General features: G+C 64.5%; 45 protein-coding genes and 1 pseudogene. 15 read left to right on the top strand and 31 right to left on the bottom strand.

The features are described 5' to 3' along the window. Nucleotides 1-42: 42 nt before the first annotated feature. The 5 genes from AXW67_RS33035 to AXW67_RS33015 form a co-directional block, all read right to left on the bottom strand. Complete coding sequence (locus AXW67_RS33035; protein WP_063681292.1) at nt 43-1170, bottom strand: acyl-CoA dehydrogenase family protein; 1128 nt, start codon at nt 1168-1170, stop codon at nt 43-45. A gap of 166 nt (nt 1171-1336) precedes the next feature. Further along, nucleotides 1337-3208 carry an AMP-binding protein gene (locus AXW67_RS33030; protein WP_063681291.1) on the bottom strand — a complete coding sequence of 624 codons (1872 nt, stop codon included), beginning with the start codon at nt 3206-3208 and terminating at the stop codon, nt 1337-1339. Nucleotides 3209-3251: 43 nt separating this feature from the next. Further along, on the bottom strand, nt 3252-4058 hold the full coding sequence (locus tag AXW67_RS33025; protein WP_027549588.1) for an enoyl-CoA hydratase/isomerase family protein: 807 nt from the start codon (nt 4056-4058) through the stop codon (nt 3252-3254). A gap of 196 nt (nt 4059-4254) precedes the next feature. Further along, nucleotides 4255-5013, bottom strand: coding sequence for an SDR family NAD(P)-dependent oxidoreductase (locus AXW67_RS33020; RefSeq protein ID WP_027549589.1), 759 nt, complete (start codon nt 5011-5013; stop codon nt 4255-4257). Nucleotides 5014-5084: 71 nt separating this feature from the next. Then, nucleotides 5085-5744, bottom strand: a complete 660-nt coding sequence (locus AXW67_RS33015) for a TetR family transcriptional regulator (RefSeq protein WP_201723746.1) — start codon at nt 5742-5744, stop codon at nt 5085-5087. 154 nt (nt 5745-5898) lie between these two features. Between AXW67_RS33015 and AXW67_RS33010 the strand changes: the two genes are divergently transcribed. From AXW67_RS33010 to AXW67_RS32985, 6 genes are all read left to right on the top strand, one after another. Then, nucleotides 5899-7071, top strand: a complete 1173-nt coding sequence (locus AXW67_RS33010) for an acetyl-CoA C-acetyltransferase (protein WP_063681290.1) — start codon at nt 5899-5901, stop codon at nt 7069-7071. A gap of 117 nt (nt 7072-7188) precedes the next feature. Next, nucleotides 7189-8733, top strand: coding sequence for an acyl-CoA synthetase (locus AXW67_RS33005; RefSeq protein WP_063681289.1), 1545 nt, complete (start codon nt 7189-7191; stop codon nt 8731-8733). A gap of 291 nt (nt 8734-9024) precedes the next feature. Further along, on the top strand, nt 9025-10173 hold the full coding sequence (locus tag AXW67_RS33000; RefSeq protein WP_063681288.1) for an alpha/beta hydrolase: 1149 nt from the start codon (nt 9025-9027) through the stop codon (nt 10171-10173). A 65-nt stretch (nt 10174-10238) separates the two neighbouring features. After that, nucleotides 10239-11210, top strand: coding sequence for an iron exporter MbfA (gene mbfA / locus AXW67_RS32995; protein WP_027549594.1), 972 nt, complete (start codon nt 10239-10241; stop codon nt 11208-11210). Nucleotides 11211-11400: 190 nt separating this feature from the next. Then, nucleotides 11401-12873: an amidase gene (locus tag AXW67_RS32990; protein ID WP_063681287.1), complete on the top strand. Its 1473-nt coding sequence runs from the start codon at nt 11401-11403 to the stop codon at nt 12871-12873. 148 nt (nt 12874-13021) lie between these two features. Beyond that, nucleotides 13022-13375, top strand: coding sequence for a nuclear transport factor 2 family protein (locus AXW67_RS32985; protein ID WP_063681286.1), 354 nt, complete (start codon nt 13022-13024; stop codon nt 13373-13375). A gap of 3 nt (nt 13376-13378) precedes the next feature. Here the strand turns inward: AXW67_RS32985 and AXW67_RS32980 are convergent, their stop codons facing one another. From AXW67_RS32980 to AXW67_RS42920, 4 genes and pseudogenes are all read right to left on the bottom strand, one after another. Continuing rightward, nucleotides 13379-13993, bottom strand: a complete 615-nt coding sequence (locus AXW67_RS32980; protein WP_063681285.1) for a 2-hydroxychromene-2-carboxylate isomerase — start codon at nt 13991-13993, stop codon at nt 13379-13381. 142 nt (nt 13994-14135) lie between these two features. Next, entirely contained in the window at nt 14136-15224 is a 1089-nt protein-coding gene (locus AXW67_RS32975) for a Zn-dependent alcohol dehydrogenase (RefSeq protein WP_063681284.1), read from the bottom strand. Between the two features lie 46 nt (nt 15225-15270). Further along, nucleotides 15271-16883, bottom strand: a pseudogene (locus AXW67_RS32970) (acyl-CoA dehydrogenase family protein); the annotation flags it as partial. Between the two features lie 208 nt (nt 16884-17091). Next, nucleotides 17092-17268, bottom strand: coding sequence for a hypothetical protein (locus tag AXW67_RS42920; protein ID WP_161491318.1), 177 nt, complete (start codon nt 17266-17268; stop codon nt 17092-17094). 34 nt (nt 17269-17302) lie between these two features. Between AXW67_RS42920 and AXW67_RS32965 the strand changes: the two genes are divergently transcribed. Beyond that, entirely contained in the window at nt 17303-18004 is a 702-nt protein-coding gene (locus AXW67_RS32965) for an SDR family oxidoreductase (protein ID WP_063681283.1), read from the top strand. A 115-nt stretch (nt 18005-18119) separates the two neighbouring features. Beyond that, entirely contained in the window at nt 18120-18950 is an 831-nt protein-coding gene (locus tag AXW67_RS32960; RefSeq protein WP_063681282.1) for an enoyl-CoA hydratase, read from the top strand. Between the two features lie 83 nt (nt 18951-19033). Here the strand turns inward: AXW67_RS32960 and AXW67_RS32955 are convergent, their stop codons facing one another. After that, nucleotides 19034-19924, bottom strand: a complete 891-nt coding sequence (locus AXW67_RS32955; RefSeq protein WP_063681281.1) for a LysR family transcriptional regulator — start codon at nt 19922-19924, stop codon at nt 19034-19036. 121 nt (nt 19925-20045) lie between these two features. On the opposite strand from AXW67_RS32955, the gene AXW67_RS32950 reads away from it, so the two are divergent. After that, on the top strand, nt 20046-20879 hold the full coding sequence (locus AXW67_RS32950; RefSeq protein WP_063681280.1) for an oxidoreductase: 834 nt from the start codon (nt 20046-20048) through the stop codon (nt 20877-20879). A gap of 60 nt (nt 20880-20939) precedes the next feature. Here AXW67_RS32950 and AXW67_RS32945 read toward each other — a convergent pair whose 3' ends face one another. Both AXW67_RS32945 and AXW67_RS32940 read right to left on the bottom strand, forming a co-directional pair. Further along, a complete protein-coding gene (locus tag AXW67_RS32945; RefSeq protein WP_063681279.1) occupies nt 20940-21563 on the bottom strand; it encodes a GNAT family N-acetyltransferase in 624 nt (207 codons plus the stop codon). A gap of 66 nt (nt 21564-21629) precedes the next feature. Continuing rightward, entirely contained in the window at nt 21630-21833 is a 204-nt protein-coding gene (locus tag AXW67_RS32940; RefSeq protein ID WP_063681278.1) for a DUF1127 domain-containing protein, read from the bottom strand. Between the two features lie 110 nt (nt 21834-21943). On the opposite strand from AXW67_RS32940, the gene AXW67_RS32935 reads away from it, so the two are divergent. Beyond that, a complete protein-coding gene (locus AXW67_RS32935) occupies nt 21944-22837 on the top strand; it encodes a transcriptional regulator GcvA (RefSeq protein ID WP_063681277.1) in 894 nt (297 codons plus the stop codon). 154 nt (nt 22838-22991) lie between these two features. Continuing rightward, nucleotides 22992-24320, top strand: a complete 1329-nt coding sequence (gene tcuC / locus AXW67_RS32930; protein WP_063681276.1) for an MFS transporter — start codon at nt 22992-22994, stop codon at nt 24318-24320. 165 nt (nt 24321-24485) lie between these two features. On the opposite strand, the gene AXW67_RS32925 is transcribed toward tcuC, so the two are convergent. The 3 genes from AXW67_RS32925 to AXW67_RS32915 are packed head-to-tail and all read right to left on the bottom strand — an operon-like array spanning nt 24486 to nt 27090. Continuing rightward, nucleotides 24486-24899 (bottom strand): Rieske (2Fe-2S) protein, encoded by a 414-nt coding sequence (locus tag AXW67_RS32925; protein ID WP_063681275.1) that lies wholly within the window; start codon nt 24897-24899, stop codon nt 24486-24488. Continuing rightward, nucleotides 24899-26008, bottom strand: coding sequence for an amidohydrolase family protein (locus AXW67_RS32920; protein WP_063681274.1), 1110 nt, complete (start codon nt 26006-26008; stop codon nt 24899-24901). The genes AXW67_RS32925 and AXW67_RS32920 overlap by 1 nt, the downstream gene beginning before the upstream one ends. Before the next feature lie 23 nt (nt 26009-26031). Next, nucleotides 26032-27090 carry an amidohydrolase family protein gene (locus AXW67_RS32915; RefSeq protein ID WP_063681273.1) on the bottom strand — a complete coding sequence of 353 codons (1059 nt, stop codon included), beginning with the start codon at nt 27088-27090 and terminating at the stop codon, nt 26032-26034. 156 nt (nt 27091-27246) lie between these two features. Between AXW67_RS32915 and AXW67_RS32910 the strand changes: the two genes are divergently transcribed. Then, nucleotides 27247-27843 carry a CinA family protein gene (locus AXW67_RS32910; protein WP_245315799.1) on the top strand — a complete coding sequence of 199 codons (597 nt, stop codon included), beginning with the start codon at nt 27247-27249 and terminating at the stop codon, nt 27841-27843. Nucleotides 27844-27961: 118 nt separating this feature from the next. Here the strand turns inward: AXW67_RS32910 and AXW67_RS32905 are convergent, their stop codons facing one another. The 13 genes from AXW67_RS32905 to AXW67_RS32845 form a co-directional block, all read right to left on the bottom strand. Continuing rightward, a complete protein-coding gene (locus AXW67_RS32905; protein WP_027549610.1) occupies nt 27962-28237 on the bottom strand; it encodes a DUF1488 family protein in 276 nt (91 codons plus the stop codon). Nucleotides 28238-28392: 155 nt separating this feature from the next. After that, nucleotides 28393-29016 carry a tetratricopeptide repeat protein gene (locus AXW67_RS32900; RefSeq protein ID WP_063681272.1) on the bottom strand — a complete coding sequence of 208 codons (624 nt, stop codon included), beginning with the start codon at nt 29014-29016 and terminating at the stop codon, nt 28393-28395. 143 nt (nt 29017-29159) lie between these two features. Next, nucleotides 29160-30644 (bottom strand): AMP nucleosidase, encoded by a 1485-nt coding sequence (locus tag AXW67_RS32895; RefSeq protein WP_082908127.1) that lies wholly within the window; start codon nt 30642-30644, stop codon nt 29160-29162. A 315-nt stretch (nt 30645-30959) separates the two neighbouring features. Continuing rightward, entirely contained in the window at nt 30960-32294 is a 1335-nt protein-coding gene (locus tag AXW67_RS32890; RefSeq protein WP_063681271.1) for an HlyD family type I secretion periplasmic adaptor subunit, read from the bottom strand. A gap of 42 nt (nt 32295-32336) precedes the next feature. Beyond that, nucleotides 32337-34085, bottom strand: coding sequence for a type I secretion system permease/ATPase (locus AXW67_RS32885; RefSeq protein ID WP_063681270.1), 1749 nt, complete (start codon nt 34083-34085; stop codon nt 32337-32339). A gap of 262 nt (nt 34086-34347) precedes the next feature. After that, nucleotides 34348-34617: a GlsB/YeaQ/YmgE family stress response membrane protein gene (locus AXW67_RS32880; RefSeq protein ID WP_027549615.1), complete on the bottom strand. Its 270-nt coding sequence runs from the start codon at nt 34615-34617 to the stop codon at nt 34348-34350. Nucleotides 34618-34949: 332 nt separating this feature from the next. After that, nucleotides 34950-35927, bottom strand: coding sequence for an ABC transporter ATP-binding protein (locus AXW67_RS32875; RefSeq protein ID WP_063681269.1), 978 nt, complete (start codon nt 35925-35927; stop codon nt 34950-34952). Next, nucleotides 35924-37339, bottom strand: a complete 1416-nt coding sequence (locus AXW67_RS32870; RefSeq protein ID WP_063681268.1) for an Asp-tRNA(Asn)/Glu-tRNA(Gln) amidotransferase GatCAB subunit A — start codon at nt 37337-37339, stop codon at nt 35924-35926. Before AXW67_RS32870 ends, AXW67_RS32875 begins: the two co-directional genes overlap by 4 nt. After that, the gene (locus AXW67_RS32865; RefSeq protein ID WP_063681267.1) at nt 37336-37533 is read right to left on the bottom strand and encodes a hypothetical protein; all 198 of its coding nucleotides are present in this window, start codon (nt 37531-37533) and stop codon (nt 37336-37338) included. The genes AXW67_RS32870 and AXW67_RS32865 overlap by 4 nt, the downstream gene beginning before the upstream one ends. After that, nucleotides 37530-38591: an ABC transporter ATP-binding protein gene (locus AXW67_RS32860; protein WP_063681266.1), complete on the bottom strand. Its 1062-nt coding sequence runs from the start codon at nt 38589-38591 to the stop codon at nt 37530-37532. The genes AXW67_RS32865 and AXW67_RS32860 overlap by 4 nt, the downstream gene beginning before the upstream one ends. 3 nt (nt 38592-38594) lie before the next feature. After that, the gene (locus tag AXW67_RS32855; protein WP_027549620.1) at nt 38595-39497 is read right to left on the bottom strand and encodes an ABC transporter permease; all 903 of its coding nucleotides are present in this window, start codon (nt 39495-39497) and stop codon (nt 38595-38597) included. 216 nt (nt 39498-39713) lie between these two features. Next, complete coding sequence (locus AXW67_RS32850; protein ID WP_027549621.1) at nt 39714-40667, bottom strand: ABC transporter permease; 954 nt, start codon at nt 40665-40667, stop codon at nt 39714-39716. A 215-nt stretch (nt 40668-40882) separates the two neighbouring features. Continuing rightward, nucleotides 40883-42544 (bottom strand): ABC transporter substrate-binding protein, encoded by a 1662-nt coding sequence (locus tag AXW67_RS32845; protein WP_063681265.1) that lies wholly within the window; start codon nt 42542-42544, stop codon nt 40883-40885. Nucleotides 42545-42745: 201 nt separating this feature from the next. On the opposite strand from AXW67_RS32845, the gene AXW67_RS32840 reads away from it, so the two are divergent. Next, nucleotides 42746-44341 carry an ABC transporter substrate-binding protein gene (locus tag AXW67_RS32840; RefSeq protein WP_063681264.1) on the top strand — a complete coding sequence of 532 codons (1596 nt, stop codon included), beginning with the start codon at nt 42746-42748 and terminating at the stop codon, nt 44339-44341. A gap of 179 nt (nt 44342-44520) precedes the next feature. Here AXW67_RS32840 and AXW67_RS32835 read toward each other — a convergent pair whose 3' ends face one another. Beyond that, nucleotides 44521-46752 (bottom strand): CHASE2 domain-containing protein, encoded by a 2232-nt coding sequence (locus tag AXW67_RS32835; protein ID WP_063681263.1) that lies wholly within the window; start codon nt 46750-46752, stop codon nt 44521-44523. 73 nt (nt 46753-46825) lie between these two features. Then, nucleotides 46826-54682: a LamG-like jellyroll fold domain-containing protein gene (locus AXW67_RS32830; protein WP_063681262.1), complete on the bottom strand. Its 7857-nt coding sequence runs from the start codon at nt 54680-54682 to the stop codon at nt 46826-46828. A 627-nt stretch (nt 54683-55309) separates the two neighbouring features. On the opposite strand from AXW67_RS32830, the gene AXW67_RS32825 reads away from it, so the two are divergent. After that, complete coding sequence (locus AXW67_RS32825) at nt 55310-56059, top strand: transglutaminase-like cysteine peptidase (RefSeq protein ID WP_063681261.1); 750 nt, start codon at nt 55310-55312, stop codon at nt 56057-56059. 150 nt (nt 56060-56209) lie between these two features. Here the strand turns inward: AXW67_RS32825 and AXW67_RS32820 are convergent, their stop codons facing one another. After that, nucleotides 56210-57340: an IS630 family transposase gene (locus tag AXW67_RS32820; RefSeq protein ID WP_063675747.1), complete on the bottom strand. Its 1131-nt coding sequence runs from the start codon at nt 57338-57340 to the stop codon at nt 56210-56212. 38 nt (nt 57341-57378) lie between these two features. Between AXW67_RS32820 and AXW67_RS32815 the strand changes: the two genes are divergently transcribed. Then, nucleotides 57379-57660 carry a LexA family protein gene (locus tag AXW67_RS32815; protein WP_063675745.1) on the top strand — a complete coding sequence of 94 codons (282 nt, stop codon included), beginning with the start codon at nt 57379-57381 and terminating at the stop codon, nt 57658-57660. Nucleotides 57661-57671 lie beyond the last annotated feature (11 nt).

Below are 57671 nucleotides of genomic sequence, written 5' to 3'. Positions count from 1 at the left end.
GATGATGGGTTTCGCTTCGCTCTACCCATCCTACGACCGTCGCTACGCCGCGTTCTTCTTGCGCATGCGGTCGATCAACTGATCTTCCCAATAGGACAGGCTGCCGAGCCCGAGCGCCATGGCATTCGCCCGGCGGTAGTACATGTGGCAGTCGAACTCCCAGGTGAAGCCCATGCCACCGTGAACCTGGATGTTGTTCTTGGCGCAGTGCTGGAACGCCTGCGTCGCGCTGATGCGCGCAGCCGCGGCGGCCTCCGGCAACTCGGCCGCATTGGTCGAGAGCGCCCAGGCGCCGTAATAGCTGTTCGAGCGAGCCAGCGTCGCCGAAACGTACATGTCGGCCAGCATGTGCTTGACCGCCTGGAACGAGCCGATCTGGCGGCCGAAGGCGATGCGGTCGAGCGCGTAGTCTCGCCCCATCTCCAGCGCGCGGTCGGCGCCGCCGACCTGCTCGAAAGCGCAGAGCACCGCGGCACGGTCGAGCACCTGGGTGAGGATGCTCCAGCCCTCGCCGACCGCGCCGAGCGGCTCGGCCTTGCAATCTTTGAACGTGATCTCGGCCTGCCCGCGAGTCGGATCGAGATTGGTGAGACTCTTTACCTCGACACCGGCGGCCTTGAGATCGACCAGGAACAGCGAGATATCGCCATCACGTCCGCTCGCTCCCGTGCGCGCAGCAACCACCGCGAAGTTGGCGATTGCGCCGTCGGCGACCGGCTTCTTGACGCCATTGAGCACGCCGTTCGAGGCCGCGAGCTTGATGTTCTTCGGCGACGGATTGCCCTTGCCCTCGAACAGCGCCAGCGTTCCGATCGCCTCACCCGAGGCGATCGCCGGCAGCCATTTCTTCTTCTGGGCATCGCTGCCGGCGATCAGCAGCGCTTCGGCAGCAAGATAGACCGTCGAGGAGAACGGCACCGGCGCATTGGCGCGGCCCATCTCCTCCGCAATCACGCAGAGCTCGAGATGGCCTGCACCCGCGCCACCGAATTCCTCGGGGATCGCAACGCCGAGGAAGCCCATCTCGGCGAGGCCCTTCCACAGATCGCTGTCATAGGGCGCCTTGCCGTCGAGCACGACGCGTACCGCCTTGGGCGAACATTCTTCGCTGAGGAACTTGCGCGCCTGATCGCGGAGCTGTTTCTGATCGTCAGAGAAATCGAAGTTCATGGCGGCTTACCTTTGTTTATTTGTTCTCATTCATTGATGCCGTCATTCCGGGGCGCCGCGTAAGCGTCGAGCCCGGAATCCATTTCACCGCACATGTGCGGCCCGATGGATTCCGGGCTCGCGACTTCGTCGCGCCCCGGAATGACGAGGTTGGGAGAGGAGCGATTCATCGCAGCACGATCACATCTTCATCCGGCTTGTCCGCATACAGCCGCTCCACCAGTGCCGCGCGGCGCTCGAGGCCGGCGCGCTGGTTGATGTAGCCCTTGTCGGTGAGCTCGTTGCCGTCGATCGAGGGCGGCTCGACCATCAGCATCGCGCGCGCGATGATGCGGCTGCTCGCGCCCTCGCAATCCCTATTGTGCGTCTCCAGCCCGCGCCTGAAGCAGGCGATCACCTCGGGATGCTTCACCGCATCCGCGAAGCTCAGCTCCGAATTGGCGACGAGCTGACGGCAAGCGTGCAGGTTCGGCCAGGCGAGCAGGCCGATGAAGGCACGATCCTGGCCCGCCACCAGCGCGTCGTGCACGACGGGCGTGGCCGCGGCGATCGTATCAGTGCGCAGCGAGCCGACATGAACGAAGGTGCCGGTGGTGAGCTTGAAATCCTCCACCACGCGGCCGGCGAAGATGATGCCCTTCACTGGGTCCGCATCGTCGACAAAGATGCCGGCGTCGCCGATGCAGTAAAAACCTTCCTCGTCGAACATCTTCTTCGTGAGATCAGGCTGTCCGAAATAGCCGGGCGTGACGTTGACGCCGCGCAGGCGCAGCTCATACTTCGAGCCGCAGGGCACCATCTTCAGTTCGACACCGGGGAACGGCAGGCCGATCAGGCCGACGCGCTCGGTGTCCCAATAGGTGCCGGTCGAGGTCGGCGCGGTCTCGGTCGAGCCCCAGCCGGTGTAGAACACGATGCGCTCGCCGGTGGTCTTCACTGCCAGCGCCTGCATGCGGTCGTAGAGATCGTCCGGCAGCCGCGCGCCGCCATAGGCCATGATCGAGAGATTCTTGAAGAAGGAACGGCAGAGCGCATCGTCCTTCTCCATCGCCGCCGCCAGCGCGGCATAGCCGGCCGGCACATTGGCGTAATAGGTCGGCGAGATCTCGTGCAAATTGCGCAGCGTCTCCTCAAACTGGCCCGGCATCGGCCGGCCGTCGTCGATATAGAGCGTGCCGCCATCGACCAGAACGGGATGGAACGCCGCATTGCCGCCCATGGTGTGATTCCAGGGCATCCAGTCGAGCATGGTTGGCAGAGGGCCGCCCGGTATGCGCGGCCGCACCTGCATCATCATTGCCGCATTCGCGCACATCATCTCCTGGGTGTTGATGACGGCCTTGGGCATACCGGTCGAGCCGGAGGTGAAGAGCAGCTTGCCGACAGTCTGAGGCGTGACTTTCGCGATCGACGCCTCGACATCCGCGGTCACGGGCGTTGCCGCAAGCTCGGCGAAACCGACGCTCTTGATGCCGTCACAGGGACGCACGACGTGAACGACGGTGACAGCGCTGAGATCGAGCGCCTTCAGCGCCTTCTCGAACGTCGGACCATCCTGCACCATCACGACGGCCGGCTTGATCAGGTCGAACAAATATTTGAGCTTGACGTGATCGTGGCTCATCAAGGAGTAGGCGGGCGAGACAGGTGCCGCCGGCGAACGCGCCTGCATCGCCGCCTGCGTCATCAGCGCGTGCTCGATCGAATTGCCGGAGAGGATCGCGACCGGGCGGCCCTCGAGCTCGAGATTCAGCAGCGCCTGCGTCAGCGCGTCCACCGTGCGCTTGGCTTCGCCATAGGAGACTTTTCGCCATTCGCGCTTCGGACCGCCGCGCTGTGCGAGCCAGATGCGCTCGGGCGCCTCCTTCGCCCATTTCGCGAGCGAGGCTGGAAGATGCTTCTCGTAAGCCTGCAGCGGAATGCGCGACTTCAGCACCACAGTGCCGTCATCGCGGCGCTCGATATCGATGTCGCGCGCGATCCACTCGACCTTGCGAAAGGCGGGCTTCGTCATCACCGCCGCCGCACTCCCACTCATTTTGCGTCTCCCGGAATTATTGTCCTTTGCGGATCTTCGTCGTTCAGCGCTTGATATAGACAGGCTTTCGCTTCTCAAGGAAGGCCCTGATGCCTTCCGAAAATTCCTCGGAGCGGCTGCACAGGACCTGGTTGCGGTCCTCCATCGCGATCGCCGCCTCCAGCGATCCGGCGTCGACGCTCATGTTGAGACATTCTTTTGACAAGCGCAGGCCGACGGGCGAGGCCGTCATCATCGCGTCGACATAAGGTTCGGCCGCGTCGTCGAGCTTGTCCTCATCGACGACCTCGGAGACGAGCCCAACCGCAAGCGCACGCTCGGCGCCGATGAAGCGGCCCGTGAGGATCAGTTCGGACGCCACGGAGACACCGACGAGGCGCGGCAGAAAATAGCTGGTGCCGATGTCGCAGCCGCCAAGTCCGAGCTTGATGAAGGCGCAGTTCATCCGGGCCGACTTGGTGGCGATGCGGATGTCCGAGGCAAGCGCCAGCGCGAAGCCGCCGCCGGCCGCCGCGCCCTGCACCAGCGCCAGGATCGGCTGCGGACAGCGCCGCATCAGCATCACGATATCGGCGATGCGCCGCTGCGAATCCAGCGACTCGGTGACGCCGGGCGGTTCCTGCTGGCCGGCCCGGCGGGCCATCGCATTCTTGAGATCGAGGCCCGCGCAGAAATTCTTGCCGGCGCCCTTCAGCACGACGACGCGCGTGTCGCGGTTGCGCTGGAGGCCCTGGAAGTAGGTGTTGAGCGCGTCGATCAGCGCCGGATCGAGCGCATTGAGGCTTTCAGGACGATTGAGCGTCACCCGGTCGACGCCGTCGTCATGCTCGATCAGCAGCGGTTGGGACATGCGAGCCTCATGCACGTGAGTCAGATGCCGGTCCGTTACCCTCCCCTGGAGGGGGAGGGTCGATCGCGCGCAGCGCGAGCGGGGTGGGGTGACGGTCTCTCCCCAACGAACGCTGCCCGAGTGGAGAGATCACCCCACCCCGGCGCTTCGCGCCGACCCTCCCCCTCCAGGGGAGGGTCAAGAACACAGCAGCGCCTTACCGCGGCGCCATGCGGATGGCGCCGTCGAGGCGGATGGTTTCGCCGTTGAGCATCGGGTTCTCGACGATGTGAACGGCGAGCGAACCGTACTCGGCGGCATCGCCGAGCCGCGAGGGATGCGGCACCTGGGCGCCAAGGCTCTTGCGGGCCTCTTCGTTCAGACCCATCAGCAGCGGCGTGAAGAACAGGCCAGGCGCAATGGTGTTGACGCGGATCTTCTGGCTCGCGAGATCGCGCGCGGCCGGCAGCGTGAGGCCGACGACGCCGCCCTTCGAGGCCGAATAGGCGATCTGTCCGATCTGGCCTTCGTAAGCCGCGACCGAAGCGGTGTTGACGATGACGCCGCGCTCTTCGCCAATGGGCTCTGCGGTGACTAGGCGTTCGGCGAACAGGCGCAGACAGTTGAAGGTGCCGATCAGGTTGACGTTGATGATGCGCGCAAACTTTTCCAGCGGGTAGACGCCGTCGCGGCCGACGATGCGCTGCGAGCCGCCGATGCCGGCGCAGTTCATCAGCACGCGCGCGACGCCGTGGGCGGCTTCCGCCTTCGCGATCGCCGCCTTGATCTGCTCCTCGCTGGTGACGTCGGCGTGCAGCGCGATGCCCTTCACCTCAGCGGCGACCTTCTCGGCGTTTTCCTTGCTCTGGTCGATCACGCCGATCTTGGCGCCCTTGGCGGCCATGGCGCGGGCGGTTGCGGCACCAAGGCCCGAACCACCGCCGGTGATGAGAACGGCTACGTCTTTCAGCTGCATCGCAAAATACCTTTCCTTGGGCGTTTCTTCTCTGGACTTGAACGTCTCTGGATTGAACGTCTTCGGCCGGATTATCCGGCCGCGACGGCTTCCTCGGCTTGCGTGAGGATGCCGCCGCAGATCAGCGTTTCCATGTGCTTGATGTATTGTCGGCAAACTTCGTCGGTGACCGGGCCGACGCCAGTCGCGCGAGACATCGCGTGCCGGCCGAAGAACAGGTGATCGCAGGCGCCGATCAGGCTGGTGTAGAACAGCACCGGATCGGTGGCGCGGAACTCGCCGCGGCTGACGCCGTCGGCGAGCAGGCGGCGGTGGAAGTCCAGGAGCGGCGCCACGAAGAATTTCGAGACCTCGTCCGCGCATTCCGGCTTGGTCTCGTGCAGGAGATAGTGGATCAGCCGGTTCATATACGGGAACCGGTAATAGGCGCGGATGATGCCACCGATATGCAGCTTCAGCTTCGCGGTCGGCGTGATCGGCTGCACCAGCAGATATTCGAGATTGGACAATTCGGTCGCGGCGTTGCGTTCCAGCAGCGCCAGCAGCAGGCCGTCCTTGTTGCCGAAGTGATATTTGACCAGCGCGGCGTTGGCGCCGGACTTTTGGGCAATGTCGCTCAGCGAGATCTCGATCGAGTGGCGCTCGATCATCAGCTCGCTCGCTGCCACCAGCAGCTTCTCCGCCGTGGAGTTCTTCGTCGCCGGAAGCCTGGTCGGTACGCTGGTAGTCACGAGATCCCTGTCCTCGCCGCGAGTGGGGCGCAGATAAGCGCAAGCAGCGCCTCATCACAAGAGTTAATTGATCGATTGACTAAATGATCGTCCACCCCTTTAATCCGCGCCCGACAACCAACCCTTTCAGAACAAATCCCAGGGAGAAACCGACATGGCCGAGGCTTACATCGTCGCCGCTGCGCGTACCGCGGGCGGGCGCAAGGGGGGCCGCCTCGCCGGCTGGCATCCGGCCGATCTCGCCGCGAAGGTGCTCGACGAGCTGGTCGACCGGACCAAGGTCGATCCCGCTCTGGTCGAGGACGTGATCATGGGCTGCGTCATGCAGGTCGGCGAGCAGTCCAACAACGTCGCGCGCAACGCGGTGATGGCCTCGAAGCTGCCGGAGAGCGTGCCGGGCACCTCGATCGACCGCCAGTGCGGCTCCTCGCAGCAGGCGCTGCACTTTGCCGCGCAGGCGGTGATGTCGGGCGCGATGGACGTGGTGATCGCGGCCGGCGTGGAATCGATGACGCGCGTGCCGATGGGCCTGTCCTCGCAGCTCCCGGCCAAGAACGGCTTTGGCAACTACAAGAGCCCGGGCATCGAGACCAAGTATCCCAACATCGTATTCAGCCAGTTCACCGGCGCGGAGATGATGGCCGAGAAGTACGGCCTGTCGAAGGATGAGCTCGACGAATATTCCTACAACAGCCATCAGCGCGCGATCGCGGCGACGCAGGCCGGCCACTTCAAGAAGGAGATCGTGCCGCTCGAGATCACCCGCGCCGACGGCTCCAAGGACACCCATCACATCGACGAGGGCATCCGCTTCGACGCCAGCCTCGACGGCATCAAGAGCGTCAAGCTGATCGCTGAGAACGGCAAGCTGACCGCGGCGAGCGCCAGCCAGATCTGCGACGGCGCCTCCGGCGTCCTGGTGGTGAACGAGCGCGGATTGAAGCAGCTCGGCGTCAAGCCGCTGGCGCGCGTGCATCACATGACCATGACGGGCGGCGACCCCGTGATCATGCTGGACGCGCCGTTGCACGCCACCAAGCGCGCGCTGGAGAAGGCCGGCATGAAGATCGGCGACATCGACCTGTTCGAGGTCAACGAGGCCTTCGCCTCGGTTCCGACCGCATGGCTCAAGACCACCGGCGCCGATCCCGAGCGTCTCAACGTCAATGGCGGCGCGATCGCTCTCGGCCATCCCCTCGGCGGCTCCGGCACCAAGCTGATGACGACGCTGGTGCACGCCCTGCACCAGCGCGGCAAGCGCTACGGCCTGCAGACCATGTGCGAAGGCGGCGGCATGGCCAATGTGACGATCGTGGAGCGGCTGTAAGAAGAACAAAAGTGAGTAGTGAGTGGCGAGTAGCGAATAGTGAGTAGGCGAAGAGCGGTCTGCCCTTCTTCCCTAATCGCCATTCGCTACTCGCCATTCGCGTTTTGAGGAAACGCCATGACCCACCCGTCTGTTTACGCGAAGACCACGCCGAACAAGATCGCCTACCAGATGGCCGCAACCGGCAAGGCGATCACCTATCGCGAGCTCGACGAGCTCTCGAACCAGGGCGCAAACCTGTTCCGCTCGCTCGGGCTGAAGGCCGGCGATCACATCGCGCTGTTGATGGAGAACCGGCTCGCTTTCATGGAGATCTGCTGGGCGGCACAACGCAGCGGCCTCTATTACACGGCGATCAGCCGCTATCTGAAGCAGGACGAGATCGATTACATCATCGGCGATTGCGGCGCCAAGGTCGTGATCACCACCCCGAAATGCGCCGACCAGATCAAGGGCCTGATCAAGGGCGCGCCCGGCGAGCCGATCTTCTACATGATGGACGAGCCGCTGCGCGGCTTCCGCTCCTACGACAAGGAAGCGGCCGCGCAGCCGGCGACGCCGATCGCGGACGAGGTCGCCGGCTACGACATGCTGTATTCATCGGGCACCACCGGCCGCCCCAAGGGCGTCAAGAAGGCCTTCGAGAGCAATCGGATCGACGTGCCGAACGCCTTCCTGCGCGTGCTCTGCGCCGACATGTGCGGCATGAATGCCGAGAGCACGTACCTCTCGCCGGCGCCGCTGTATCACGCGGCTCCCTTGCGCTTCAACATGATGGCGATCACGCTGGGCGGCACCTCCATCATCATGGAGCATTTCGACGCCGAGGAATTCCTGAAGCTGGTCGAGAAGTACAAGGTCACGCAGTCGCAGCTCGTGCCGACCATGTTCGTACGCATGCTGAAGCTTCCGGACGAGGTGCGCTCCAAGTACAACGTCTCGACACTCAAAGGCGCGATCCACGCCGCCGCGCCCTGCCCGATCGACGTCAAGGCAAACATGATTGAATGGTGGGGACCGATCCTGATCGAATATTACGCGGGCTCGGAAGGTAACGGTGTCACCGTCTGCAATTCGCAGCAATGGCTCGAGCATCGTGGCAGCGTCGGTCGCGCCGTGGTCGGCAAGATCAAGATCCTGGACGAGAACGACGAAGAGCAGCCGACGGGTGAGATCGGCACGGTCTATTTCGCCGACGCACCGGCCTTCACCTATCACAACGATCCCGAGAAGACGAAAAAGGCTTACAATGCCAAGGGCTGGTCGACACTCGGCGACGTCGGCTATCTCGACAAGGACGGCTTTCTCTATCTCACCGACCGGAAGTCCTACATGATCATCTCGGGCGGGGTGAACATCTACCCGCAGGAGACCGAGGACGTGCTCATCACCCACCCTGATGTCGCCGACGTCGCCGTGTTCGGCGTGCCGAACGCGGAGATGGGCGAGGAGGTGAAGGCGGTGGTGCAGCCCCACGACATGAAGCGCGCCGGCAAGGAGCTCGAGGCCGACCTGATCGCCTACTGCAAGAGCCGCCTCTCCGCAATCAAGTGCCCGCGTTCGGTCGATTTCGAGTCAGAGCTGCCGCGCACGCCGACCGGAAAGCTGGTCAAGCGCCATTTGCGCGACCGGTATTGGCCGAAGGCGGCGGTGAAGATTTAGCGGCGACGGATTCGTAGGGTGGGCAAAGGCGCGCAGCGCCGTGCCCACCCTTTCTTGCTCAAGATCGCATTGGATTGGTGGGCACGCTTCGCTTTGCCCACCCTACCACGTCATTCCGGGGCGACGCGCAGCGTCGAACCCGGAATCCATGATGCAACTGGTTCTGCGGCCCGATGGATTCCGGGCCTGCGCCTTCGGCGCATCCCGGAATGACAGGCGTGTTTTCGGGTTGGCTGATTGCCACACACGGCATAATGGTGCGCATCTCCGCCCGCGCCCGAGGCAACCACCATGGCATCCCTCCCCGACGTCCCCCTGCCCTCCGGCATCCGCCCGCGTATCATCGAGGGCATCAACGGCCTCTCCATGCATGTGCTCGAAGCCGGCTTCGAGACGAAGGGGCGGCCATGCGTCCTGCTGCTGCACGGCTTCCCCGAGCTGGCCTTCTCCTGGCGCAAGGTCATGCCGACACTCGCCGCCGCCGGCTACCACGTCATCGCGCCGGACCAGCGCGGCTATGGCCGGACCACCGGATGGACCGCGGACTATGACGGCGATCTCGCGCCGTTCCGGCTCTTCAACCTGGTGCGTGACGCACTCGGGCTGGTGGCGGCGTTCGGCTACAGGCAGGTCGACGTGGTCGGGCACGATTTCGGCAGCCCGGTCGCATCCTGGTGCGCGCTGGTGCGGCCCGACGTGTTTCGCTCCGTCACGATGATGAGCGCGCCGTTCGGCGGGCCGCCAACCTTGCCATTCAACACCGTCGACGCGCCGGTAAACCCTGCAGCCGAAGATCCCGTGCATCGCGAGCTCGCGGCGCTGCCGCGCCCGCGCAAGCATTATCAATGGTACTATTCGACGCGCGCGGCGAATGCCGACATGCATCATGCGCCGCAGGGCGTGCATGATTTCCTGCGCGCCTATTATCATCACAAGAGCGCGGACTGGATCGACAACAAGCCCTATCCGCTCAGATCGTGGTCCGCCGGTGAGCTCGCAAAGCTGCCGACGTACTACGTGATGGACGCTGGCGAGACCATGGCGGAGACGGTGGCGAAGGAGATGCCGTCGCCGGCGGCCATCGCCGCCAATCAATGGCTGCCGGACCGCGAGCTCGCCTATTACAGCGCCGAATACGGCCGCACCGGATTCCAGGGTGGGCTGCAATGGTATCGCTGCGGCACGTCAGGTGTTTTCAATAACGAGCTGCAACTGTTCGCCGGCCGCAGCATCGACGTGCCCTCGTGCTTCATTTCGGGCAAGCGGGATTGGGGTACGTATCAGCGACCCGGCGTATTCGAAGCGATGCAGGGCACCGGATGCACCAACATGCTCGGCTGCCACCTCGTCGACGGCGCCGGCCATTGGGTGCAGCAGGAGCAGCCTGGCGAAGTGAGCCGGCTGCTGCTCGACTTCCTGTCGAAGGTCCGCGCGGCGTGATTTGACCCGGGAACTACCGCGGCCTATATAGTTTAGAATCGTTCTAAACTATATGCAGGGCCATCGTGAAGAACTTTTCCGATCTGACCGAGCGCGAGGTGCTGGCGGTCGCGATCTCCTCCGAGGAGCAAGACAGCCGCATCTATATGACTTTCGCCGAAGACCTCCGGGAGCGATACCCGGACACGGCAAAGATCTTCGAAGAGATGGCCGAGGAAGAGCGCGGCCACCGGCATCGCCTGCTCCAGCTCTACGAGGAGCGCTTCGGCCCGCATCTGCCGCCGATCCGCCGCGAGGACGTCAAGGGTTTTCTGCGGCGACGTCCGATCTGGCTGACGAAAAACCTGCCGCTCGACACGATCCGCAAAGAAGTCGGGACCATGGAGCTCGAGGCCGAGCGGTTCTACGCGCGGGCCGCCGAGCAGGCCGAGGATGTCGGCGTGCGTCGCCTGCTCGGCGATCTCGCCGAGGAGGAGAAGCACCACGAGAATCGCGCCGTCGCGCTTACCGACCAAATCCTGAAGCCCGACGTGCGCGCCGAGGAAGACCGCACGCGGCGGCGGATGTTCGTGCTGCAATATGTGCAGCCAGGCCTCGCCGGCCTGATGGACGGTTCGGTCTCGACGCTGGCGCCGCTGTTCGCGGCCGCCTTCGCCACCCACCAGAACTGGCAGACCTTTCTGGTCGGCCTCGCCGCCTCGATCGGCGCCGGCATCAGCATGGGCTTTGCGGAGGCGCTCTCCGATGACGGCTCGCTAACCGGGCGCGGCTCGCCATGGCTTCGCGGCGTCACCTGCGGGGCGATGACCACGCTTGGCGGGCTCGGCCATACCATGCCCTATCTCGTGCCGGATGCATGGCCCAACGCATTCTGGATCGCCACGGCGATCGCCTGCGTCGTCGTGTTCTTCGAATTGTGGGCGATTGCCTTCATTCGCGCACGCTACATGGACACGCCTTTCCTTCAGGCCGTGTTCCAGATCGTGCTCGGCGGCGCGATCGTGCTCGGCGTAGGCATATTGATCGGGGCGGCGTAGCGCCGCTCTTTGTCATCGCCCGGTCAAAGTCATCGCCCGGTCAAATGTTCAAGCCGGGCGATGACTGCGATCTCTTGTTTGGCTCACTTTCGTTACAACCTGCCAGCATAGCAATCGCCGTCAAACGGAGGTTGCGGCATTTGGTCAACCTGCGCATCATCCCTCACGCAATGAGAGCAGGAGAAGCGCAGTGGCCAAATCGGAATGGAGCTTCAAGAGCGCGGTCGAACTGACGGCGGCATTGACCGCAAGGAAGGTCTCCTCGGTCGAGCTCACGCAGGACGCAATCGACCGCATCGAACGTCACGACGCCAAGGTCAACGCGATCTGCGTTAGGGATTTCGACCGCGCGCTCACTGCGGCGTGCGAGGCGGACGCGGCGCTGGCGCGCGGCGAGCGCAAGCCGCTGCTCGGCCTGCCAATGACGGTGAAGGAATCCTACAACATCGCCGGCCTGCCGACGACCTGGGGCATTCCCGCGCAGAAGGATTTCATCGCCAAGGAAGACGCCCTGCCGATCACGCGGGTAAAGGACGCAGGCACCGTGATCCTCGGCAAGACCAACGTCCCGCTCGGCCTCGGCGACTGGCAGAGCTACAACGACATCTACGGCACCACCAATAACCCTTACGATCTCGGCCGCACGCCCGGCGGATCGTCCGGCGGATCGTCAGCAGCACTTGCCGCGGGCTATGGCCCGCTGTCGATCGGCTCCGACATCGGCGGCTCGCTGCGCGTGCCGGCCTTCCACTGCGGGGTCTATGCGCACAAGCCGACCTTCGGCCTGGTCGCGATGCGCGGCCACACCCCGCCGCCGCTGCCGCCCCTGCCGTTCGAGCGCGACCTTTCGGTGATCGGCCCGATGGCGCGCAGCGCCGCCGATCTCTCGCTGCTGCTCGACGTGATGGCCGGGCCCGATCCGATCGACGCGGGCCAAGCCTACCGGCTCGACCTGCCGGCCCCGCGGCACAACGCACTCAGGGATTTCCGAGTGCTGGTCATCGACACCGATCCGGTGCTGCCGACCGATACCGCCGTACGCGGGACCATCAACGCGCTCACCGACAACCTCGCCAAGGCCGGAGTCAGGATTGAGCGGAACAGTCCGCTGCTTCCGGATTTCGCGGCGTCGTCGCGGCTCTATATGCGCATGCTGATGTCGTTCCTGGGCGCGACCTTCGCGCCCGACATCTATGCCGGCGCCAAGGCAGCCGCGGCCGCGCTGCCCGAGAGCGACAACAGCCTCGCCGCGGAGCGGCTGCGCGGCATCGCGCTCAGCCATCGCGATTGGGTCATGGCCAATGGCGGACGCGCCCGGCTGCGCGCGCAATGGCGCGAGCTGTTCAAGGTCTTCGATGCGGTGATCTGCCCGGTCATGCCGACGCCGGCCTATCCGCACGATCATTCGCCTGAGCAGGAAAAGCGGCGGATCAAGATCGACGGCAAGGAGTACGTCTATCCGGATCAGCTCGCCTGGCCCGGCATCGCCACCCTGCCCGGCCTGCCCTCGACCGCACTCCCCACCGGCTTCGCGCCCGACGGCCTGCCGATCGGCGTCCAGATCGTCGGCCCGTGGCTGGAGGACCGCACGCCGCTCAAGCTCGCCGAGCTGATCGAGCGCGAATTCGGCGGCTTCACACCGCCGCCTTTGTTTGATGACTGAATGGAACTCATCGTTTCGGTCTAAACCGAAGCATAGTTACGATCAGACATGCTCTTTGTCCGTCATCAAGCGAATCTCGCCGACGACTTCGAGACTCCAGGTTTCGCACGTCGCTCGCCCCGGAATGACCAGAAGGGAAGGAAATGTCATGAGCCAGGACATGGAAGAGCTCACCGCACTCAACCGCGACTATGTCGCGTCGGTGCAGAACTGCGACGTCAGGCGCTTCGACGAGATCCTGGCGCCGGATTTCTATTGCTCCAATCCCGACAAGACCCTGGTCGATCGCGCGGCCTTCCTGGAACAGACGGCACGGCCGATCGCGATCCGAAATCTCAGAGAACGCGATGTCATCATCCGCATCATGGGCGACTTCGCCATCATCCACGGGGCGACCAGCTACACCACGGCGGACGGCCAGCAGGCCACCGGCCGTTACACCGATTGCTGGGCCAAGAAGAACGGCAAGTGGCTCGCGGTGTCCGCGCACGTGTCGCGCTGAGGCCTAGGAGGCAGATTGAATCTGCCGTTCGAGCGTCCAGCGCAACAAGTCCAGCCGGTCGTTGCCGAAGAAGATGTCGGTGCCGACAGCAAAGCTCGGCACGCCAAAGATCCCGCGCGCATAAGCTTCCTTTGTTTGCTCCGCGAGACGCAGGCGTGCCGGCGCTGTGAACGCACGCGATACGAGGTCACCGCTCGCGGCCGTGCGCATCAGGCAGGCGGCAAGCACTTCGGGATCGGCGATGTCCTGCTGGTCGCGCCAGAGCGCGTCAAACACGGACATGGTGAACACCGCGCGCGCGGACTCGTCGATGAGCGCCGCCAGACACAGCGCCGGGACCGAGTTGGGACGGGCCGGCCGTGGCGGACGCAAAGGCAGATCGTGGTAAGCCGCCAGACGCCGGACATCCGCGATCAAATGCGCCCGCTTCGGCGCCGACAGCGGATCGGAGTAAGGGGCGAAGGGCTCGCGACCGGCCTGGAGATTGAGCAGCAAGTCGATGGAAACCGGACACCACCGCCACGAGTGGCCCGCGATCTCCCGATCGCGGATTCGATGGGCGGCAAAATAGGCGTAAGGGGACCTGAAATCGTAGTAGACGTCGATTGTTGCAGCCATGCCGCCCCGCCAGCCATCGGCTTACGCCGATGCCTGGCCAACCTAGCATTCGCCGGCACGACAATAATTCGCTATCGATCGAAGTGTACCGGGGCACTGAGACCGGACGCGACCAAGCCTCGGTCCTCGGCACGACCGCCAGCTAGCTATCAAACACGATCACGCTGCGCAGCGTCTTGCCCGCCTTCATGTTGGCAAAGCCCTCGTTGATCTCCGACAGCTTCAGCTTGGCCGAGATCCAGTCCTCCAGATGCAGCCGGCCGCGCAGGTAGAAATCGACCAGCCGGGGCATGTCGACACGGAAATGGTTCGAGCCCATCGACGAGCCCTGGATCTTGCGTTCGCGCAGGAAGTCGAAGCCGTGCAGCTCGATCTTCTGCCCGAACGGGATCATGCCGACGATGGTGGCAGTGCCGCCCGCGGCGAGCATGCCGAAGGCCTGCTCGGCGGTCTCCTTGCGGCCGAGCACCTCGAAGGAATGATGCACGCCGCCATTGGTGAGATCGCGGACCTGCTTCACGACGTCGCCGTCGGCCGGATTGATGATGTCGGTCGCGCCCAGCTTGGTCGCAAGCTGCAGCTTTGCCGGATTGGTGTCGATGGCGATGATGCGGCCGGCGCCCGCGATCTGCGCTCCGTTGATCGCCGCCATGCCGACGCCGCCGCAGCCGATCACCGCCACGGTCTCGCCGGCCGTCACCTTCGCCGTGTTCACAACCGCGCCATAACCGGTGATGACACCGCAGCCGATCAGCGCGGCAAGATCGAGCGGCATCTCCTTGCGGATTTTGACGATCGCATTTTCGTGCACCAGCATCTGCTCGGCGAAGGACGAGAGATTGAGGAACTGGTGCAGCTTCTCCGGCTTCGACCATTGCATGCGGTTGGAGGCGCCGGGCAGCATCTTCACCGTGGTGTCGGTGCAGAGCACGGTGCGGCCGGTCGTGCAGTTGTCGCAGGTGCCGCAGAACACCGAGAGGCAGGTGACGACATGGTCCCCCGGCTTCACATAAGTGACGTCGGAGCCGACCTGCTCGACCACACCGGCGGACTCGTGGCCGAGCACCGCGGGCAGCGGATGCGGATAGAGGCCCTCCATGAAGTGCAGATCGGAGTGGCAGAGACCGGCAACGGCTGTGCGGATCAAGACCTCACGCGGGCCTGGCTTCGGCAGGCTGACATCCTCGATGACGAGCGGCTGGTTCACTTCATAGAGGACGGCGGCCTTCATCGAGCACTCCCTATCGCTTTTCTTTGGTTTGATCGTAAAGCGCAGCCTACGCTGCCAGAACCAGTTCGCCAACCTCGCTCATGCCGGCAGCACGATCACCTAGCAGCAGCGCAGCTATCTTCTGCTGCGTGGCATTTTCCGTGAGCCGGAACGGATCGCTCGGCGACACCCGGTGATCGATCACCAGCCGCGAGAGCAAGAGCCGGCGCGCATCGCCGCGCATCTCATGGATGCGATGCGCTTCCCAGGCGAGCGCCACTGCGCTTGCGACATGATAGAGCAGGCTCGTCGCACGCCGCGCGTCGGCTTCGTTGTCGACCTTGCTCGCGACCTCGCGCGCGAAACCGACGGCGCGATCGGTGAGGTCGCGTAGCCGGTCACGCCAGGCCTGAGGCACGGAGGCGCTGTCGTCGAGCCGGGCATGCAGATCGGCGGCGAGCGCGGATTCGGCGCCGTGGCGGCCGACCGCGCGCTTGAGTGCATCGATCGCGACGATGTTGCCGGTGCCTTCCCAGATCGAGCCGAGATGCGCATCGCGCAGCAGCCGGGCGGTGGCGAATTCCTCGATATAGCCGATGCCGCCGCGCATCTCGAGCGCATCGCCGCACACCTTGCGGGCATCGCGCGTGGCCCGGAATTTCAGCGTCGGGGTGAGGATGCGCAGCAGCGCCGCGGCATCCTGGCTGCCCGCTTCCGCGCGGTCGAGTGCGTCGGCGGTGAGGAAGCTCATCGACAGCGCCTGTTCGACCGGCAGCATGATCTTCAGCATCTGCCGCCGTCCGAGCGGCAGGTCGATGATGCGATTGCCGAACACCACGCGGTTCTTCGCGACCGTCATCGCGTCATGATAGGCGCGGCGCATCAAGGCGGTCGACTTGACGCCGTTCGACAGCCGCGAGGAGTTCACCATCTCGGCCATCTGCACGAAGCCGCGATCGAGCTTGCCGACGGCATAGGCGATCGCGCCTTCGAGCTTGATCTCGCCCGAGGCCATCGAACGTGTCCCGAGCTTGTCCTTCAGCCGCGCGATCCGGTAATGGTTCTGCGAGCCATCATCGAGGAAGCGCGGCATCAGGAACAGGCCGACGCCGCGCGTGCCGGGCCCGGCGCCTTCGGGACGCGCCAGCAGCATCACGACTTTCGCGTCCGCATTCGAGCAGAACCATTTCTCGCCATAGAGCCGCCAGTGGTCGCCGTCCTGTATTGCGCGCGTGGTCAGCGTGCCGACGTCGGAGCCGCCCTCCTTCTCGGTCATGAACTGGCCGCCCTGCGTCAGCTTGCTCATGTCGGTCTGCGTGAGGCCGTCGAGATACTTTTCCTTCAGCGCCTCGCTGCCGAAATTCGCGAGCAGTTTTGCGCAACCGTCGGTCACATTGATCGGGCAGCCCATGCCGAATTCGGTCTGGTTGAACAGGAAGGTGAAGGCGTGTTTCGCCACCACCGGGTATTTGTCCGGCCAGCCCATGATGCCCTTGCGGATCGAGAGCGCATGAATGCCGAACTCGCCGAAGGCCGCCTTCTCCAGCTCGCGATAGGCCGGATGATATTCGATCCACTGCACATCGCGGCCGAACTTGTCGCGCTGGTGCAGCACCGGCGTATGCCGGTCGGCGAGGCGCGCACAGTCGTCGAGGTAGCCGCCGGCGAGCTCGCCGAGCCNAGCCGGTCCAGATGCGGCTCGATGTGGCGGAACAGCGCATCAGGCAGATGGATCCGCAGCAGATCCGTCAACGCCTGATCGGCGCGGTAGAAATTCATGCCGGTGGTGTCGGGCGCGAGCAGGCCCGATTGGCTTGCGACAGCATCTGCCTGATGCGGCGTGATGGGCTGATGCATGATGACCTCTTCGTTTCCGTCCCGCGGCATTTCAGCGGCTGCTTTCCCGCTTGCCGCGTTGCATGATGTGGATCATGCTCCAGGCGGCGAGTTGGATAAAGCCGCAAATTGTCAGGGAGGCATGATCGCCGCGAGGGAGCAATTCGCTCTGCGGAATTGTGATCGATCGGTTCGGTATGTCGGCTGGTTGTTCGCGCACATGATGCATAGATGATCGGCTCCTTATCCCAGAGGGACCAACCATGGACCACCCGAAGTACAAGATCGCGCTGATCGTCGGCGCCGGCGAAGGATTGAGCGCCTCGCTGGCGCGGCTGCTGTCGGCCCAGGGACTGCGCGTCGCGCTCGCCGCGCGAAAGATCGAGAAGCTCGGCGCGCTCTGTACCGAGACCGGCGCGAAGGCCTATGCCTGCAACGCGACGGAGCCGGAGGAGGTCGAGCGGCTGTTTGGCCTCGTCGAACGCGAGATCGGCACGCCCGACCTCGTCATCTACAATGCCAGCGGCCGGACCCGCGGACCCTTCATCGACCTGGTGCCGGCGGATGTCGCGCAATCGATCACCGTCAGCGCCTATGGCGGGTTCCTGGTGGCGCAGCAGGCGGCAAGGCGCATGCTGCCGAACAAGCATGGCGCGATCCTGTTCACGGGCGCATCCGCCAGCGTCAAGGGCTATGCCCAGTCCGCCCCGTTCGCGATGGGCAAGTTCGCGCTGCGCGGGTTGGCGCAAAGCATGGCGCGCGAACTGTCGCCGCAAGGCATCCATGTCGCGCATTTCGTCATCGACGGCGGCATCCGCAGCGCGGCACGCACCGAACCCGACGACAAGCCGGACTCGATGCTCGATCCCGATGCGATCGCAGAGAGCTATTGGAACGTCCTGCAGCAGCCACGCAGCGCCTGGAGCTGGGAGCTGGAATTGCGGCCCTGGGTGGAGAAGTTTTGAATTGAACTTCCGTAGGGTGGGCAAAGGCGCGTAGCGCCGTGCCCACCACCGACGACGCGGAAACAATGGTGGGCACGCTTCGCTTTGCCCACCCTACAAGAGCAGGGGGAGCGAGATGACCACCGAAACCACCATCGACACCGGCACCAATGAACTCCTCTGCGTCATCCGCGACCGCGTCGCGGTGATCACGCTGAACCGGCCGGAGGCGCGCAATTCTCTCTCCGACACGCTGACGCCCGCGCTGCGCACGATGATCCGGACCTGCGGCGAGGATCCCAATGTCGGCGCGCTGCTGATCACCGGTGCCGGTGAGGCCTTCTGCGCCGGCGGCAACGTCAAGGGCATGGGCGCGCATCGCGACAAGGCCAAGCTCGAAATGTCCTTTGACGACAAGGTTGCCGACCTCCAGGAGCGGCAGCGTCTGCTCACCGGCGCACTTGTGTCGGTGCGCAAGCCGACCATCGCGGCGCTGCCGGGCCCCGCGGTCGGCGCCGGGCTCGCCATCGCCATGGCCTGCGACATCCGCATCGCCGCGCAATCGGCCTTCGTTGCCACCGGCTATGCCCGCGTCGCACTGAGCGGCGATTACGGCATCGCCTGGCTGCTGACGCGGCTCATCGGCACGGCGCGGGCGCGCGAGCTGATGTTCACCGGCGACAAGGTCGATGCTGCAAGGTGCGAGGCGATCGGCCTCGTCAACCGCGTCGTGCCCGACGACAAACTGCAGACCGAAGCCTTCGCGCTGGCAAAATCGTTCGCCGAAGGGCCGCGCCTCGCGCTGCGCTACATGAAGGATAATCTCGACGAAGCTCTGCTGTTCGACTTCGAGACCGCCCGCGACCACGAGGCCGGACGGCTGATCCGCCTGACCGCAACGGCCGATCACAAGGAGGCGGTGCAGGCCTTCATCGAAAAGCGCAAGCCGGTGTTCACGGGGAAGTAAACGTAGCTCGGATGAAGCGAAGCGAAATCCGGGACACCAGCCGACGTGCCGAGAATCCCGGATTGCGCTTCGCTACATCCGGGCTACACGGCAGGCGTCCGTGCAAAATCCACGAACGCCCGAAGCGCCGCCGGCAATTGGCGGCGACTTGGGTAATACAGGAAGAAGCCGGGATAGGCCGGGCACCAATCGGCGAGCACTCTGGTCAGCTTGCGCTTCGCGAGCAGCGCGTCCACCTGCCCTTCGAACACATAGGCAAGCCCAATCCCGTCGAGCGCCGCATCGACCATCAGGTCCTGATCGTTCAACGTCAGCGGTCCCGTCACATCGATATCGACCTCGATGCCGCCACGCTCGAATTCCCAGTGGTACAGCGCGCCGCTGGTGAAGCGGTAGCGGATACAGGGCAGACCCTTCAGGTCGTGTGGCGTGACCGGCGCCTTGTGTTCCCTGAAGAAGGCGGGCGAGCCGACCGCGGCAAAGCGGTGCCGCGGCCCGATCGGCACTGCGATCATGTCCGCCGCAATGGTCTCGCCAAAGCGCACGCCGGCGTCGAAGCCGGCGGCGACCATGTCGATCAGGGCGTCGTTGATCATGATCTCGACGCTGATGTCCGGAAACGCTTTCAGGAAGCGCGTCACGATCGGCAGCAGCACGAGCTGCGCCGATTGGCGCGCGGCCGTGAACCGCAGCGTACCGGCGGGCTTGCCGCGAAAATTGTTGAGGTCCTCGAGCGCGTCGTGGATGTCGCGGAACGCCGGCGAGATGCGGGCAAACAGCCGCTCGCCGGCCTCGGTGAGGGCAACGCTGCGGGTCGTGCGGTTGGCGAGCCTTAAGCCCAGCCGCTCCTCGATGTTGCGCAGGCTATGGGACAGCGCGGACGGCGTGACGCCAAGCTCGGTCGCCGCCGCCCGAAAGCTGCGGTGGCGGGCGATGGCGAGGAAGATCGCGAGGTCGGACGGGTCGATCTGCATTGATGAATTTTGCTCAGTAGCTTGGCAAAGATATAGCGGATTATCTCAGCTATGGCGAGCCGCTACACCGTGGCCATCGGGTTCGGCACATCGCCGGCCCCATCAATGAGAGGGCAACACCATGCGTGTCTGGTTCATCACAGGAGCGTCCCGCGGATTTGGCGCATTGATCGCCGAGGCAGCGCTCAAGGCGGGCGACGCCGTGGTCGCGACCGCGCGCGACCCGTCGACCGTCACCGCGCGGCTTGGCGCTCACGAGCGCCTCCTGGCCACCCGGCTCGACGTCACCAGCGAGGCCGAAGCGCATGAAGCGGCGGGCCAGGCGGTGAAGCGGTTCGGACGCATCGACATCCTCGTCAACAACGCCGGCTACGGCCTTTTGGGCGCGATCGAAGAGGCGAGCGGCGCGGAGACGCAGAAGCTGTTCGGCACGAACGTGTTCGGCCTGCTCGGCGTCACCCGCGCGGTGCTGCCCCATATGCGCCGCGAGCGTTCGGGGCACGTCATCAACATCTCCTCCGTCGGAGGCTACGCGGGCTTTCCCGGCTGGGGCGTCTATGGTGCGACCAAATTCGCGGTCGAAGGCCTCAGCGAGGCGCTGGCCGCCGAAGCGGCGCCGCTCGGCATCAAGGTGACCGTGGTCGAGCCGGGCTTCTTCCGCACCGACTTCCTCGATGAGACCTCGCTGTCGCGTACCGCGATGCAGATCGACGACTATCACGACAGCGTCGGCAAGACCCGCGCGCACGCGGCGGACGTCAACCACGGCCAGCGCGGCGATCCGCGCAAGCTGGCGCAGGCCTTCCTGAGGCTGGTCGATGCCAAGAATCCGCCGCTGCGGCTGCCGCTCGGCAGCGACACGGTGGAGCGGATCGAGGCCAAGAATGCCTTCGTCGCCAGGGAGCTTGCGGAATGGAGGTCGGTTGCAACGTCGACCGATTTCACGAGCGACTAAGTAACGAGAGACAAAAAAATGCCCGGCGCTGGGTTCACCAGGGCCGGGCTTGGAGTGTGGTCAGGCCGAGGCTGAGGGGGTTACGGCCTGACGGGAAAGAGCGGCGAGATGCCAGCTCGCGCAGGGAATTTCCTTCGGCGCGACCGTGATCTCCTTGTCGAAGCGCACCAGCTTCCAGTCGTCCGGGTGATTGATGAAGGCGAAGCCGGATTTGCGCGCGAGCGAGATCATGGTGTCGTTGGAGCGCAGCGTGTCGCCGAACATGTGCTCGGCGCCGAGCGCAGCCGCGCGGCATTCCAAATTCTTGAGCAACGCGGTGCCGATGCCGTGACCCTGCCAGCGGTCGTCGACCGACAGGCCGAATTCGAGCGTCGAGCTCTCGGCATGGAGGGCGTAGCGCGCTTCCGCGACGATGGTCTCGAAGCCATCGACCATCATGCTCGCGATGACGGTGAAGCGCTCGCGCTCGCCGACCTGCAGGAAGTCGTGCAGCAGGCCCTTCGGCAACTCGCTGATCGCGCCGAAGAAGCGGTTGTAGCGGGACCGCGTCGTAAGCGAGCGGAAATAGTGCTGAAGCTCGTCGGTGTCGCGCGGTTCGACGAAGCGCACGGTCAGCGCATCGCCGTGGCGAGTGCGCAGCGTATCCGAATATTGCTTGAGATCGTCGAGGCGAAGGGTGCTCATGACACGCACCTTGAGAAAAAGGGACCGCCGGCGCCCCTGATCAGGCGGCGCCGGCCTGGCTGCCGTTCAGGCCCGCCAGAAGGGTTTGTCGGCTTCGTAAGCAACGTCAGCCCAGGACAGGCCGACGTCCTGGAGATCGCGGGTGGTCCATTGGGCGAGCTCACGACGGGTCCGGTAGCGCTCGTGCCAGACATGCAGGGTCTCGCTGATCTGGTCGATCAGCCCATGCGCATGATGATTTGTCATCGAATTTGTGGTGCAGGTAGACATTTTCAGCTCCTCGAGCTAAATTCCACCGTAATATCCGCCTGCAAACACGCCTCGGCAAACGACAATTTGTACCTTTTCGCATGAATTAAGCTCATGCATCCTGCTGCCAAATGACTGCCAGATTGCCTTCCCTGAACGGATTGCGGGCGTTCGAGGCCGCTGCGCGGCACCTCAGCTTCACGCTGGCCGCTGCCGAGCTGAACGTGACCCAGACCGCGATCAGCCATCAGATCCGGCGGCTCGAGGAGGAGCTCGGCATCCGCCTCTTCATCCGGCAGAACCGCGCGCTGGCGCTGACGCCGGAGGCGCGCGACTACCTGCCCGGCGTCCGCGCCGCCTTCAACGATCTCAGGCTCGCGACCGATCGCCTGCTGCGCAAGGACGACGAGAAGGTGCTGACCGTCTCGACGATCGCCTCGCTCGCCGCGAAATGGCTGCTGCCGCGGCTGACCGATTTCCAGGAGACACATCCCGGCGTCGACGTTCGCATCACCACCTCGACCAGCCTCGTCGATTTCCAGCGCGACAATGTCGACGCCGCGATCCGCTACGGGAGAGGCCAGTGGGCGGGCCTGCGCGCCGACTGGCTGATGGCGGACGAATTGTTCCCTGTGTGCAGCCCGTCGCTGCTCCGCGGCGACAAGCCGTTGCGCCGGCCCGAGGATCTGCAGGAGCACGCGCTGCTGCACACCAACAATAGCGACGACTGGCGCCTCTGGCTGACGGCGGCAGGCCTGTCGACTGGCATTTCGAGGCTGCCCGGCATCACTTTCGACATGACCCTCATGACAGTCCAGGCGGCGATCGACGGCATGGGCGTTGCGATGGGACGGACCTCGTACGTCCAGGACGACATCGCGAAGGGCCGCCTCGTGGTGCCCTTCAAGATCGCCCTGCCGGCGGATGCCGGCTTCTATCTGGTTTCGCCCAACGGCCGCCGCGAAGCGCCGAAGCTCGCCGCCTTCCGCCAATGGGTGGTCGCTGCAGCGCAGAATAAAGCCTGAAAAATCAATCGGCTTCCGCAGCAAAATCGGTTGACTCGCAGCGCCCCGCGCGGGAGGGGTTATGACAGATTGTCGCAGCAATCTGTCGCCTGCCGTGAAAATGAGTTCCGGTCCGGCCGAGTCTTCAAGGCAAGCCTTCAAGGGGAGCAACGCCATGGCTGGACCAGCCACAACCAATCCGCCCGAGATCAAGTCGCGCATCGGCGCCATCCTGCGCGCAACCAGCGGCAATTTCCTCGAGCAGTTCGACTTCTTCCTGTTCGGCTTCTATGCCGCCGCGATCGGCAAGGCGTTCTTCCCCTCCACCAACGAGACGGCCTCGCTGCTCAACACCTTCGGCGTGTTCTGGCTCGGCGCATTGATGCGGCCGGTCGGCGCGATCGTGCTCGGCGCATACATCGACCGCATCGGCCGCCGCCAGGGCCTGATCGTCACGCTCGGCATCATGGCCGCCGGCACCGTGGTGATCGCGTTCTGCCCGAGTTACGCGACCATCGGCATCGCCGCGCCGATCATCGTGCTGCTCGGCCGCCTGCTTCAGGGCTTCTCCGCCGGCGTCGAACTCGGCGGCGTGTCGGTCTACCTCGCTGAGATCTCGACGCCGGGCAATCGCGGCTTCTACACCTCGTTCCAATCGTCGAGCCAGCAGGTCGCGATCTTCGTGGCTTCGATCCTCGGCTACATCCTCTCCGAGGTCATGCCCGCCGACATCGTCACCGCCTGGGGCTGGCGCATCCCGTTCTTCGTCGGCTGCCTGATCATCCCCCTGATCTTCTTCCTGCGGCGCACGCTGCAGGAAACGCCGGAATTCCTGGCGATGAAGAAGCATCCGACCGCCGCGCAGGTGTTTTCCTCGGCGCTCGCAAACTGGCGCATCGTCATCCTCGGCATGATGATCGCGATCCTGACCACCACGACATTCTATTTCGTCACGGTGTACACGCCGACCTTCGGCAAGAACGTGCTGAAACTGACGACGCAGGACGCGCTGCTCGTCACGCTGCTGGTGGCGGTGACCAACTTCATCTGGAATCCGGTCGGCGGCGCGCTCTCGGATCGCATCGGCCGCAAGCCGGTGCTGCTGACCATCGCCTGCCTCTCGCTCGTGACCGCCTATCCGGCGCTGCACTGGCTGGTGGCGGCGCCAACCTTCGGCAAGCTGCTAGCGGTCGAGATGATGTTCTCGTTCTATTTCGGCGTCTACAGCGGAACCATGCTCGGCGCGCTGGTCGAGATCGTGCCGGCGCATGTGCGCACCACCTGCTTCTCGCTCGCCTTTGCGCTCGCGGCCGCCCTGTTCGGCACCTTCACCCCGTTCGCCTCGACCTGGCTGATCGAGAGAACCGGCGACAAGGCCTCGCCCGGCTTCTGGCTGATGTTCGCTGCCCTGCTCGGCATCATCGCCGCCTCGACCGTCTACCGCGGCGGCGGCAAGGCGGTGGCGACGTATGATCCGGTGGCGGAGCCGGTGGCCGGCCATTGATCGTCATTCCGGGGCGCCTCGAAGAGGCGAGCCCGGAATGCATTTCTCCAAGTATTCCTGCGGCCCAATGGATTCCGGGCTCGATGCTCTCGGGCCGCGCTTCGCGCGGTCCCGTCGCATCGCCCCGGAATGACATGGGGTTAGAGTTCGACTACACGGTGGGGGTTAGAGCTCCACCACCACGTAATCGCTCTCGACCCGCACGGGGATCGTCTCGGCGACATACGGGCCCTTCACCACGCTCGTGCCGGGCTCGACATGGGCCGGATACGCTTTCACGCGGAAGCGGCGGGGATCGCAGTAGGATTGGCCGGTGCGTACGTCGAATTCCCAGCCGTGCCACGGGCAGCGGATGATTTCGCCGAGCTTGGTGTATTCGATCTCGCCGGGATCTTTTGATCGAGCGAGCCCGATCAACGGGCCCTCGCACAGCGCCGCCCCCTGATGCGGGCAGCGGTTCAACAGGCCGAAATATTCGCCCTTGATGTTGAAAACCGCGATCGGCCGGCCGTCGATCTCCAAAAACTTTCGCGTACCGGGCGGGAGCTCATCGACCGGAGCGATCACATGACGCGCCATCAATTGATTCCGTACAGCTTCCGCGCGTTGTCGCGATAGAACGCCTCACGATTGGTTTCGCTGACGCCCGGCGGCAGAACGCGCGACGGCTCGTCATAGTCCCAATGCGGATAGTCCGTCGCGAACAGGAGCCGGTCCCAGCCGATCCACTTGATGACGTCGAACAGATCCTCGCGCCGCTCCGGATCCTCCATCGGCTGCGTGGTCCACCACACCTGCTCGCGGATATATTCCGACGGTGGCCGCTTCACGTGCGGCACCTCGCTGCGCAGCCGCTGCCAGACCTTGTCGAGCCGCCAGGCCAGTGACGGCGCCCAGCCGAAGCCGGCCTCGATCATCACCATCTTCAGCTTCGGGAAGCGCTCGAACACGCCTTCGAGCACGAGGCTTGCCAGTGCCGATTGCTGGCACTGCGAATGTCCGACCATCTCCTCGATGTAGTAGCTCGGCCAACCCGACGGCGTGATCGGATTGCCGCCGAAGCCGAAGGCGTGCACGCCGACTGGCAGCCCCGCCTCTTCCGCGGCCTGATAGATCGGCCAGTAGCGGCGCTGACCCAGCGGCTCGACATTGCGGCTGAGCAGCAGCACCTGGACAAAATTCTTGTCGCCGGCGCGCTCGCGGATTTCGGCGGCGGCCGACAGGCCGTCCTCATTGCCGACGACGATGGAGGCTCTCAGCCGCTTGTCCTTGCTGGTCCATTTGTCGATCTGCCAGTCGTTGATCGCCGAGCACAAAGCTGCCGAGAGCTCGTGATTGCGGATGCCCTGCCCGGTGTTGAGCGGATTGAGTACGCCGAGTTGCACATTGTTGGGATCGAGATGCTGCTTCTGCATGAAGGAGAGCGAGGAACCCTGCGGACCGCCTTCCGGCGGATAGGCATCGCGACGCGAAGCGTTGGGTTGCGCCTTCGGATAGGGCGGGCCTTCCATCATGCCCTGATAGGCATGGACACCGTAGATCTCGAGATGATGCTGCCAGCGCTTAGCGAGATAGGGATAGAGCTCGGTTCGGGTCGCGCGTGCCGGATGGATGTCGCAGTCCGCGATCGCGGCTTTTGCGGTCAGGGGGGAAGCGGCTTCGGAGCTCTCGCGGAACTGGATATTCATCGCCTTGCCTCCTTTGGCAGCGGCTAAGTCAGGCGGGGATAGGTTGCATGCGGATTGTCGATCATGATCTTGCGCACGAGATCGGGGGACAGACCTTCGGGCAGCGCATCCTGGCCGTCGAACTGCCAGTGCGGATAGTCCGTGGAGAATAGGACCAATTCATCGGACTGCATATGATCAAACAGGCGAATTAATGTCTCTGGTTCCGGCGGCGCGTCAAATGGTTGTAATGAGAAACGGATGTTGCTGCGCACAATTTCCAGCGGAGCGCGGTCGACCCAGGGCGTCTCCATTCGCACGCCGCGCCAGAACTTGTGCAGGCGCCAGAGATAGGGCGGAAGCCAGGAGATTCCGGATTCCAGCATCACCATTTTCAGCCGCGGATGACGCGCGAACACGCCCTCGACGATCAGGCTGGTGAGCTGGGTCTGGAACGCCTGGGCCTGACCGACATAATCCTCGATGTGATAGGAACCCCAGCCGACCGAGGTCGGCGGATTGTGATAGGCGGAACCGGCGTGGACGCCGATGGCAAGGTCCAGCCGTTCCGCAGCCGCATAGATCGGCCACAGCGCGCGCTTTCCCAGCGGCGTGTCGCCCATCACCAGCATCAAGACCTGCACGAAGCGCCGGTCCTGCGCGCAACGCTCGATCTCGGCGACGGCCTTCTCGATGCTTTGCGTGGGGATCACGATCGAGCCGCGCAGCCGCGTATCGCGATCGAGCCATTCCTTCGCCAGCCAGTCGTTCAGCGCGCGGCAGAACGCGGCTTGCATGTCCTCGGAAAACACCATCTGCACGCCGTAGAGCGGATTGCAGATGGCGTGGCCGACCGCGAAGGGATCGAGCACATGGCGCTGCATGTCCTCCAGGCTCGAACCGGGCTTGCCGGCGTCGGGACGCCAGTCCTCGCGCGCCGTGATCGGCGAGTTCTTCGGATAGGATTGCGAGATGAGGTCGACCATGCCGCGCGTCGTCACCTGGTCGCGCCAGTAGTCGTTCAGATAGGGCAACAGGCTCGTCAGATGCGGCACCGCCGGGTGCACGTCGCAATCCACACCGCCGGCGATCAGGGACGTCATGACGTCTCCTCTTCACGTTTCCCCTTGCGCAGCGCTTCGCCGCGCCGTCTTGCGTCCACCATTCAAGCAGGCCTGCCCGCCCCCTGCAACTCGGCCAAGGCCGCTGTCATATGCTAGGAAGTCGCAGCTCGGTTGCGAGGATGGGAGGCTAAAGAAATGAAAGAGCTCGTTGGCATTGCGGAACAGGTCGCAGCGAAATTGATCGCGCGCAAAGAGACCATCGCGGTCGCGGAATCCTCGGCCGGCGGCCTGATCGCGGCAAGCCTGCTCGCAGTGCCCGGCGCGTCGGCCTATTTCCTCGGGGGCGCCGTGGTCTATACGCGCGATGCGCGGCGGGTGCTGATGGATATTTCGGATGACGGCATGAAGGGCTTTCGATCCTCATCGGAGCCTTACGCGAAACTTCTCGCCGAGCAGATGCGCGGCCGCTTCGGCTGCGACTGGGGCCTGTCCGAGACCGGCGCAGCCGGCCCCTCCGGCAACCGCTACGGCGATGCCGCTGGCCAGCTGCATGGCGGTCGCAGGACCCGCGGCGGAGGTCATGACGCTGGAGACCGGCAGCAAGGATCGACTCGCGAACATGCAGACGTTTGCGGCAACGGCGCTGAGGCTGCTGCTGAAGAATTTGGAGCGGTGATTTGTATCGCGGCTCAAGTGAATCGGGACAACCATCCCGCATATACCACAGTCATGCTCCAGCTTGCCGCCTTCGCTGAAGCTTCGGCGGCCGAGCACCCTTGTGGCCCGGCGTAGCCTTGGCGGGGCCGGCACCGGGGTATCCACTACGCCGAGGCCTATCGATTGAATCACAACCGCCTCTGGAATACTCGCCCGGTCAAGCTGGGCGATCACGGCGGAAGATCGGGCGCGCCTACCTCTCCAAATGCCGCGTGAAAATCCGCACCACATGGCCCCGGACCCGCGGTGCCTCGTCGTAGAGGTCTGACGCGATCCGTTCGATGGTCTCGCGCAGCGACAGGAACTGCGCCTGGCGCGCGCTGCTCTCGGTGCCTTCCATGCCCGCCAGCTCGTCCATGGCGGCGTCGCTGATCTGACACTGCACGACGTCACCGTCGTTCAGCATGGTGAAACGAAAGGCCAGCCGTTCCAGATCATGGCCCACGATCTTGTCGCGCGTCAGCGGCATCCAATTGTTCCGTTCGCGCCCCCGCGCGGGACAATGCTGAAAATCTGACGCCTTGTCACCATGGGCCAAGGGACAGGGCAATCCAAGGGACAGCGCAATCATGGGGAGCGCGTCAGCAGCGCATGCCCGGACGCGCTCCCTTCAGCAGCTTCACCTCAGTAGACGAGCGCCGTGCCGGTCGGCTTTTCCAGCGCTGCGGCCAAGGACTTGTACTCCTCGCAATCCGTCCCGCAGATGGCCGCGATCCGGCTCAGGTGATAGAGCGCCTGCTCGCGATTGCCTTGCTCGAGCTGCCACAGGCCGTAGTACTGCCAGGTCAGCACGTGGTTCGGATCCGCCTTCAATGCGCGCTCGTACCAGACCTGTGACTGCTTGTAGTCGCCGAGCTTGCGATAGGAGTAGCCGATCAGGTTGGCGACGTTCGGATGATCGTCATGGCCGAGCGCCTTCAATTGCTCGATCGCGACCGCGTAATCATTGCGCTCGTAGATGGTGTCATAGGCCACGCGATAGCCGGCCGCGAATGCCGGATCGTCGATACTGGACTGGTTGTTGGGCTTCCTGGCCTTGCTGGCCTTCGTTCCCGGACGTCTCGGATAGGTCGGCTGGGTAGTGGTGGTGCTCGGCGTCGCATAGGCGCCGGCATAGGGATCGCTGGTACTGATGCCGCTGCCGCCGCCTCCACCACCGCCGCCTCCGCCTGCGGCAAAGGTCGGCGAGGCCAACAGGGCCGCCGCAAACGTGCCCAGCACGAGGATTCTGATCATCCCTGAGATCATTCCTGTCTCCTGTCTTGATCGAAGCGGCCCCGGACGAGTTGATAACACTGCCGCGGCAGCGATATTCCGGGACGCTGTTCTCACGGAGACGTCAGCGTTCGTACGACAGTTCTCCTGTCCTTCCATCCTGCGCGATAGACACGCTACTGGAACGCCACCTCGGCGAAGCTGCGGAGCTTGCGCGAATGCAGCCGCTCCGATTCCTGCTGCTTCAGCCGCTCCAGCGCCTTCAGCCCGATCTCGAGATGCTGGCCGACGCGGCGGCGGTAGAACTCGCTCGCCATGCCCGCAAGCTTGATCTCGCCGTGCAACGGCTTGTCGGAGACGCAGAGCAAGGTGCCGTAGGGGACGCGGAAGCGATAGCCGTTGGCCGCAATCGCCGCCGATTCCATGTCGAGCGCCACCGCGCGCGACTGCGACAGGCGGCGGATCACCGCAGGCCCGCTGATCTCCCAGTTGCGATTGTCGACGCTCGCAACGGTGCCCGTGCGCATCAAGCGCTTGAGCTCGAAGCCTTCGAGGCCAGTGACATCTTCGACCGCCTCTTCGAGCGCGACCTGCATCTCGGCCAGCGCCGGGATCGGCACCCACAGTGGCAGCTCGCGATCGAGCACGTGATCCTCGCGCACATAGCCATGGGCGAGCACATAGTCGCCGAGCCGCTGCGTATTGCGCAGGCCCGCGCAATGGCCGAGCATGAGCCAGGCATGCGGACGCAGCACGGCGACGTGGTCGGTGACGTTCCGCGCGTTCGACGGACCGGTGCCGATGTTGATCAGGGAAATGCCGCGATAGCCGGGCATGACGAGATGGAAGGCCGGCATCTGCGGCGTGCGCTCGGGCGCAACCCCGGTCATCGCGCCGCCATTGCGCGTGATCAAATTGCCCGGCGCCACAAAAGCGTCGAGGCCGGCCTCGCCGGATTGCAGCCGCTGCTGGCAGAGCTGCGCGAAGGCATCGACATAGAACTGGTAGTTCGTGAAGATCACGAAATTCTGGAAATGCTCGGGATCGGTGCCCGTGTAGTGATAGAGCCGCCGCAGCGAATAATCGACGCGGGCGGCCCGGAACAGGGAGAGCGGTTCAGGCAGGCCGGGCTCCAGCTCGAACGTGCCGTCGGCGATCGCATCGTCCATGGTGGCGAGATCAGGCACGTCGAACACGTCGCGCAGCGACCGCATTACCGGCGACTTCTCGCTGGTGGAAATGGCTGCTTCGATGTTGATGTCGCGGCGATAGGCGAAGTGGATCGGGATCGGCTCGCCGGATTCGCCGATCTCGACGGGCACGCCGTGATTCTGGATCAACAGGCCGATCTGCTCGGTCAGATAGCTCCGGAACAGATCGGGACGCGTCACGCTGGTTTCATGCACGCCGGGTCCGGCGACGAAGCCGTAGGAGAGACGCGAATCGAGCCGCGCATAGGTCGCGGTGGTGATACGGACGAAGGGATAGTAGGCGCGCATATGCGTCGTGATCGCCTCGCCGCCAACATAGGCCTCGAACCGTTCGCGCAGGAATCTTGTGTTGCGTTCGTAGATTTCTTCGAGGCGGGCAACGGCCGCTGCCGCATCGGTGAAGGCTTCGGTGGCGATGGACGGCGGGGATTGGATCGGGATGGGATGCATTTTTGCGCCAGTTGCTTTGAAGAGCCGCTTGGTGTCGGAGTATAGCAAGAAGATGGCGACGCCGTCATTGCGAGCGCAGCGAAGCAATCCGGAAATCTCTCCGCGGAGATAGCCTGGATTGCTTCGCTGCGCTCGCAATGACGAGTGGAAGCTGTCGTAGGGTGGGCAAAGCGAAGCGTGCCCACCCTTTCAAATATCAGGAGGTGAATGCTGGGCACGGCGCTACGCGCCTTTGCCCACCCTACGGGACCGAAACTGTGGATCGAGATCCCGGATGCACGCCAAGCGCGCTCCGGGATGACGCGCTTTCGCGCGTCACTTCTCGCGGAACGCCCGCATGAGCTGATCGTGCAGCGGCTTCATCAGGTAGGACAGCATGGTGCGGTCGCCGGTCTGGACGAAGGCCTCGACCGGCATGCCGGGGATCAGCTTGACGTCGCCGAGGCGGGCGACCTCTTCGGCCGGCATCGAGACGCGGATGGTGTAGTAGCTCTGGCCGGTGCGCTGATCGGTGGTGACGTCGGGCGAGACGCGGCTGACGACGCCGTTGAGCTCGGGCGTGGTGCGCTGATTGAAGGCGGAGAGGCGCAGCAGCGTCTTCTGGCCGACCTGGAGCTTGTCGATATCGACCGGATTGACCTTGGCCTCGACCTGGAGGTCGTCGGCCTGCGGCACGATCAGCATCAGAGTGTCGCCGGCGGTGACGACGCCGCCGACCGTGTGCACGGTCGATTGCAGCACCATGCCGTCCTGCGGCGCGCGGATGTCGACGCGGCGGAGCTGATCCTCCGCGGTGACCTTGCGCTCGATCAGCTCGCCGATCTTGTCGTTGGTCTCGCGCAGATCCTTGGAGACCTCGCTCACCATGTCCTTGTCGACCTGGATGATCTGGAGCTCGGTCTCGGTGATCTTGCCCTTGGCCTGCGCCCGCGAGGCGATGTATTGCGCGCGCTCGCCGTTGAGGCGGGCGGAGTCGCGCTCAAGCGTGGTCAGGCGCGAAAGCTGCACCAGGTGCTTGTCGTAGAGATCGCGAACGCCGGTGAGCTCCTGCTGCACCAGGGCGATTTCCTTGTCCTTGGCCTTTTCCTGCGCGGCAAGACCTTCGATTTCCTCGTTGAGCTGCTGGATGCGCTCGCGGAGCTGCGCCTTCTGGCCGGCACGGCCGTTGACACGGACGTCGAACAGCTTGCTTTCGCTGGCGACCAGCGTCCTGACGTCGGGATCGGCGGCACGATCGAGCAATGACTGCGGGAACTCGATCTTGTCGAGAGCGCGCTGCTCGGCCTGCAACCGGGCCGCACGCGCCAGCGCTGCATCGAGATTCTTGGTGACGATGGCGAGGTTCGCCTTGGTGACGGTGTCGTCGAGCCGCACGACGATGTCGCCGGCCTTGACCACGTCGCCGTCGCGGGCCCGCAGCTCGCCGACCACGCCGCCGGTCGGATGCTGCACCTTCTTGACGTTGGATTCGACGACGACCTGCCCGGGCGCGATCAGTGCGCCCGAAATCAGCACCGTCGACGCCCAGCCGCCGAGCCCGAAGGCGAGGAACAGCACGATCGACAGCCCGAGGATCAGGTGGAACCTGATCGAGTGCCGTACGCCCTGTTTCTCCGCGCCCTTCACGCCGCCAATCGTCATCGTGCTCATGACAGGTTTCCCGCTGCGCTCATGGCAGGTTTCCCGCTGCGCTCATGGCTTGGTCACCCCGCCTTCGCTGACGATCTTGATCGGCGCCGGCGGCGCAACACGGGGCTGGAGCACCTGGGCAAGCACCTGCTCCTTGGGACCGAAGGCCTGCACCTTGCCATCGCGCAGCACCAGGATCTGGTCGACCGCCTCGACGCCGATCGGCCGGTGCGCCACGACGATGACAATGGCGCCGCGTTCGCGCGCCGAGCGGATCGCTCGGGTCAGCGCCTCGTCACCCTCGGTGTCGAGGTTGGAATTGGGCTCGTCGAGCACGATCAGGAACGGATTGCCGTAGAGCGCGCGCGCCAGCGCGACGCGCTGCGCCTGGCCGGCGGAGAGGGCGGCGCCCTGCTCGCCGACTTGCGTGTTGTAGCCCTCGCGCATCTTGATGATCATCTCGTGCACGCCGGCCTCTTTCGCCGCGGCGATGATGCCGTCCGACGTCGCCTCGGGATCGAAGCGGCTGATGTTCTGCGCGATGGTGCCGCCGAACAGTTCGACGTCCTGCGGCAGGTAGCCGATATGGCGGCCGAGCGCATCCGACGACCATTGGTCGAGCGCGGCGCCGTCGAGCCGCACCTTGCCGCGGACCGGCTGCCAAACGCCGACGAGCGCGCGGATCAGCGACGACTTGCCGGAGCCGCTCGGCCCGATCACCCCGAGACCATTGCCCGCGGTCAGCGCGAAGGTGGCGTCCTGCACGATCAGGCGCTGATCGCCCGGCGGCACGATGGAGACACCTTCGACCGACAGCCGGCTGGTAGGTGCCTGCAACTGCGTCGGCATCGTCTGCGCCGGCATCTGCTCCAGCAGCCGGCTCAGGCGGTGCCAGCTCTGGCGGGCGGCGACGAAGGACTTCCAGTGCGCGATCGCCAGATCAACCGGCGCCAGCGCGCGCGCGGACAGGATCGAGCCGGCGATGATGATGCCCGCGGTCGCTTCCTGGTGGATGACGAGATAGGCACCGACCGCGAGCACGGCCGATTGCAGCATCATGCGCAGCACTTTTGCGACCGCACCGAGACCGCCGGCGACGTCGCTCGCGCGCTGATTGCCGGCGAGATATTTTTCGTTGGCCTCGCTCCAGCGCTGGTTCAGCCGGCCGGCCATGCCCATCGACACCAGCACCTCGGCGTTGCGGCGGCTGGACTGGGCGAGATCGTTGCGCTGCGCGGCGAGCCCCATCGCCTCGCGCGCCGGCTGGCGGGACAGGAACTCGGTGACCAGCGTCAGCCCGACCAGAATGATGGCGCCGACCAGCGCGGTCACGCCGATCAAGACGTGGAAGGCGAAGCAGATGGCGAGATAGAGCGGCAGCCAGGGCAGGTCGAAGAACGCGCTCGGTCCCATGCCGCCGAGGAAGGAGCGGACATTGTCGAGGTCGCGGAGCGGCTGCAGTCCCTCATTGCGGCCGCCGACCAGGAGCGGCAGGCGAACGATGGTGTCGAACACGCGCTTGTTGAGCGCTTCGTCGAGCGCGGTGCCGACCCGCCCGAGGATGCGCCCGCGGATCATGTCGAGCACGCCCTGCGCGATATAGAGGCCGCCAGCCAGGATGATCAGGCCGACCAGGGTCGGGATGCTGCGGCTCGGCAGCACGCGGTCATAGACCTCGAGCATGAAGATCGACCCGGTCAGATAGAGCAGGTTGATCATGCAGCTCATCAGGCCAACGCCGATGAACGCCGAGCGACAGGCGCGCAGCGCTTCACCGAGCTCTGAACGGCGAAAGCCGGGAACGGCTGCCATCAGTCTGATCTCTTTCGGGTAACGGGCGAAGCCCCTGTTTTAAAAAGCAATTTCAGGGCTACTTGACCCGGATTAATATTGTGTTTTCGGCGCTCGCCCAACGCCGTCGAATTGATCCTCGAAACTGATGGCTCATCATCTACCCCGACCGCGCACCTGCGCAAGTCCGGAATCTCACAGGGATACGGCTTTTTCTTGCAAGCTTAACGCCTCTCCCCAGCTTGGGGAGAGGCGTTGGAGTTCCGACGTGTTGAGCCTCCCGCTAGAGCCGGCCGCCACCGCGCACCAGACGCACCACCAGCAGCAGGATGATGGCGCCGATGGCGGAATAGATGATCTCCGAGACCATCCCGACGCCAAGATGGATGCCGAGCTTCGGGAACAGGAAGCTCGCGACAAACGCGCCGGCGATGCCGATCACGATGTCGCCGATGATGCCGAACCCGCTTCCGCGGACCACCTTGCCAGCAAGCCAGCCGGCAACCAGGCCGACGAACAGGATGACGATGAGGCTTTGGCCAGAAATGTACATAAGTTGAAGTCCCTCTCCATGAACGGGGGGCATGGAACGGGAACCGGGATGAACGGGGTCTGAATGCCGTTAACCCCTCCGCTCCGGTCGCGGCACTTCGACAAAAAACGCGAAAACAACCCCATGCAAAGTAGAACGGCGCCGGACGAGATGCGCCCGGTCAATCGTGACAACTCGGTGCAGGCGCAGAAGATTTTCGAATTGAGGCGCGCACGAAGTGAGGAGTGCACTCACTGTCAGGGGCGCGCTGCTCTCTCATTCCCTCCCCCCTTGCGGGGGAGGGAGCGCAGTGTGCGCGTGGCCGCAGCTAACTCCACATCAACAAGAGAGCACTACGCGCCGGCCGTCACCTTCTCCGCCAGCACACACCTGGCCGCCCGGCCCGGCCCCACCTCCACATTCGGCGGCAGTTGCGCCAGGCAGCGCGGCTGAGCGGCGGCGCAGCGGGGGGCGAAGGAGCAGTTGTGCGGCTTTTCCGCCAGCGAGGGCGGCGTGCCGGGGATGGTCTCGAGCCGCTGTCCCCGCTTGGCGCCATGGATGGTGGAGGCGAGCAGGCCCCGGGCATAGGGATGCATCGGCGCGCGGACGATGTCGCGCAGGCTGCCCTGCTCCACGATCTGGCCGGCATACATCACCGCGACGCGGTCGCAGATCTCGATCGCGACGCCGATGTCATGGGTGACGAAGATGACGGACATTCCGAACTCGCGCTGCAATTCGCGCAGCAGCAACAGGATCTGGATCTGCACGGTGGCGTCGAGCGCCGTGGTCGGCTCGTCCGCGAGCAGGATCTTGGGCCGGCAGGCGAGCGCCAGCGCGATCATGGCGCGCTGGCGCATGCCGCCGGACATCTCATGCGGATAGGCGTCGAGCCGGCGTTTTGCCGATGGGATGCGCACGACCTCGAGCATTTCGAGAGCGCGCGCCCTGCCCTCCGCAAAGCTCTTGCCCTCGTGGCGCACGACGCTTTCGGCGATCTGCGCGCCGATCGTGTAGACCGGATCGAGCGCGAGCGCGGGCTCCTGAAAAATCATCGAGACGGTCTGGCCACGGAAGGACGAAAGCTCCTCGTCGTTCATGGCGAGCACGTCGCGGCCCATCACATTGACCGTGCCCGATATCTGCGTGCGTTTCCGCGGCAACAGCCGCATCAGCGCACGCAGCGTCACGCTCTTGCCCGAACCGGACTCGCCGAGCAGGCCCAGCACCTCGCTGTTGCCGAGCGAGAGATTGAGATCGTTCACGGCAAAGACCGTGCGCTCGCCAGTGAAGCGGATGTTGAGGCCTGATATCTCGACAAGCTTTGTCATGACGGCAGTTTTGGTACCCGGTCGTGGTAATCGGTCACGCGCTGGAATGCGGCGCCGATGGTGAGCAAGGTCGCTTCATCGAAGGAGCGGCCGATGAGCTGCATGCCGATCGGCAGGCCGCTTTTGGTGAAGCCGGACGGAACCGTCAGCGACGGCAGGCCGAGATAGTTCACCGGGCGAGTGAACAGCGTCAGCCGCTGCAACAGCGCCGGCGCGTTCGGTCCGCCGCCGACGTCACTCTCCGCGATCGTCGGCGCCGGCACCGGTGAAGCCGGCGCGATCACCGCATCGACGCCGGCGGTCGCCGCGTTGTGCGCGGCAAGCGCAGGCCCGCGCCAGCGCATCGCCTCGAGATAGGTGATGGCGGGGACGGCGAGCCCGTTCTGAAGCCGCATCAGGACCTGCGGGCCATAATCCTGCGGACGCTCGATCATCCAGCGCTTGTGGAAGGCGGCGGCCTCGGCGGCGAGCACGAGCTGGCTGGCCGCGGACAATTGCCGCTGGTCCGGCAACTCGACCTTGGCGATGTCGGCGCCCTCGCGCTTGAGCACCGCGATGGTCTCGTCGAGGACACGCGCGACCTCGCTGTCGAGATCGTCGACGTAGAACGAGGCGGGCACGCCGATCTTCAGGCCCTTGAGCGAACCCTTCGTCGCGGCGACGTAGTCCGAGACGGGCTCGTGGCTCGCGGTCGGATCCTCCGGATCGGGGCCGGCCATCAAGGCCAGCAGCAGCGCGCAGTCCTCGGCGGTGCGGGCGAGCGGGCCGACCGTATCGAGCGATTGCGACAGCGGCATCGCACCGGCGCGGCTGACGCGGCTCCAGGTGGTCTTGAGCCCGGTGACGCCGCAGAAATGCGCGGGCATGCGGATCGAGCCGCCGGTGTCGGAGCCGAGCGCCGCATAGGTGAGCCGCGACGCGACCGACGAGCCGGAGCCCGACGAGGAGCCGCCGGTGATGTGCGCGACATTCCAGGGGTTGCACACCGGGCCGTAATGGCTGTTGTGGCCGGTCGGGCCATAGGCGAATTCGGCAAGATGCAGCGTGCCGAGCCGGATCTGGCCGGCGTCCTTCAGCCGCTGCAGGGCGGTCGATGTGGTGGTGGCAACGAAGTCGCGGCGGATCAGCGAGCCGCAGGTCGCGACCTTGCCGGCATCGTAATACATGTCCTTGTGCGCAAGCGGCACGCCGTGCAGCGGCCCGCGTACTTCGCCGTTGGCCAGTTGAGCGTCGGCAGCATCGGCCGCTTTCAGCGCAGCCTCCGATTCGATCGACATGAAGGCGTTGAGATGCGGCTGCCACTGCGCGATGCGATGCAGCAGGGCGCGCGTCACCTCATGCGAAGACACCTGCTTCATCGCGATCGCGCGCGCGACCTCGGTGAGCGTCATCAAGGCGGGCTCAGTGCTCATTTCGAAACCTTGGCGTTCTGCGCGACCACGTAGAGCGCCGGCTCGAGATCGAACGGCAGCGTGCCGGCAATGGCGGCGAAGCCGTCGAAAGCAGGGCCGATCGAATTGGAGATGCGCGTCGCGATCTCGTCTTCCACGGGAACACCGGCGACCTGCGCCGCCGCCATGATTTCTCTTGTCGTTGGTCTCGTCATGCCATTTCCTCCGTCGGCGCACGGCTATGGCCTGAACCCGGAATCGCCATGTAGCACGCGGCCTCGTGGCCCATCTTATCGAGCGCGGTGAGCTTTGGTGTAGCATTTGCGCAGAGCGGCTCCGCAAACGGGCAACGGGTGTGGAAGCGGCAGCCCGGGGGCGGATCGATCGGATTGGGCGGATCGCCCGTGATCGGCGGCTTCTCGGTGCGCCTGTCGGGATCGGACGACGGCATCGCGGCGAGCAGCGCACGCGTATAGGGATGCGCCGGCCGGTCCCAGACCTGGTCGACCGGGCCGAGCTCGACCACCTCGCCGAGATACATCACCAGCACGCGATCACTGATGTAGCGCACCACGTTGAGGTCGTGGCTGATGAAGAGATAGGTCAGGCCGAACTCGCGCTTGAGGTCGGCGAGCAGGTTGAGCACCTGCGCCTCGACCGATTTGTCGAGCGCGGAGACGGCCTCGTCCAGGATCACCAGCCGCGGCGACAGTGCCAGCGCACGCGCGATATTGACGCGCTGGCGCTGGCCGCCGGAGATCTCATGCGGATAGCGGTTGGCGAAGTTCTCCGGTCGCAATCCCACCTTGCCGAGCAGCTCGCGCGCGAGCGCGCGCGCCGCAGCGTCGGCCATACCGTGGACCTTGGGGCCGAAGGCGATCGACTCCTCGATCGTCAGGCGCGGATTGAGCGAGGCATAGGAATCCTGGAACACCATCTGCATGCCCCTGCGCAATTCGTGCAGGGAGAGCGACTGGCCGACGGTCATGCCGTCATAGATGATGTCGCCGGCATCGCGCGGCATCAGATGCATCAACAGCCGCGCGGTGGTCGACTTGCCGCAGCCGGACTCGCCGACGATGCCGACGGTCTCGCCCTTGGCGACGGAGAAGGACACGTTGTCGACGGCGCGCACGGTGCGCTTGGCGCTGAACAGCTCGCCGCGAACCGGAAAATGTTTTGTGAGGCCGTTGACCTGCAACAGCGGCTGCGCCACGCCGCCGCGGTCTTCGACCGGCTCGAGCATTTCGAAAGGGGTGATGGTCTCGCTCATGGCCTAGTTCCTGATGTCCATGGCGCTGCGCAGGCCGTCCGAGAGCAGATTGAAGCAGATCGAGACCGCGAAGATCATCGCGCCGGGAAGCGCCGCGACCCAGGGATTGACGTAGATCGCGGTGCGCAGCGTGTTCAGCATCAACCCCCATTCCGGCTCCGGCGGCTTGGTGCCGAGGCCGAGGAAGGAGAGCCCGGCGGCCAGGATCATCGAGACCGAGATCAGGCTGGTGGCATAGACGAAGATCGCGCCGAGCACGTTGCCGAGAATGTGCACGCGCATGATCGTGAAGGGGCCTGCGCCGGAAGCGCGCGCGGCTTCGACAAAGTCCATGTTGCGCACGCCGGTGGTGACGCTCTCGGCGACACGGGTGATCTGCGGCACGAACACGATGGTCAGCGCGACGATGGAGTTGAGGATGCCGGCGCCCAACGCGCCGGAGATCGCAATCGCCAGTAGCACGGAAGGAAAGGCGTAGAACACGTCGACCGTGCGCATGATCGCGGTGTTGAGCCTGCCGCCGACATAGCCGGCAATGATGCCGAGCGAGGTGCCGATGCCGAAGGCGAGGATCACGGGCAGGATGCCGATGACGAGCGACAGCCGCCCGCCATAGATCAACCGCGCCAGCATGTCGCGGCCGAGCTCGTCGGTGCCGAGCGGATAGCCCGGTGTCGCGATATGACGGAGACGGCGGATCATCGAGCCCTTGTAGGGATCCTCCAGGCCCAGCCACGGCGCGAGCAGCGCGGAGAGGAAGATCAAGAGCAGCACCAGCGCGCAGGCCATGCTGACCTTGTCGCGCAGGATGCGGCGGCCGACGGTCGCCCAATAGCCGCGCGCCTTGGTCGCCGGCGCCGCCTGGAGCGCAGCCTCGTTCATCGCGGACAGCGGAAGCTCGCTCATCGTCCGGCTCCCGGCAGGTATTGGTTCAATCGATGCAAGCCGAGGACGCGGTGCACCTCTCCCGCTTGCGGGAGAGGTCGGCGCGAAGCGCCGGGTGAGGGTTCTCTCCTCTTGGGGATTCTCGAATGCGGAGACACCCTCTCCCCAACCCTCCCCCGCAGGCGGGGGAGGGAGCGCACTGCCTTCGCGGCTACAGCTGGGCTCAATCTCATCCCGCTAGCCCCGCTTGATGCGCGGGTCGATCGCGGCTTGCGCGATATCGACCAGCAGATTGAGGAAGACGAAGAACAGCGCCAGCACCAGGATCGTGCCCTGCAGCAGCGGCAGGTCACGCTGGAAGATCGCCGAATTCAACAGGAAGCCCGAGCCCGGCCAGGAGAACACGGTCTCGATCAGGATCGAGCCGCCGAGCATGTAGCCGAGTTGCAAGCCCATCACCGCGAGCGCAGTCGGCGCGGCATTCTTGATGACGTGGCGGAACACCCCTCGCTCGTGCAGGCCTTTTGCCCGCAGCGCCTCGACGAAGTCCTGCGAGAGAATGTCGCCGGTGAGCGCGCGCACCGTGCGGGTGACGATGCCCATCGGGATCACCGACGTCGTGATCGCCGGCAGCACCAGATATTTCAGATGCGCCCAGTCCCAGGCCCATGCGCCGGAGCCGCCGGGACCGGCGCCGACCGCGGGCAACCAGTTCAGCTCGACCGAGAAGATGATGACGAGCAGCATGCCGAGCCAGTAATGCGGCACCGAGACGCCGGCGATGGCAAAGGACGTCGCCAGCTTGTCGATCCAGGTCTCGCGGAAATAGCCGGCGATCAGGCCGAGCAGGATGCCCATCGTGAAGCCGATGATGGCCGCCGCAATGGCGAGCGTGACGGTGTTGCCGACCGCGCGCATGACTTCGGCCAGCACGGGCCGCCCCGTCGCGATGGAATTGCCGAGATCACCATGCAGCGCGCGCAGCAGCCAGAGGCCGAACTGCACCGGCAGCGGCCGGTCAAAGCCGTAGGCGGCGCGAAGCTGCGCCGCGAGCTCCTGCGACGCGTCGGCCGGCAGCACGGCCACCAGCGGATCGCCCGGCGTGATGTGCACGAGCAGAAAACACACCAGCGCCACGCTGATGATGATCGGGACGACGTAGACGATGCGTCTGGCGATATAGGCGAGCACGTTTGGTTCTTTCTTCCTTCCCCTTGTGGGAGAAGGTGGCTCGCTCTGGAGCGCAATTGCGCTCCTGAGCGAGCCGGATGAGGGGTTCTATCCGCGACTACGGTCATTCGCAGGAGTGAGGGGCATCCGCGGAAACAGACCCCTCACCCGGCTTCGCTTTCGCGAAGCCACCCTCTCCCATAAGGGGAGAGGGTGCACCGAGTGCGTTGCTCGAACTACTGCGCGATCGAGACCGGCGAGAAGTCGATGAACCAGCTCTTCGGCTGCACGACGCCGGTCACCTTCGGGCTCATGGCGCGGGGGCCGACGTCATGGGCGACGTAGAGGAAGGCTGCATCGTCGACGGAGGCGGCGTGCAGCTCGGCGAGCGCAGCGTCACGCGCGGCGGGATCGAAGGTCTGCCGCGCCTTCTTCACCAGCTCATCGAACTTGGGATTGTTGATGAAGCCCCAATTGTTCGACACCGGCGGTGCCATGCTCGACTGCAGGAATCGCACCAGCGCGAAGAAAGGGTCCATCGCCGCATAGGTGACGTTGGTCGCGTTCGAGCCGTTGGCGGTTGGATCCTTGGCGCCGCGGCGCCAGTTGGTGAACAGCGTATTCCACTCGATGACGTCGAGCTGCACATCGAAGTAGCATTCGGCCAGCGCCTGCTGCAGATATTCGTTCATCGGCAGCGGCTGCATCTGGCCCGAGCCGGACGCCGAGGTCTGGATCTTCACCGCCAGCCTCTTATTCGGACCAAAGCCGGCCTCCTGCATCAGTTTTTGCGCGGCAGCCTTGTCGTATTTGATCTCGAAGGTCGGCTTTCCCCGCCAGGGATGGCCGGGCTCGAAGGTGCCGGTCGCCGGCACCATCAGGCCGGCGAGCAGGCCGTCCCTGAGACCTTCACGATCGACGCAGAGGTTTGCAGCCTTGCGCACGCGGATGTCGTTCCAGGGCGAGCCCTCGACACGCGAGAACTGCCACGGCCAGACGTGCGGCTGCTCGTTGGCGTAGAGCTTGAAGCCGCGCTGCTTGAGCTCGGGCAGCGCATCCGGCGCCGGCGCCTCGACCCAGTCGACCTGGCCGGAGAGCAGCGCCGCAGTGCGCGCGTTGGGTTCCGGCATCGGCAGAAGCACCATCTTGTCGACCTTGGGCACGCGAGCCTTGTCCCAATAGCTGGCGTTCTTCACGAGCTCGAGCCGCTCGCGCGGCGTGAAGCTCGCCATCTTCCACGGGCCTGTGCCCGAGGCATCCTTGGCGAACGCGGTCCAGGCGGCCTGCGACTTCGCCTTGGCGTCGGCGCCTTCGGCCTTGTCATAGAAGGCCTGCCACTTCGCCGGGCTCGCCATGAAGAGATTGGTGAGGTTGATCGGCAGGAAGCTGTCGGGCTCCTTGGTGGTGAGCTCGACCGTCATGTCGTCGATCTTCTTCGCGGAGGCGAGCGTCGGCATGCGTGAGGCGGTGACGCCGACCTGGCTCGCATCGAACTGCGGCGCGTCCTGCTTCAGCACCTTCTCCACATTCCACACCACGGCGTCGGCGTTGAACGGCGAGCCGTCATGGAAGGTGACGCCGGGACGCAGCTTGAAGATCCACTTGGTCTTGTCGGCATCGTCGACCTTCCACTCGGTGGCAAGGCCGGGGATCACCACGCTCGCCTTGTCGGCGGACGACAGGTCCCACCCGGTGAGCCCGTCATACATCGTGAGGCCGGTAAAGCGGTTGCCCTCAAAACCCTGGTCGGGCTGGCCGAGCGTGCGCGGAATATCGGCAGCGGTCATGCCGATGCGCAGCACGGTTTCGGCACCGGCCACGCGCGGCCATGCGGCCGCGGTGCCGAGCGCCAGCAACGCGATCAGCGCCGCGCGAGTTGGAGTCGTCTTGATAAGCATCGCCTCAATCCTTTTCCGGCTTTCGATGACTATTTTTGATGCAATCGTATGCAATGGCCATGCCAATGGGGAAACTTATTCTGCAAATTGCCCCTGCGACGACAAGTCCTTGTGATCGCGCGCTGCTAAACGCGTCGCGCTGCCTATTCTGGCATCGAGCTTGCAGGTTTGGCCCCGATTTCTCCCTGGGAGCCTTGGGCCATGCGTATCCGATCATCGATTTGCCTCGCCGTGCTTGCACTGGCGTTCTCTGCAATCTCGGCGCGCGCCGAAACCGTGGTGCGCTACGGCATTTCGATGGCGGATATTCCGCTGACGACCGGCCAGCCCGATCGCGGCGCCGGCGCCTATCAGTTCACGGCCTACACGATCTACGATCCGCTGGTCGCCTGGGAGATGGACGTCGCCGACCGCCCCGGCAAGCTGGTGCCGGGGCTCGCCACCGAGTGGAAGGTCGACGACAGCGACAAGACCAAATGGCGCTTCACCTTGCGCAAGGGCGTGAAATTTCACGACGGCAGCGAGTTCAATGCCGACGCGGTGATCTGGAATCTCGACAAGGTGCTCAACGACAAGGCGCCGCAATTCGACAAGCGCCAGAGTGCGCAGGTGAAGACGCGCCTGCCCTCCGTCGCCAGCTACGCCAAGATCGACGACTTCACGGTGGAGATCACCACCAAGACGGTCGACTCCTTCTTTCCCTATCAGATGCTCTGGTTCCTGGTCTCGAGCCCCGCGCAGTACGAAAAGCTCGGCAAGGACTGGGACAAGTTCGCGAGCCAGCCCTCCGGCACCGGCCCGTTCAAGCTGACCAAGCTGGTGCCGCGCGAGCTTGCTGAGTTGACCAAGAACCCGGATTACTGGAACAAGACGCGCATTCCGAAGGTCGACAAGATCGTGCTGGTGCCGATGCCCGAAGCGCTGACGCGCACCAACGCGCTGCTGGCCGGGCAGGTCGACCTGATCGAGACCCCTGCGCCGGATGCCGTGCCACAGCTCAAGGCCGCCGGCATGAAGATCGTCGACAACATCACGCCGCATGTCTGGAATTATCATCTCAGCATGCTGCCGGGCTCGCCCTGGACCGACATCCGCCTGCGCAAGGCGCTCAACCTCGCGATCGACCGCGAGGGCGTGGTCGGGCTGATGAACGGCCTCGCCAAGCCCGCAAAAGGCCAGGTCGACCCGTCGAGCCCGTGGTTCGGCAAGCCGGGCTTCGACATCAAGTACGACCTCGCAGCGGCCAAGAAGCTGGTCGAGGAGGCCGGCTACTCCAAGGACAAGCCGCTGAAGACGACCTTCATCATCGCGCAAGGCGGCACCGGGCAGATGCTGTCGCTGCCGATGAACGAATTCCTGCAGCAGAGTTTCAAGGAGATCGGCATCGACATCGACTTCAAGGTCGTCGAGCTCGAGACGTTATACACGCACTGGCGCAAGGGCGCGGCTGACGAAATGAACGCCGGCATCACCGCCAACAACATCGCCTATGTCACCTCCGACCCGCTCTACGCCATCGTGCGCTTCTTCGCCTCCGACCAGATCGCGCCGGTCGGCGTCAACTGGGGCGGCTACAAGAACCCGAAGGTCGACGCCCTGATCAACGAGGCCAAGCAGACCTTCGACACCGCCAAGCAGGACGATCTGATCGCGCAGGCGCATGCCCTGATCGTCGACGATTCCGTGCTGGTGTGGGTCGTCCACGACACCAACCCGCACGCGCTGGCGCCCAGGATCAAGCAGTTCGTCCAGGCGCAGCACTGGTTCCAGGATCTGACCACGATCGGGGTGGAGTGAGGGTACTCTGCGGCATCAAACACCACCGTCGTAGCCGTCGTAGGGTGGGCAAAGCGCAGCGTGCCCACCATGCTCTCGCGACAAGGATGGTGGGCACGGCGCGCGAAGAGCGCGCCTTTGCCCACCCTACGATCTCTGGCTTTCGCCAGGGACGACGCCGGGTATGTCGCCGCAGCCCGCTACTTCGTCAGCAGCGCATACGCCCCGGTCCAGCCGTCGGGTGGCGGATTGAGCTGGAAATCCTTGATGCGCGCTTCGTAGAGTTTGAACAGCTTTTCCAGCGTGTCGGCGTCCTCGCTTTTTCGGCCGCGATCGATCGCGGCGAGCGCGCCCTGCCAGTCACGGCCGCGGTAGCAGCCGAGCATCTCGATGGTGATGTTGCGCAGCCGCTGGAACGCGGCGGAATGCATCACGTCCTCCCGGCCGGCAATGGCGTAGATCACCTCCGGCTCGGTCTTGCCCTTGACCATGATGAAGTCGAGCTCGAGGATCGCGAACTTGTCCTTGGCGGCGAGCGCCGTCTTGGAGCCGACGATGATTGGGAAACCGTATTCCTTCGACTGCCCTTCCAGGCGCGAGGCCAGGTTCACGCTGTCGCCCAGCACCGAATAGTTCTTCTTCAGATCGGAGCCCATGTTGCCGACCACGCCGATGCCGGTATTGAGGCCGATGCCGACATTGAGCGGGATGTAGACGTGGCCGCCCTCGGCGGCCTCCTGCTCGCGCGCCTTGTTGACCGTGTCGATCTGCTCGAGCATCTGGATCGCGGCCTCGCAGGCGTTGACCTCGTGTTGCGCATCGTCGAGCGGCGCGTTCCAGAACGCCATGATGGCGTCCCCCATGTATTTGTCGATATAGCCCTTCTGCTCGATGATCACGTCGGTCAGCGGCGTCAGGAAGCGGTTCATCAGCGCGATCAGGCCCTGCGGATCCTGCTTGTAGCTCTCGGAGATCGTGGTGAAGCCGCGCACGTCGGAGAACATGATCGTCATCTCGCGCTCCTCGCCGCCGAGCACGAGCTTTTCCGGCGACTGCGCGAGCTGCTCGACCAGAACGGGCGACATGTACTGCGCGAACATGCCGCGGATCTGCACGCGCTGGCGCTGCTCGCGCACGAAGCTCGCGAAGATCAGCGTCAGGTAGATCGCGGTGGTCGACAAGAGCGGATAGGTGAAGTCGATGAGGTAGCGGTACTGCGCGTAGAAGAACCAGGACACGCCGACCAGCACCGCCGCGAACATTCCACCCGCGAGCACAAGCCGCACCGGGCCGAGGTTCGGCGTGAAGATGATGACGAGCAGGCCGATGATGAGCGCCGCCAGCAGCTCGACGCCGAGCGCATAGTTCGGCTGCGAGATCACCGCGCCGCTCAGCACGCTTTCGAGCACCTGGGCGTGGATCTCGACACCCGGCATGTTCGCCGACACCGGCGTGGTCTTGATGTCGTTCAGCCCCACCGCGGAGGTGCCGATCAGCACCAGCTTGCCGGCGATCTTGCTGGGCGACACGCTGTTGTCGAGCACATCGGCCGCCGAGACGTAGATCGAGGGATCCTGGCGGGCATAGTGAACCCAGAGCTGACCGTTCTTGTCGGTCGGAATCTCGACGCCCTTGAGGCGGATCGCCCTGACGCCGGTCTTGTCGGTCCTGACCAGCAGCGTCGGCGTGCTGGTGACGACGCGCAGGATCTCGAGGCTGAGCGAGGGCATGATGTTGCCCTGCGCACGCATGATCATCGGCACGCGGCGGATCAAGCCGTCGCGCTCGGTCCTGATGGTGAACAGGCCGCGGCCTGCGGCGACTTTCTCGATGACGGGCACGTTGCGGAGCAGGCCCGGGAATTCGAACAGGAAGCGTTCGGCCCCCTCCTCGCCGACCGTCGCCACGCCCGTGAAGGGAAGCGTCTTGTCGATCTCGGCGGTAGCGGCCGGCTGTCCGGTCTCACCCAGCACCACGCGCGAGCGCTTGATGGCTTCCGAGAGGGTCTGGTCGTTGGTCGGCAGCTCGCGCAGCTTGGCACGGGTGACGTCGTCCAGATAGCGCATCTGGCCAGCGACGATATCCGGATTGAGCCGGTCGGGCTCGGAGAACACCACGTCGAAACCGATCGCCACCGCGCCGAGATTGGTGAGATTCAGGATCATGTCGGCGATCCGCGTGCGCGGCCACGGCCACTGGCCGAGCTTGCCCAGGCTCCTGTCGTCGATGTCGATGATGGTGACCGGCCGCGCCGCCTTGTGGCGCGGATCGATCAGCTGAAACATGTCGAAGGTGCGCAGGCGCAGTTCCTGGATCGGCGGCGGATCCCAGACGCGAAGCCCGGCGAATCCGATCAGCAGCGCCAGGCACATCAGCCGGGCAAACCCGAACTTTCGCGCGAACCACCGCCATAGGATTTTGAGGCGCTTCATACTTGTCGAATATCACGCTTTCACGTCCAAAGGCAGCCTCGATCGAATGCGCCGAACGACTTCCAGGTGACGGTCAGTGGACGACGAAGTCGCTTGCATGGAGACTGCCGACGCTGACGCCCTTCAGGACGATGGTGTCTGCTGCATCGATCGTGATCAGGGTATCTGCCGAGTTTGCCGGAGATGCGGTGACGTGCTGAGCCATCCAGGCGGAAGCATTGTCCGTCGTCACGACCGCTGACAGGTCGATCTGATCTTGACCCGACGTGAAGTTCACGATGGTATCGTGGTTCGAATTGGCCGAGAACACGAACCGGTCCTCATAGCCGGTTCCGAACAGCACGTCCTTGCCGGTCGTGCTGTTGAGGCTCACCCGATCGTTCGCGCTTTCAGCGAGATTGAATATCAGATTGACCGTATCGGTTGCGCCGTGACCATCGGTCACGGTGAGCGCAACCGTGTCGGTGGAAGGCTCAGCGGTGCCCTCGCTGTAGGTAATGGTCTGCAATGCCGAGTTGATGCCGGCTAGCGAACCGGACCCTATCGAGGGGGTGACATTGCTGCCCGATACGGCAGTGCTGGCAGTGATCGCGAACGTTTCATCGGCGACTGCATCGACATCGGTGACCGACAGACCGTGTACGGTCACGCGCTCGTCGCTGGTTTGCGTGACGCTGACGTTCTCGGTGTCAATGACCGGCGCGTCGTTGCTGCCGGCGATGTTGATGGTGACGACGCCATTGCTGGTGCCGGTCGCGGCGTGCCCGTCGTTCGGCACGATCGTGTATTGCAGCGACAGCGTCTGGCCGGCGGCGAGGAAATCGAAGGCCTGGCCGTTCGAATTGAAGCTCCAGTCGAACTGGGCCTGGGTCGCAGTGCCGTTCAGGATATCGCCGGACTGGACCGTCAGGTAGTTCAGAAAGTCCGTGTTCGACAATCCGTCGATGCCGTCAGCCTGCAAGTGCCCGTCAAGATAGACGGAGACGTGGTCGAGCGCGACCGTCACGTGATCGGTGACGTCGACATCGGTGACGGTCAGCGTGCCGTGAACGGCCTGCCCCGCGTCGGTTTCCGTCACGGAGGCGCTGACCCCGCCTGACGTGGCGCCGATCCAGGCTGCATTGCCGTGGATGGTCAGATCGCCGCCGCCGCTTGCGAGGTTGGTGACCGTCGCGCCGCTGCCGTCGTGGAGCGGGAAGAGGCCGACGAGATTGCTCTCGCCGCCGGTCAGCGTCGCCGTCTGGTTGGCCTGGACCTGCGCCTGCGTCAGTGCGGTGTTCCAGATGCTGACGTCCGAGATGCTGCCCCGGAAGCCTTCGGTCGCAAAGCCCGTGCCGTCTTCGGTCGGGACGCCGCCGATCTCGGTGAAATCGGCATGTCCGGCAGGAATGCCATTGACGTTCGCCGTCGTCGTATATTCGGCGACGCCGTCGACATAGAGCGTGAACAGGCCATTGACATGCGTCAGCGCGATATTGTGCGCATGATTGGCGTCGATCGTGATGCCGGTGTCGATGCCGGGAATGCCGCCATTCTGGATCTGGAGGTCAAGCTTGCCGTCGTTGGTGACCACGCCGTTGACACCGAAGCCCGCGTCCGACGTGCTCCCGTTGTAGAACACAAGCTGGGACTCGCCGGAATTGCCTTTGCCGCTCCAGTTGACCCAGCCCTGGAGCGAAACGCCGTCCGATCCATTTCCGGTATTCTGCGTCGACACCGCGCCGCTCACCGCCGTGGCGCCGTCGAATGCAAGATAGTTCGGCAAGCTGTAACCGATCTTCGGCGCATCGTTCGCGCCGGTGATCGTCACGGTGACCTGCGCCGTGTCGGTCTTGCCCTGATGGTCGTCGAGCGTGATGGTGGAGACCACCGTCGCGGTCTGTCCCTCGCCGAGGAAGTCCAGCGCGCTGTCAGTGATCGAATAGCTCCAGCCAACGGCGCCATTGTTCTTGCCGGTCGTCTGGATCGTCAGCGCGCTTTCCAGCGCGGTGACCTCATCCGACGTGAGCGTAAGCTCCTTGGTGTGGTCGACGTCGAGCCAGGTCACGGATTGACCCGAGATCTTCGCCGTCGGCCGGTCGGTCAGGTCGACGTCGGTGAAATGGATCGTGCCGGTCGCGGGGGTCGACTGATCCGACGTCGACGAGCCCGTGAGGTTCGCCTGCTCCGCGACGCCGGCGCTTTGCGAGGTCTCCGACGGGGTGAAGGTCGGCTGGTCGTCGTCGGCACTGTACGTGATCAACGTGCCGCCATGGCCGTCGGTGCCGCCGGCGAAATGCGCATTGCTGTAGTCGCCGACCAGGGTCAGGCTGATGCTGTGACCATCGGCATCGGTGACGGTGAGCACGCCGCCGTTGTGCGCGGCGTTGCTGACATAGGCCGCGCTGGTGCCGAGCCCATATTCGATCGTCGACAGATCGATCTTGTCGGTCGCGGCAAACCCCGCGATCGAACCGCCGAAATCCGACGTATCGATCTGGAGTTCGGCGCCGCCGCCGGCGAAGGTGACGGTCTGCGACACCGTACCGTGGACATCGAGCGTCGCGCCGGCATCGATCTTGACCGAGCCGGAGCCCGACAGCGAACCGAACAGCGTCAGGGTTCCGGTGTGAACCTCGATCGAGTTGGTATTGATGATGGAGCCGGTGATCGACGCCGCGCCCCAGCTCTCGATCTCGCCGGAATTGCCGATGGTGAACGCCGTTCCATCGGCGCCCGAGATCGAGGCACCGTTGTGCAGATCGATCTCGCCGGCATTGCTGATCGAGGACAGCGTGCCGAAGACGCTCGTTCCGGACACCGTCCAGACTCCGTGCGCCTCATTGTTGAAGGTCGCGGAGGCAACCGAAATGTTGCCGTTGATGTGGCCGGTGTTGTTGATCGTGATGGCGCCGCCGGTCTCGACGATCGCGTAGGTCGTGGCGGTCACGGTCGAGCCGACAGCCGGCCCGATGGTGCCGGAATTGTCGATCACCGCGGCGCCGTGCGTATTCTCCTGGATGAAGATCGCCGCATGGCCGGTCGGGGCCACGATCGAGCCGCTGTTGGTGATATGCGTCGAACCGATGGCGCCCGCATCGTTCTGTGTAACGCTGATACCGGCCAGGCTCGTGCTGGTGATATGGCCGTCATTGGTGATGGTGACGTTGCCGGCGCCCGTGGCAAGGGCGGCCAAGCCGACAGTGCCGGTGGCGCCGCCTTCATTGGTGACGCTGACGTCGCCGCCGCCATGGTCGAAAGCGGCGATCGCCGTGCCCGCGGCGGTGATCGACGAATCCAGGCCTGTCGTAACCGTCACATCGCCGGCGCCCCAGGTGAACGCCTCGATGCCGTAGCCCGCATCCGCGATGATCGTGGCATCGCTGGTGACCGTGACGTCGCCGGTGACGGCGTCGTTGAAAGTCCCGTTGCCGCCCGGCTTGTAGCCCGCGATGATCGCACCTGGCGTGGTGAGATCATTGTTCAGGGTCGAGCCGGAATGAATGGCACCGTGCGCCTCGACATCAATCTTGCTGTGCAGACTGCTATCAATTGCCGTCGCATAGTTGACCGCGACGATGCCCGAGCTGCCCGAGCCGCTCGTGTCGATGTTGTCGCCCTTCGCCATGGCGACGCTGATGTTCCCTTGGTCCTCACTATAGGCGATGATGCCGTAGCCGGTCGTGCTCGTCACCGACACGTCGCTGCCGAGGGTGATGCTGATGTCGCCCGCAACCCCGCCCAGCGCGTTGGCGCGAATGGCATCGTCACCGCCCGTGACCGTCGCGCCGGCCCCGAGCGTGATCGTGATGTCGCCCTGGTCGATGCTGCTGGCGTAGATGCCAAAGCCCGACGTTCCCGTCACCGATGTGTTGGTGTGGAGGCTGACGCTGACGTTGCCGGTGCCGCCGCTCAGCGCCTGGGCGCGGATACCCTCGTCGGCGCCGACGATCGTCGTGCCGGCACCGTCGTTCACCGTAACGTCGCCATTGCCGTAGTTGTAGGCATGAATGCCGTAACCACCCGCGGCCGAGATGTCGGCGTGGTTGTTGACGACAACCGAGCCGGCGACTTTGGTGTTGGCGACACTACCGGTGTTCGCACCGGTGTAGCCGGCCTGAATCCCGGCCGGCGAAGTGTTGCTCTGGTTGAGCGCAGCGCCGGAGTGGATGGTGCCGTAGGCATTGACGGTGATCGTGCTCCCGACGGACGCATCGAGCGAGGCTGCACGATTGACCGCAACGATGCCGGAGCTTCCCGAGGTAACGACACCGCCGGCGTCGGTCGTGATCGTCTCGCTGCCGCTGCCATAGCTGCGCGCGCGAATGCCGTAGATCGAGGCGCCCGTGATATTGCCGCCGGCCTCGATGGTGATCTTGCCGTTACCCTGCGTGGTTGCATCGATGCCGTAGGCACCGCCGGCAGCGCCGCCGAGCTGGGTGATCGAGATGTCGCCACTGTTGGCGGCGTTGAGATTCTCGACGAGGATGCCTTCCGAACCCGCCCCCGTCCCGGTGGCCTTGCCGGTGAGGTTTTTCACCGTGATGCTGCCGGCGCCGTTCGCACTGTCGCTCAGCCAGATGCCATGGCCGGCGAGACCCGTGATGTCGCCGGTCGCCGTCAGCGAGATATCGCCGGTACCGTCCTGGGTGACGACAATGCCGTTGGCCTTGCCCGTCAGCGCGCCGGTCGGCGTCAGCACGATGCCGGCATGCGAGCCCTTCGACGCGGTGAAGTCGAGCGCGTCGCCACTTGATGTCTTGATGTCGGCCGCGCCGGTGATCGCGAACGCGCCGTCGGCCGAGGTCTGGCCGGCAATGGTGCCGGTAAAGCTCTGGCTCGCGACCTTGTCGAGCTGCAGCGTGCCGGTGCCGCCGGCAAAGGTGATGGTCTCGGCGTCCGCCCCCGCGAGCTCGAGCTTGGCACCATTGTCGATGATCAGCGTGCCGATGCCGCTGAGGCCGCCGGCAAGGTTCAGCGTATCGCCCTGAACCTCGATGGTGCCGGTGTTGGTGACGGCGGCCGTGACCTTGTTGGAGCCGGAGACGCTGTAGAGATGGCCGGAATTGTTCAGCTTGCCGTCGTTGATCGTCACGTCCGACAAATAGAGTTTCGAGATGCCGTCGACCGTGATCACGCCGGTGCTGGCGTTGTTGACGATCATGGTCGAGAGCTTCAGCGTGCCGCCATTGATCGCCTGGATCAGGCTGTCGTTGGTGATGGTGTGAAGCACCGCGGGATCAATCGTCAGCGTGCCGCTGGTGACGGTGATCGTGCCGGTGTTGGTGACGTCGCTGTTCGTGATGGCGCTCGTGCCGATCGATTCCAGCGTTCCGGCGATCGTCACCGTGCCGCCATCGATGGTCGCGTTGTCGACGATCAGCGTCGCGCCGGCATCGACCTTCAGCGTGCCGCCGGCATTGTGAATGTCCGCCTGCGTCGTCAGCGTCGTCAACGTGCCGGACAGCTCGATCGTGCCGGAATTTGTGATCGACGTCCCGCTGGCGAAATCGCCGCCGCCCGCGAGCGTCAGATAGCCGGCATTGGCGAGCACGCTGGTGCCGAGGATCTCGGCCTTGCCGCCGACCAGGATGATGCCCGCAGCGAAATTGGTGAGCTTCGAATCGGCGCTCAAGCTGAGCGCGCCGGCGATCGTCAACGTGCTCTTGTTGATGACCTCCGGGACCTTGTGCAGAGGCGTGATGTCGTAGTCGTTCATCGTCAACGACTTCGCAAACGCCGCCACGTCGATCGTCACCGGATAGGATGGCGTCAGCCCGATCAGCTGGTTGGTGATGACGATGACGTCGTCGTCGATCGTCGGAGCAACGCCGGTCTCCCAGTTGGTTCCATCGCTCCAGAGGCCACCGAGTGGAGCGCCGTTCTCCGCGGTCGCGATCCACACCACCGCCGGGCTGTCGGTGCCCGTGATCGTGACCGTGATGGTCTGGTCCGCGCTGACGCCCTGCGAATCCGTGACCTTGACCGTGTAGGTCAGCGTCAGCACCGCGTCCTTCGGGATGAAGTCGGCGAGGTAGACGGGAATTTCGCCCAGCGCCCAGGTGATCGCTCCCGTGCCGGTCCCGGTGCTGTCGTGGCCGGCCGCAATCGAGACCGACATGGCAGTTTTGAAGAACTTGAAGATAGCGTCGGGCACCGTGCCGCCGGGCAGGACCGCGCTGAAGTCCGATACCGAGACCGTGTGCGTGTCGGTCAGATCGACGTCGGTGAAGGTCAGCGTGCCCGAGGTCGGCACCTTGCTGGTGAGCAAGCCGCCCTCCACGCTGGTGCCGCCGTCGAAGGTGATGGTCGGCACGCTGGTGGTGATCACCGGCTTATCGTTGGTGCCGGTGATCGTGATGGTGATCGGGATGTACGCCGTTTCGTTGTTCGCGGCGAAATTGTTGTCGACGCGAACGATGTAGGTCAGCGTCAGCGTCTCGCCCGCCGCGAGGAAGTCGAAGAGCTTGTCGGGGACGCTATAGGTCCAGACCGCCGAGCCGTTGTTGTGGTTGCTGGCATCGGGCACGACCGAGATATTGATCTGGGTTGCCGCGATGTCCTGCTTCTGGAGCGCCGTGAGCGTGGCAGTGACGTCCTGATGGCCGGCGTTCTGGTAGACGAAGTTGGGCGCTTGGGCGAGATCCACCTTCACCGTCGGCTGGTCGGCCAGGTTGAAGTCGAGGAAGGTGATCCTGCCACTGACCGTGTCGACGTCGGTCGCGTCGCCTGTCTTGCCCGTCCGCTCGGTGACGGCGAACGCCGTCGCCGGATTGTCGTTGAGGTCGAGGCTCCGCGACTGGGGCGCACCGGGGATGCGGTTGTTCGACGTCGTGTGATCGCCCGGCGCCTGCGGAGTCGGACCTTGCTGGTTGAGATTGACGAAGGTCGGGATCGCGACGTAGCCGGAGGCCGTCTTGATCACGAGTCCGTCGCTGGTCTGCGTGATCGTGTCGGTGAAATTCGTGGTCTGCTTGGTGTTGGTGTTGTTGTCGGTGAACTTCAGCGTGAACACGTCCGTGATCAGCTTCTGCACATCCGGCGACAACAGCGCATTGCTGACCGAGACGTTGCCACCGCTGATCTGGATCATCTGACCGGCCTGGTTGACGGTCGCGATGGGCAACAGCGTGATCTTGTCGAACAGGATGTAGGAGCCCGTCGTGCCGTTCGGCTCGACCAGCACCTGGAAGCTCGCCTGCGGCTGCGGATCGCCGCCGCCCGGCGGAACGACGAAATTGATCTGGGTCAGCACCGCGGTGCCCCGGATGCCCATGGTGGCAACCGGCGTGTCGATCTTCATGTCGCCGTGCTTGGCGGTCTCGCCGGCGACGAAGGTGATGGTGCCCGCGACCAGGCTGAGCAGCGAGGAATTGCTCGACCCGTTGGGGTCGTAGACCATCTCGTTCAGCACCATCCGCGCGTTGGAGGACAGGCCGAACACGGTGCCGTCGATGAAGGTGACGCCGAGCGTCGAATCCGCGCCGGTCGAGACCACGTCGCCCTTCTCGACGTTGTCGCCATTGTTCAGGATGATCGAGACGCCGTTGCGGACCGCGGTCGCGCTGCCGGCGAGCTTGGTGACGTGACCGATGACCTCTGCGCTGGCTGCGCCGGGCGCCGCCTGCGCATACTGGACGTGCCCCGTGAGCGCGCTGACGACGTCACCGGTGAGATGCGCGCCGTCCGGCGAGGCGATCGCCGCGCGCTTGTCGCCCTTGAAGTAATCGTGAACGACGAACTCATGACCGTCGTTGGAGAGCACGAGATCAACGCCCGCGCGGCGGAACTCACCGTGGAAGATCAGGTTCGGATCGGGAACAACGACGGCGCCATCCGGCAGGTGTCCATGGCCCTTCGCCGTGAAGGAATCGACATGGACGTAGGCAGCCGATGGGGAACCCTGGCCATCCAAGGAGAGCGCGGCGTCAAATTTGCCAGCGTAATTCAACGGGGCACCGCAAAAGAGTTAATATTTAAATAAGTATCGGGCGCTCGGGCCCCGCCTAAGCTTGCATAGCATTACCAAGTCCTTAGCGAAACCATTGATTGCTTGTGTGATTTCGCGTGACGAGGCCGCTCGGCCCCGTCTCGGACCGTCAGATCCCAGAGAAAGCAAAGTAATCATCCGAATACTTTCCGGTAGAAATCGGCTCTTTCGAGCGCATGCCCCGTATTCCAATGTATTTCGTCGTAGATGCTCGCCAGCGAATACTTCAGTCGTCTTTTATGTCTGGTTCCCTGCACCATCCTGCGGCAAATACGGAACTAAAACTGTGAGGTAGATAACAGAAGCCGTGAAATAGCGGGCCGTTAGCCATAGAACCCAGAATCAATTGTTCCACAGCCTGTACCTGCAATTTGTTCCATTTCGCGGCAGCCGCGGCCTCCTAGCCGCCGATTCGTAAAATTTTACGCAAACCGTCGAGTCTGATTTCAGTCTGTTTATTGGTTTTGGCGCCCCCCGCCCGGCGCGTTAAGCTGAACGGAACGCCCCGCCTCGCACCATCTGCGCGAAAGCAACAAAGCCGGCGCGGACGGGTCGAGGGGATCTGACGTAGCCGGAAGGGGATGTCAGATGGAGACCGCCGCTTACAGCCGCGCCTGGCGCGCAATCCTTGTCGTCTGCGGATTGATCCTGCTCGGATCGGCCGCCGAACTTCGCGCCGGCACGCTGCTGTCGCCTGGATCCGCCCTGCTCGTGCGCAAATCCACCGAGCCGTTCGGCGTATTCGCCTTCGCGCTCTCCGCCGGCGACCTCCGACAGAAATGGTTCGCGCTCAAAGACAAGATCGACGACGACATGGTGCAGCTCGCACTGTGCGACGGCGATCGCGACAACTGCGCCTCGCCCGCGGCCCTGAAGCTGCTCGCCATCGTCGACAAGGCCCGCGCCCGCGACGGCCGCGCGCGACTGGGTGAGACCAATCGCGCCATCAACCTTGCCATCAGGGCCGCAAGTGACGGCGCCGAAGACGTCTGGAGCTCGCCGCTTGCGACCTTCCAGCGCGGCGCCGGCGACTGCGAGGACTATGCCATTGCCAAGCTGGCTGCGCTGCGGCTCGCCGGCGTTGCGGCCGAAGACCTCCGCATCGTGGTGGTGCGCGATGCGCATTCGGGCGAAGGACATGCGGTTGCTGCCGCGCGGCTCGACGGCCGCTGGCTGATGCTCGACAACCGCCGCATGGCGATGGTCGAGGACGAGAATGCCCGCAGCTACCAGCCGCTGTTCGTGCTCTACCAGTCCGCCGTGCTGAAATATGCCGACGAGCCAGTGCGGGAGAGCCCGCGGATGTCGCTGGTCGCCGCGAGCGCCGAGGCGCATTGATCCTGCGAACTGTAACCCGGATGGAGCAAAGCGAAATCCGGGTCTCTCTCGCTTCTCGTAAGGATCCCCGCTCCATCCGGGCTAGGATTATCGGACAGCCGCCCTGCCACAAAGGCATTTCGCCGCGCGATCCGGGGCGCTAGTGGTTCATCACAGTGGTTTTGACTCTTTGGCGGCAACTGGATAGGCGCGACCGAGTTTGGCGCGGGCTTTGTCGGTTGTGAACATCCATTTGATGCGGTCTCGCGCCTTGTTTCGCTGCCGTTGCCATGCTGCGATTTCTTTTCGAAGCCTTTTGGGATCGTCGATGCGACGGCCGAGACACTGGCGCTGCAGCACGCTGATCTCGCACTCGACCATATTGAGCCAGCTGGCGTGTTTCGGGGTGTAGTGGAACTCGAGGCGGCGCAGGATGCGACGGGCCTCGGCAGGCGCAAATGCCTGATATAGCGCGCCGGCCGTATGAATCGACAGATTGTCCTGCACCACACGGATGCAGGCGGCATTGGGATAGTGGACGTCGACGAGTTCGCGCATGCAGTGCGCGTAGTCGACCGCGGCGCGGTGGTCTGTAACCTTGACATTGCGCCAGCCGCGATGCGGATCGAAGGTGACGAAGAGATTGACGGTACCGTTGCGGCGATATTCGTAATCGTAGCGCTCGCGCTGTCCCGGTTGGGCAGGGATCGGCTGGCGTACCTCGCCGATCAGCTGGACTGGGGTCTCGTCGAAGCAAACCAGGGGCCGCTCGGGATCCGGCGCCTCGGCGTAGAGATCGAGCACATCCTCCATCCGGGCGACGTATTCGCCGTCGACATGAGGAATGCACCACATATCCCGGCGCCACGGCTTGAGGTCGTTGTCGGCCAGCCGGCGGCGCACGGTCTCGCCCGACAGGCTGGCGTGATCGGTGAGCTTGACCATCGCGTCGGCCAGCAATGTCAGCGTCCAGCGTTTGCGGCCGGCGGGCGGCTTGGCGCATGCCGTCGCCACCAGCAGGGCCTCTTCCTTGCCTGTCAGCTTGCGTTCCGCGCCCGGACGCGGCTCCTCACTCAAGGCCCGCTCCAGATTGCCTTCTACGAAACGGCGTTTGGTCCGGCCGACGGTGGAAAGGCTGACCCGGACGGTTCGGGCAATCTCCGCGTCGCAGCTGCCTGAATCGGCCGCCAGCACAATCTGAGCCCGTTTGAGTTTGCGGGCGGAATGCGTGCCGCCGCCGAGCATTGCCGTCAGTTCGTCCCGCTCGGCTTGGCTCAATTCGACCCGATAACGTACATTCATGCTTCGCCTCCTTGTCGGAGGCCGGGACGAATCCAGCTATGAGTCAAAAATCAGGCGCGCACTTCACCGAGAAGCAGGGACACTATCTCGCTTTCATCCATACCTACTCGTACATGTTCGGACAGCCGCCCGCCGAGGCCGACATCCAGCGGCATTTCCGCGTCAGCCCGCCGTCAGTCCACCAGATGATCCTCACCCTCGAACGCAACGGGTTCATTCGTCGCCAGCCCGGCGTCGCTCGAAGCATCGAGATCCTCTTGCCACCCGAAAAGTTGCCTATCCTCGGATGGCTCGGTATCAAAACGTCAAAATCACTGTGATGAACCACTAG

This window comes from Bradyrhizobium neotropicale, assembly GCF_001641695.1.
Taxonomy (GTDB): domain Bacteria; phylum Pseudomonadota; class Alphaproteobacteria; order Rhizobiales; family Xanthobacteraceae; genus Bradyrhizobium; species Bradyrhizobium neotropicale.
Note: the sequence above shows the minus strand (reverse complement) of the source record. Positions and strands in the feature narration are given on the sequence as shown.

What these genes read in the sequence shown, in the direction of transcription:
- AXW67_RS33035 (WP_063681292.1), bottom strand. Translation starts at nt 1,170, where the DNA reads ATGAACTTCGATTTCTCTGACGATCAGAAACAGCTCCGCGATCAGGCG.
- AXW67_RS33030 (WP_063681291.1), bottom strand. Translation starts at nt 3,208, where the DNA reads ATGAGTGGGAGTGCGGCGGCGGTGATGACGAAGCCCGCCTTTCGCAAG.
- AXW67_RS33025 (WP_027549588.1), bottom strand. Translation starts at nt 4,058, where the DNA reads ATGTCCCAACCGCTGCTGATCGAGCATGACGACGGCGTCGACCGGGTG.
- AXW67_RS33020 (WP_027549589.1), bottom strand. Translation starts at nt 5,013, where the DNA reads ATGCAGCTGAAAGACGTAGCCGTTCTCATCACCGGCGGTGGTTCGGGC.
- AXW67_RS33010 (WP_063681290.1), top strand. Translation starts at nt 5,899, where the DNA reads ATGGCCGAGGCTTACATCGTCGCCGCTGCGCGTACCGCGGGCGGGCGC.
- AXW67_RS33005 (WP_063681289.1), top strand. Translation starts at nt 7,189, where the DNA reads ATGACCCACCCGTCTGTTTACGCGAAGACCACGCCGAACAAGATCGCC.
- AXW67_RS33000 (WP_063681288.1), top strand. Translation starts at nt 9,025, where the DNA reads ATGGCATCCCTCCCCGACGTCCCCCTGCCCTCCGGCATCCGCCCGCGT.
- AXW67_RS32985 (WP_063681286.1), top strand. Translation starts at nt 13,022, where the DNA reads ATGAGCCAGGACATGGAAGAGCTCACCGCACTCAACCGCGACTATGTC.
- AXW67_RS32980 (WP_063681285.1), bottom strand. Translation starts at nt 13,993, where the DNA reads ATGGCTGCAACAATCGACGTCTACTACGATTTCAGGTCCCCTTACGCC.
- AXW67_RS32975 (WP_063681284.1), bottom strand. Translation starts at nt 15,224, where the DNA reads ATGAAGGCCGCCGTCCTCTATGAAGTGAACCAGCCGCTCGTCATCGAG.
- AXW67_RS42920 (WP_161491318.1), bottom strand. Translation starts at nt 17,268, where the DNA reads ATGCATCATGTGCGCGAACAACCAGCCGACATACCGAACCGATCGATC.
- AXW67_RS32965 (WP_063681283.1), top strand. Translation starts at nt 17,303, where the DNA reads ATGGACCACCCGAAGTACAAGATCGCGCTGATCGTCGGCGCCGGCGAA.
- AXW67_RS32960 (WP_063681282.1), top strand. Translation starts at nt 18,120, where the DNA reads ATGACCACCGAAACCACCATCGACACCGGCACCAATGAACTCCTCTGC.
- AXW67_RS32955 (WP_063681281.1), bottom strand. Translation starts at nt 19,924, where the DNA reads ATGCAGATCGACCCGTCCGACCTCGCGATCTTCCTCGCCATCGCCCGC.
- AXW67_RS32950 (WP_063681280.1), top strand. Translation starts at nt 20,046, where the DNA reads ATGCGTGTCTGGTTCATCACAGGAGCGTCCCGCGGATTTGGCGCATTG.
- AXW67_RS32945 (WP_063681279.1), bottom strand. Translation starts at nt 21,563, where the DNA reads ATGAGCACCCTTCGCCTCGACGATCTCAAGCAATATTCGGATACGCTG.
- AXW67_RS32940 (WP_063681278.1), bottom strand. Translation starts at nt 21,833, where the DNA reads ATGTCTACCTGCACCACAAATTCGATGACAAATCATCATGCGCATGGG.
- AXW67_RS32935 (WP_063681277.1), top strand. Translation starts at nt 21,944, where the DNA reads ATGACTGCCAGATTGCCTTCCCTGAACGGATTGCGGGCGTTCGAGGCC.
- tcuC (WP_063681276.1), top strand. Translation starts at nt 22,992, where the DNA reads ATGGCTGGACCAGCCACAACCAATCCGCCCGAGATCAAGTCGCGCATC.
- AXW67_RS32925 (WP_063681275.1), bottom strand. Translation starts at nt 24,899, where the DNA reads ATGGCGCGTCATGTGATCGCTCCGGTCGATGAGCTCCCGCCCGGTACG.
- AXW67_RS32920 (WP_063681274.1), bottom strand. Translation starts at nt 26,008, where the DNA reads ATGAATATCCAGTTCCGCGAGAGCTCCGAAGCCGCTTCCCCCCTGACC.
- AXW67_RS32915 (WP_063681273.1), bottom strand. Translation starts at nt 27,090, where the DNA reads ATGACGTCCCTGATCGCCGGCGGTGTGGATTGCGACGTGCACCCGGCG.
- AXW67_RS32910 (WP_245315799.1), top strand. Translation starts at nt 27,247, where the DNA reads ATGAAAGAGCTCGTTGGCATTGCGGAACAGGTCGCAGCGAAATTGATC.
- AXW67_RS32905 (WP_027549610.1), bottom strand. Translation starts at nt 28,237, where the DNA reads ATGCCGCTGACGCGCGACAAGATCGTGGGCCATGATCTGGAACGGCTG.
- AXW67_RS32900 (WP_063681272.1), bottom strand. Translation starts at nt 29,016, where the DNA reads ATGATCTCAGGGATGATCAGAATCCTCGTGCTGGGCACGTTTGCGGCG.
- AXW67_RS32895 (WP_082908127.1), bottom strand. Translation starts at nt 30,644, where the DNA reads ATGCATCCCATCCCGATCCAATCCCCGCCGTCCATCGCCACCGAAGCC.
- AXW67_RS32890 (WP_063681271.1), bottom strand. Translation starts at nt 32,294, where the DNA reads ATGAGCACGATGACGATTGGCGGCGTGAAGGGCGCGGAGAAACAGGGC.
- AXW67_RS32885 (WP_063681270.1), bottom strand. Translation starts at nt 34,085, where the DNA reads ATGGCAGCCGTTCCCGGCTTTCGCCGTTCAGAGCTCGGTGAAGCGCTG.
- AXW67_RS32880 (WP_027549615.1), bottom strand. Translation starts at nt 34,617, where the DNA reads ATGTACATTTCTGGCCAAAGCCTCATCGTCATCCTGTTCGTCGGCCTG.
- AXW67_RS32875 (WP_063681269.1), bottom strand. Translation starts at nt 35,927, where the DNA reads ATGACAAAGCTTGTCGAGATATCAGGCCTCAACATCCGCTTCACTGGC.
- AXW67_RS32870 (WP_063681268.1), bottom strand. Translation starts at nt 37,339, where the DNA reads ATGAGCACTGAGCCCGCCTTGATGACGCTCACCGAGGTCGCGCGCGCG.
- AXW67_RS32865 (WP_063681267.1), bottom strand. Translation starts at nt 37,533, where the DNA reads ATGACGAGACCAACGACAAGAGAAATCATGGCGGCGGCGCAGGTCGCC.
- AXW67_RS32860 (WP_063681266.1), bottom strand. Translation starts at nt 38,591, where the DNA reads ATGAGCGAGACCATCACCCCTTTCGAAATGCTCGAGCCGGTCGAAGAC.
- AXW67_RS32855 (WP_027549620.1), bottom strand. Translation starts at nt 39,497, where the DNA reads ATGAGCGAGCTTCCGCTGTCCGCGATGAACGAGGCTGCGCTCCAGGCG.
- AXW67_RS32845 (WP_063681265.1), bottom strand. Translation starts at nt 42,544, where the DNA reads ATGCTTATCAAGACGACTCCAACTCGCGCGGCGCTGATCGCGTTGCTG.
- AXW67_RS32840 (WP_063681264.1), top strand. Translation starts at nt 42,746, where the DNA reads ATGCGTATCCGATCATCGATTTGCCTCGCCGTGCTTGCACTGGCGTTC.
- AXW67_RS32835 (WP_063681263.1), bottom strand. Translation starts at nt 46,752, where the DNA reads ATGAAGCGCCTCAAAATCCTATGGCGGTGGTTCGCGCGAAAGTTCGGG.
- AXW67_RS32825 (WP_063681261.1), top strand. Translation starts at nt 55,310, where the DNA reads ATGGAGACCGCCGCTTACAGCCGCGCCTGGCGCGCAATCCTTGTCGTC.
- AXW67_RS32820 (WP_063675747.1), bottom strand. Translation starts at nt 57,340, where the DNA reads ATGAATGTACGTTATCGGGTCGAATTGAGCCAAGCCGAGCGGGACGAA.
- AXW67_RS32815 (WP_063675745.1), top strand. Translation starts at nt 57,379, where the DNA reads ATGAGTCAAAAATCAGGCGCGCACTTCACCGAGAAGCAGGGACACTAT.